A 57,671-nucleotide genomic window follows, 5' to 3' on the forward strand; every position below is an offset into this window, starting at 1 on the left:
CAGGTGCCTCCCCAGCCGGAGGACCAGCAGATACTGATGCTGGCATCCGGCTGCGCGTCGGTTGGTGCGCGCGAAAGAAGCGAGCATGGCGGCTCACTGGTTACGATGTTGCAGAGATTGCACCTAAAGAGGCCCAAGGCGTTTGAACTAAACCGGCCCCTTCTTCGCGATACACTCCGAAGGCTTGGTCGACCACAGCCGAGATGAAGAGGCTTGCAATCCTCCTCGCTGCCGGTCGGCGCGAACAAGCTTGGCCTAGCTGCGCAAGCCTCGCGCCGAACAACTGCCACACGTTCTCAGGAACGCGTCACGCTCGAACTGTGCGCAGGAAATTCGCGACCTCGTCCCTGAGTCTAGTCGAATTGCGCGACAACAGCCCGGCGGATGACAGGAGCTGAGCCGACGCGCTGCCCGTTTCCACTGCGCCGCGTTGCACGTCGGCGACGCCGGAACTGACCTCGCCGGTGCCTTGGGCCGCCTGCTGGATGTTTCGAGCAATCTCGTGCGTCGCCGCGCCCTGCCGCTTCACCGCAGCCGCGACCACCGTAGCGATTTCGGACATTCTGGAAATGGTGCCGCTGATATCCGTGATGGCCGCGACAGATTTTCCCGTGGCGTCCTGCATGCTCCCGACCTGCTGGCTGATCTCTTCAGTGGCCTTGGCGGTCTGTTCGGCTAACGCCTTGACCTCGCTCGCCACCACCGCGAAGCCGCGACCGGCATCGCCTGCACGCGCTGCCTCGATCGTCGCGTTGAGCGCCAGGAGATTGGTTTGGCCAGCAATGCTGTTGATGAGATCGATGACATCCCCAATTCGCGCGGCTGCCTGCGCCAAACGCGTGATCTGTTCATTCGTTGTTTCAGCCTGTCGGACCGCCTCGCTTGCGATGCGTGAGGACTCCTGAACCTGTCGGCCGACTTCTCCCACTGAGGTCGCCAATTGTTCGGAGGCGGACGCGACCGACCGGACGTTGGTGGTCGCTTCCTCGGAAGCCGCGGCGACGCCGGTCGCCACGTTCTGCGTGCGTTCGGCCGTCGACCTCAGCGCGCTTGCAGATGATTCAAGCTGACTTGAAGCTGACGAGACAGTTTGAACGATTTCGCCCACCGCAGTCTCGAATGCGTCGGCGAGTTGATCCATGTTGCGCCGCTGGAGCTTGGCCTGTTCCCGGTCCTGCTCGGCCCTGGTTTCCTCTGCCCCCTTCTTGGCGATCAGCGCCTCCTTGAACACCTGCAACGCATCGGCCATTTGCCCGATCTCGGTGCGCTCGCCCTGACGCGTGACCTCTGCCGACAGATCACCGGCACTGAGCGCTTGCATCGGCGACACGATCGCGGCGATCCCTCGCGAGACGCTTCTCACCAAGAAGAAGGCGACGAGGGCGCCGAGGACGCCGGCGGTCGCCGCCAGCGCCACCACGGTATTGAAGGTATGGTGGTAGGCGGCCGTGGCCTTCGCTCCGGCCTCGTCCGCGCCCTTGTTGTTCAGGTCGATCGCACTTGTCAGGACCTTGTCGGCCTTCAGGCCGACGGGATTGACGGTCTTGCTGTTGAGCTCGTTTGCCTCTTGGGGGAAACGGCCAACCGCGACGCGCGACAGACGCAGCACCTCCTGCGCGCCCTTCATGTACTCGTTCCAGAGACCGCGCCATTGGTCATAGAGCGCACGTTCCTGCGGAGCGGAGATGAGCTTCTCGTAGTCCGCAGTATTCTGCGCCATCCTTTCAGCGATCTGCTCGATCCGCTTGTCAAAGTCCGCCTTGTCCTCTGCTTGGTCGTTCAAGAGGTGCTGCCGCACCGCGTTACGGTAAGTGATAGTGGTTGCGCGCAGGTCGCCGAGCACGCGAACGCTCGGAAGCCAGTTGGTCTGGATGTCAACGACCGCGGCGTTGATCACCTGCATCTTCCAGATTGCGAGCGCGCTGGTGGCGATCAGGGCCACCAAGAGGCCGATGACGACGGCGGTAATCTTCGTTCGTATGGAAATGTTGGAAAACATGGCATAGCTCCCTAAGGACATCATAATAACGCCCTCCGTCGCAATGCATCTGACGGTGGCCGTCTCGCTCCCCGGATCGAGCCCTATTGCCGACGGGCCTCATGCTAGTGTAGGTTGTATCGATATTCCTTTAAGCGATTCTTACCCGCGGCCGCAACTTGAATGCGAAGCGCATGCTCGTATCATCGCGCATCGTTAAAGCGATGCAAGCGCTTCGACAGAGTCGGCGGTGAGCTGTGACGTCGCTTAGGGCTAATGTCTCTTTGTGGCCCGTCAGCGAAATGCCTTTGATGGTGGTCAGCTCATTCAGGCGGAGCGGGCCTGATTTGCTCAACGCAGTTCTCCGCAATTATGGCTGGATGGGCGGCTAATTCAGCGAGCAGCAGGGTCGACCGCATCTTGTGGCGATATTTGCAACAGCCGCTCCAGCGTCTTCGCTCTTGGCGCTCGCGTCCACACATCGGCCATTAAGGAACTGGAGACGAGTTGCTGTCACCATTTCGCTACATAGGGACCGCGCTGCTGGGAAGCATCATCATTGTATTCGAGTGGCGCGCGCTCGGAGGCTAATGGCGCGGCTCGAGAGGCAAGCAACTGTAAATTTGCCAACAGGACAGTGGGGCCGCTTCAATTCGTGGCCTCGGGTCACAGCTCGCGCTCCATCGCCGGATGCTGCCGGTTCTTAACCTTGATCCAGTGCTTCTGCCGACCGCCTCGGTACGGCTGATCGCGAAGCTTTGAGACCAAGCCTTCGAAACCCATGCGGCGCGCCGCTCGGAATAGGTCCGGGCCGATCTCGCCGCGCTCGAAGGGCGCCACGGTGATGCCCTCCGGACGGCGCGCCAAAAGCTTTCCAGGCTGGTCTTGCGCAGGTGCAAGGGCAGGACGCGCAGATCATCGCCGCCCACGGCGAGAATGTCGAAGGCGTAGAACTGGACTTCGTGGTCGTGCTTGCGGGAGTGCAGCGCGTTAAAGTCGCTGATGCCATCGACCCCGAGGATCACGGCCTCGCCATCTATCACAAACCTCTTTTGCCGGTTCTTCAGTGCGGTCTCAGCAATCCAGGGATAGCGCCTGGTCCAGTCGGTGCCGTTGCGCGAGAGGAGGCGCACGCGGTTGTCCTCCCGGAGAACAAGCAGCCGGTAGCCGTCGTGCTTCACCTCATGAATCCAGTCCGGTCCTGAGGGGACCTGCTTACCGGCGGTCGCCAGGCAGAGCTCGCACGCGATACGCATGAAAGCGCAGCTAGGCACTCACACGCAAATTTACGCCGGTTCGCGAAGGAGGTGCGGGAACTTTCGGCGCAGGGCGGGCCCGCTTTGACGGCGGATCCCGCCAGCGCCGGTCGAAACGGTCCGGAAACACGATTAGGACGCAGACGAAATGAAGTTGAAGCGGGAAGGGCGAATGATTGCTCCATCTCAAGGCATGGAGAGACACCTATGACACCTTATCGGAACGCCCGGGCTCTTGCTTTCACCGCCGCGCTGCTCATGGCCGCTATCGCGTTTATCCCGCGCCCAGTTAGCTCCGATCTGGGCGCCGCTTGGAAATGCAGTCAGAACGCTCTCATGACGAGCTGCCGACTGGCTGAACAATGATCGATCAGCACCGGCCCTAGGTGCACAGCCGGAGAGACTCTTCGAGCGGAGTTTCATTGTTTCAGCCTCTCATCTCGATCGACACAAGAGGAGATGTTAACTTTTTTCCAGCCAGCGCTTTCGCCAACGATTGCCCCGGGTTTTTAAACTACGTAGCGGCGAATTCGCACTGCTTCATGACTAGGCCGCCCAAGCAGCACACCAGGATATTCAGTTTTACCTCGCGTGACCGTCACTTGCCGAGAACCGGATCCTTTCCCTACAGACAATTGTCCTGTTCTGACGGGGGCCGAACCTTTGGAAGCGCGATGGAGAACTAAGAATAGCTGCTCGGTCACGCGCATCCCCAAGATTGACCTGGGCTACCAGGAAGTCGACAGTCCGACCGAACTGTCGGCTAAAAGTCAACGCCAGAGCGATGGCTTTTTAAGTGACAGTGCTTGGAAGGGCGCTGCGGGCATGATTGTCTCGCTAGCCACGAGCGCGCAATCGTTGCGACTGAATACTCTGCAGTTGGCCTGTTCGCCCAAAACTTCATCGGCTCCAAGCAGAACTCGCACGTCCGTAGGATTGTCAGTGGCAGAAAAGAGGATTTTCATTATGTGCCTCCACGAATGACGATTCGAGAAGTGGCCTCCCCTAAATCGGCCTTTAGCTTAGGCAGAGAGGTGTCGGATGGCGAAACGGAAGCGTTGGTCATATTCGGACGAGTACAAGGGGCAGGCAGTTGATCTGGTCTTGTCGAGCGGTCGCTCGGCGAACCTCTTTTCGGACGATCTTTGTGTCGCTTGACCGTTATACGCCAATACTGCACGGAAGACGGCGCACCTTGCCGTCAGTCAGCGCCATATTTCGACGGTGGCTTCTTGCGGGTCGCCGGGGTGATGAATGTGAAGCTGAATAGGGGCGCCGGGTATTTTGCTTTCAAGCGACGCACAGCCTCGGCTGCGGAATCCGCTGTTACGCATTCTTCGATAATCCTGCTATCGGACTTGCTCTGAAAGCCCACTATGAAATCTGGCAAGATGCATCGGTCTCCTAAGATACTTCTTGGACAGCAGGGGCGCCACGCCGCACTTCATTGCCGATGATCGAAAGCGCACCTCATCTGCACGTTGTGAGCACGATAGAAGCCCCCTGGATCAACCACCACTTTTCTCCTCTGTTTAGCTTGTTATCGGCGCTGCGCGTTAGTTCTGGAACGCGACAGCAGCTCTTTGTTGTCCACAGTGTCGATCGCGACACACAATACCCAGTCGACTCATCGTAGGCTTTACTGCGTCTTCACGGGTGCCTTTCCTCCGAGCCTAAAGCCCGTCGCCAATGGCGGGCTTTCCTTCAGTGTGGGTGTTCTGATTGGAATACATGGGACTTGCAGCGCTCCCTAAGGAGGGGAAATACCGACATGTCGGACCGAGGCACGGAAGACGAAGCAATTTCGTGTTATCGTCTCCACATTCTGGATGAACGAGGCGACTTAGTCGGCGCGGTGGAATTTGAATGCGCTAACGACGCGGTGGCAAAGCGGAAAGCCCAAGAGGTATTGGATGGCACCCCGGGGGAGCTTTGGCGACGTATTTCCGGGGACTAGATAAAGCTGAAGCGGGCACAGATTGCGCTAACGACTAGCCAAGAGCGATCGATCAGATACCTGGGGGTCCGGCGGCCTTTTCATTTCAGCTACATCTCTTCAGACGACGCGACGAGCGCGAAGTTGATCGGCAGAGCTGCTGCCATGACCATGTCTTCCCCCCAAAGCGGAGGCGACCTTCTGCTAGATTCGGGCTTTGCCCACGACTAGTAAAAATCTTATCGAGGCGATCAATTGGATAGCGACAAAACTCCGCTGACCACAATCTCTAAGTGGCGTTTGGCTTATGGCGAATCCGAACCAGCAAATATTCACTTCGACCAGGTGTTCCAATCCGCCCGCTGGACTCACAAATGTTAGTGCGCAAGCAAGCAATTTTTGGAAATGCGGGAGTGTTTGCCACTTACGCGGCGGCAGACCGCTCGGTCCCAGCTCGTTTTTCGATCCGGAAAAACCTCCAGGCTGGGGCCGATGTGGTCTACTCCCTTCCTGCCTGCAGGCGCACGGCCCACCGGTTCAGCTGGAGGGCACGGATTATAGCTCCCTTCCCATGGCTGGGTGGCTCCGATTGTTCACCTTGATCCAGTGCTTCTGCCGCCGGCCGCGGTACGCCCGATCGCGATGCTTGGAGACTAATCCTTCGAGACCCAAGCGGCAGGCCGCTCGGAATAAGTCCGGCCCGATCGCACCACGCTCGAAGGGCGCAACGGTGATGCGCTCCGGACGCCACGCAAAAGCCTTGCCAGGTTGGTCGCAGGTGCAAGGGCAAACGCGCATATCATCGCCGTCTATGGCGAGAATGTCGAAGGCATAAAGCTGCACCTCATGCTCGTGCTTGCGGGCGTGCAGCGCGTTGAAATCGGAAATGCCGTCACCACGGCTTCGCCATCGATGACGAACTGCTTCTGCCGACTCTTCGGCGGGGACCTCAGCAATCAAGGGATAACGCTTGGTCCAGTCGGTGCCGTTGCGCGAGAGCAGGCGCACGCGCTCAGGCTCGCGGATAACCAGCATCCGGTAGCCATCATGCTTTACTTCGTGAATCCAGTCCGGCCCGCCGGGCACCTGCTTGCCAGCGGTAGCCAGGCAGAGCTCGTACGCGATACGCATGAAAGCGCAGATATGCATTCACACGCGAATTTACCAATCCGAGACGACAGGGCGAGTTCCTAACCGGAACAGTGCTGAAGCGAACAGTAGGAATGCTGCAAGCTTGATAGCCTCGTTCTCGCTTGGTCCTTGCTAGCGTGAAGGCCAGGCAACCTCCAGCGGCCCCGACCTCACCACTCCTCTCTACCGGGGCCGGGGCCGTCCACGCCCTCTCAGACAATCCTCCCATGGCGTGTGTCGAGCGGGTTGCCTTAGGCCGTGCCTCGGAGCGGTAGAGCGAGCTGTACGTCTAGGCGCCTCGTGGCGTTGGCCTGGACGAAAGCCTCAAGCGCGGGCGAGAGATCGAGCCTTTCATGAGCAGCGCGTTCGGCGATCGCATCGGCGATGTCCTCTGTCGCGTCGCGGGACCAGCCCTCGATGGCGTTGAACACGACGATCCGCACGGGATAGGCATACTGGCCCGAGATCAGATCCCGTAGCACGGTCTGGCGATCCGCGTCCTGCTCGTCGGTTTCGCGCCAAGAGCAGCCGGCGCGCGCCCCGAAATCCTCCAGCACTAAGTAGATGTCCCGGTCCAGACGATCCAGCGGCACAATCGAGGGCGAGGCACGCATACTCTACTCCGATACTGCGGAGAGACGGCCCCGGCTCGCAGGGGGCTAGGGGATATGGCCGGGGCCGCTCCGCCAGCTCGGGCGGCGAGCCAGCGGGACTCACAAGCTTACGCGGCGGCCTTTGTTCCTGACGCTCTGACCGGCGGGGTACGGTTTCGCCCGGCTGCGTTTTGTCCCCGTTTCTCGGATGTTCTTATGGAGTGCCGGGCGCTGGCCTGTGTTAACCCCTAGTGGCCTAAGTTGATTTTCGCATTGGCCTGATTTCAAATTGGAACGAATGTTTACTTTTGCGCTTAAGCCTTTCCTTAAGAGACTTGAGCAAGTGGCTACGCATCACGAAGATCAGCTACCGCGACAGCAGACGCAGGACCAAGAGCCTCGTTGCCTGGCCTGCGCTGCCTTCCCCCGCCTGACCCAATCCATACTCGACACCCGAAGAGGCAAGACCGTCCGGCTTTACCAGTGCCAGTGCGGCGAACGCATCTGGGAAGACTGACGTAGGAACCGCCCGCCAAACGGTCTGTTGTCACATCATCACCGGCCGAGGCTCTGCCCGTAGGCGTCGGTGGCTGAGAGACGATCGCTCCCGCCTGCATAACAGGGAGCACCGTCATCACGGATAGGTCTGTCTATCGCGCGCACAACTTGGCTTCTGAAGTTGCCGAACAGAACGACCGCGTGCGGGCACGGGTCGCACAAGCGTCCGAAGCGCTGAAAGTGCCCAAACCGGACACCTTCTTAGGCCGGAAGAGGCAAGAGCTGTTCCCGGAGGAAGACCCATCGAGTGGCAGGACCTCCAGAACGTGATCCACGGCGAGTTGCGGGCGCCGAAAGAAGCACCCATCATTTGTGGTATTCCAGTCATCTGCGACCTGCTAGTGAGCCGGGATGATCGGAACAGCTCCATGAAAGACATCCTCACCCATCTCGAGACTCTTCGGGTGAACATCGCCCAATGCGAGGAGCTTGAGCGCTCGGCCAAGAGCGATATCAAGCGAGGCGTATTTCGCCGCACCGCGGCGCACTACAGGATTTTGGCTGGCGAGCTGGAGCGCGCATTAGCCGATATGCAGGCCAAAGACGCCGCAGAGTAAGGCCGCCTCAGTGCTTTTCAGTCATTTAGCCGGTGGTATAATCGGTCCAGCTACGGGGAACGACTGCCATGGACTACCGCGCTTACATCTTAGACGATGAAGGGCGCATCACCGGCGTGCATGAGCTGGATTGCGCCAACGGCGAAGAAGCCAAAGAGAAGGCGGCCCAACTACTCGATGGGCACAACCTTGATGTCTGGCAGCGAGAACGACACGTCACGCGATTGAAGGGCCATACACGACAGCTTGGATGCTGCAGACGCTGAGTTGGACACTGGCCACGATCGCTCTCGCCGTCATCTTTTGATGGAGTAAGGCCGCCAACTGAGGCGGCCTCTTGGTTCTTCACGGGAGATTGTTGTTGTTGTCTATGGTGTCACCATTCTTCCCGCTTCATGCGGGATTGCTCCCCGCTCGATCTGATGTCGCAGGTTCAGACCGTTTAATTCATCTGCGCTGTGACGAAGGTCACACACTCCAGGGCGCGGGCTTCGCTCCTGCGTTTTAGCCCGCCGGTTCACGCTGGCGGCCCTGTTACCTGGGAAATTTACGGGTGACTACCGTGATCGGATGGCAAGCCGCTGATTGCCTCGCTCGAAGGCGGGCCGGACATCGCAGTGGCTGTCGCACGTCTGACAAACAAAGCGCGGTTCGACATCTGACAGCCGCATGTCGTTGGCCAGCAATTTGCGTCCAGAGCAACGTGATGTACGCAGTGGCAGTAGACCAAGGCGGCTCGCAAGCCCATCCCGCGCACCTCGCCGAAGGTGATCTTGAGCGGGGGCCATCGGAAGGATGACCTTGCCCCACGGGCTTAATCCAATTTGAAGTTCGTTCTAGCCCAAGACAAGGACCAGAGCATGAAGCGCAGCCGCTTTTCGGAAGACAGATCCTCGGGATTTTGAACGAGCACGAGGCCGGCGTTTCGGTTGCCGACCTGTGCCGCAAGCACGGCGTCAGCGACGCCAGCATCTACAAATGGAAGGCGAAGTTCGGCGTTATGAAGGTGTCTGAGGCCAAGCGGCTGAAGGCACTGGAGGATGAGAACTCGCGGCTAAAGCGGTCGCATTGGGAGGGATGGACTGGAACAAGCCCTCCTCACTGTGACACTGAGCATGGCGATGCTCATTACGAGCTTCGGCCATCAAGCCACGCTGCGATAAGGCCGCCTCAGTTGGCGGTCCTCTTTGATTGCACCCACGTTGACTTCTAGCAGGCATTCAAAGAGCGCCGCCCAATGTCCGGATTTGAGGGGGCAGCGGTACGAGGAGACGTAAGTGGGGCCCCGAGTATGGTTGCCAGGCCGGCAAATGGCAGGGCATCGAGTGGCGGGCTCGCGCGCCTCTTGCAACGATACCGCAACAGTACCGGCGTCTTCGTCATTGGCGCTCGCATCCAGACATCGCGCCCATTAAGAAACTGGTTACGAGTCGCTGTCACCATCTCCCCTATTACGTCGCCATAGGCGGCAGCCAGTTCCAAGAATGCTTTGATTTTTCGACACGCCCGGTTGGCAGTCTATTGAAGGAGAGGCCCGATGCTTAAGGGCTTCACAGTAGCAGTTGTCGCGCTGACTAGCACAGCGCAGGTGGATCACTACTTAAACGACGGTCGGTACACCGACGCGGCCATGGCTATGCTGCGGCAAATCAGGCACGCGTTTGGGTTTTAGATAATTGTTTGAGCACGGAGCCGCGTGATGAACATTTCGTGGGCTGATCTAGATACCGATGAACAGCGCGCCATTGCGACATTGGGAGCCGGACTTTCCCTTGAACTATGTGACCCTCTCGCCCTCCTGGCGTTAAGGCGGCTCGGTTTAATCGCAGGGTCCCATTTGACGGTTGCTGGACACAATTTGCGAAGAGATGCCGTCATGAGGAGGCTTGCGGGCTAAGCGTTGCGGCTGGAAAATTAAGACTGGGGTCGGGATACCAAACGCAATCGAGCTTATCGTGAGCGCATACGTTTGGCCTGAAGGACAAGGCGGCTCTCGACGATCTGCGCATGCAGCGCCGGAAGCCGGCCGTGGACCTAAAGGCGCGCACTGGTTTTGATTGCCGGGCAACCATTCCAGATCGAGGAAGATATCATCGTGATCGAGGCCGGACTGGCGCAGTTAGATGGCGCGAGGACGACCTAAGCCGCCGGCTTGCTCGACCTAGATCAGCCGCGCCATTGTGACCCGCAAGCTGCGAACATAATAGCCCTGTCTCTTAACGGCTGACTTGATCTCGTCGCTGACCCTGAGAACTCGTTTCCTGCTCTTACGCCACTTATTCTGGGAGCAAACGACCGGTATTGCAGAGCCATTGTTGAGTACGAGCAACTCGCGCTTGTCATTGCGATAGACATCAAACATTTGCGTCTCCGCTGATCGCATTAAGTAAAACAAGAAATATGTTTCGGCGCTCTTGATGTGACGAGCTTAGTATCTGGAATGGCTATGCGGGTTGTAAATCTGCAACGCCCGCGCGGCTTTTGCTTCACCGCGTTTCGGATTGCGAACGAACTCATGCGAGCCCGAACCTAAACAGGGCGCGCCTAGAGCAACAGTCTAAGAGCCACACGATTCCGCCACAACTGCAAGAGCAAGTCGCGGTAGAACTTCTAACCACGCCTCCGCCACCGCACGCAGACGGCGAGTTGAGCTGCGTCCGGTGCATCGAAATCATTTTGGGTCGAGAGCATCCTGTGAATTGCGGGGAAAATGCCCGTGCATTGCGACCATCTACTTAGGTTTCTGTTTGGATGTTGTTCGTATGCCACGCCAACGCACCAACTCTGCTCTTGATCATTACGAGCTGGCGATCGATGAGATCGTCGCCGCTTGTGACGGCGACCTGCGCGGCGCGGTTAGAGCGCTGATGCTGTTGAACGAGCGGTTAGAGCAACGACTGGAGCAGATGAGTGAGGTTCATCCTCCTCACGAGCGGCTGCACTAGTCTAGAGACCAAGGATAGTTGCCCGGCGACGTACTCAGGGTTAAGGGCTCATTATGGGGGAAGGGGATGGCAACTCAGGTAAAGTGCTTGACCTGGGCAATTAGGCGCTGACATGGCAGAGCAAGTAAGGGTATCAATCGGGCAGGGTTCGCCGGCCCCGCCGCTGACTACTGGGATGATCAGTCGGATCATTCTGTGGCCTTCAGACTTTGCTCTGTGAGCTCATACCTCTGGCCGTGCTCTAGCAGCCAGCCACCTTCAACCGTCTTCCGCGCCGATTCCATCGAGCATGACGGTTGACTGCCGCCCGGGCGATAGAGGCCGTCCCTGCGCTCGACCAAAAAGCCGTAGAGGCGCGCCAGCCGTAGCGGCTTCTCAGAGGCCAATGAACACTGGAGCGCGCGGCATGCGACCTTGGATGCTGCACACGCTGACTTGGACACTGGCCACGATCGCGCTCGCCGTCATCTTTTCGTTGGCGATGCAGTAAGGCCAAGCCGCGCGTCGACCCGCTCAAAGTCAAGCCCACTTGTCTTAGCCAGGCGGAAGGTAACCGCCCTTCGGCAGCTGCTTCACCGTTTCAAGATTCTTGTCGATCGCCACAAATAGCTTATCGAACGTACCCGCTGGAACGGTGAGGTTCGGAGAACCTCCCGAAACGGCTTCCAGCTTGACGGCTGACAGTTCACGAGCGCTAATCGTCTTCATCTGCGTTCTCCCTGTTCTGTGTATGGCTTGATTGCCGACGAATGCAGGATGTACGTGCTCCAGCGATGGCCGCTGTGACGAGCCTCACGTTGCCACCGTATTCCGATATCCTATCGCAGGAACGACAGGCTTATTCCGATTGAAGTCCGGTCGAACGTCGGCACCGCGGCTAACACAGCCCTGACACATGAGCGCGGCTCTACATTCCTTCAACCGCGTCGGGCCTTCGTGCTATGCACGACGCCAGGCATTAGGTTCCCGACTGATTAATACATATAAGGATTTTTGGCCTTCCTTTGATCGCCAGTGTGGCAGGCCAGCTACAGCAACGTACGCGCGAGAGCCACATACTACTGATCGGCAAGCGGGCGAACGCGCCGATTCATGAACTGGTTATCGGGGGAGACTCGAATGAAGAAACTGACTGCGGCTGCGGCCGGGACACTAGCACTGACACTGGGACTGGCAGCTCCTGCCAACGCCGCCGATCTTGCGGCGCGGCCGTACACCAAGGCGCCGGCGCCAATGGTCGCGACCATCTACGACTGGAGCGGATTCTACATCGGCATTAACGGTGGTGGCGGCTCCGCCCACACCTGCTGGGACTTCGTCGACACCACCGGCGCCGTGACCGGAGTCCCTGGCGCTCTTGCGAGAGAAGGCTGCCACAACGCAACGGGCGGCACAGTCGGTGGTCAAATCGGCTACCGCTGGCAGTCCGCCAACTGGGTGTTTGGCCTCGAAGGTCAGGGCAATTGGGCTGACTTCAGTGGCGACAATGTCAGCCTCATATTCCCCGGAAGCGCGCTGGTCACGGGCGACCGCAATCGATCGCGGATCAACTCCTTCGGCCTGATCACCGGTCAGATCGGCTACGCCTGGAACAGCGTGCTGTTCTACGTCAAGGGCGGTGCGGCCGTGGTTGGCGACAGATATGACATCTACGCTGCCGCTGGCACGCCCGGTGCGGGGACACGGCTCGCAACTGCAGATGACACTCGTTGGGGCGGGACAGTGGGCGCCGGCCTCGAGTTCGGGTTCGCACCAAACTGGTCGGTCGGTTTGGAGTACGACCACATCTTCCTGAGCAATCAGAACAGAACGCTCACAACGGTTCCCGGGGGCTTCCCCTTCCAGACCGACCGCATCACTCAGGATGTCGACATGGGTCTTGTGCGTCTGAACTACAAGTTCGGCGGCCCGATCATCGCAAGGTACTGAGTCACATTCTTGGAATAATCAGAGGGCCGGCTCCGATGAACCGGCCTTTTCTTTTTTGGAGATTGAAGTGATGAAAACGTACCGGCCAGTCATCCCTTCAAAGCTAGCTACCGTGCTAAATTAAGAGGCCTTCGCCAAGAACCCGTCGGGAACGTCTTCCCGTTTGTAATCCTTTTCGCCCCATGCGGATTGGTCCCTCGCGGTTTGGAAATGCCGGGTTGAGCAAGACGTTCAGATGGTCATCATTATTTGTCGGGCAGGCCGGCCTGCCGCAAACCCTCGATCATCAGTGCCTTCGTCTCCGGCGCAAGAAAGGTAGCTGCGTGAGCCGTCCACGCGGCAATCGTTAGGCCGGGTTGAAGAGCGAGGAGCCGACCCAACCAGACTAGGGCCTCATCATTCCTGCCGAGAAGCCCGCAAAGAGAGACTTTGACGCGAAATGAAGCGTGGAATCTTGGTTGCTCGCGCAGCGCGTCGTCGATCCAGACTTCGGCATCCTGGTATTGGCGAGCACCCAGATATGCCAACGCGACGGCGAACTTATAGATGTAGCACAGTGGATCGAGCGGATTGAGCCGGATTGCGCGATTGCCAGCTTCGACAGCAACCAAGGCATGAGCTGCGCCGCGAAGGGACTGACACATGGCTTTGGTCCCCCAAGCGTGCGCCGAATTTGGATTCAGTGCAATCGCGCGATCCAGCGCGGAGAGCGCTGTCGTTTGCTCCCCGACGACGGACAAGAGATAGGCCGCCATCCAGAGAGCATCGGGGTCATTGGTCCCAACTTCGATCGCCAGCTTGGCAAGGCGGATGCCGTCGTCGTCCTCTGGACCGGCTGGGAGAACCCAACCCTGACCTCTTTGTATGCCGCGGCACCAAGCTGCCAATCCCGCTGCGGCTGCATACGAGGGATCAAGTTGCAGTGCCCTTTTGGATAACGAAATCGCTTCCGTGAGCGTTTCTGGCGTCATTCTATGCACTTGCGACAAAGCACGAAGGTAAAGATCGTAAGCGTCAAGGATCGCGGTCGGCTTACGCGAGGCCCGCTCGATCTCGGCGCGGTACAATCTTGGCTCGATCGCGCCGACGACACCGCTCGCCACCTGGTCCTGAAGCTCGAAAATGTCCTCGAGCGCTCCATCGAAATGGTTAGCCCAGATATGCGTGCCTGATGCGGTATCGATCAGCTGTCCGGTAATGCGCATCCGATTGCCACCCCTGCGCACCGAGCCTTCCATCACGTAACGCACGCCCAATTCGCGCGCCACCTGCTTCACATCGACTGCCTTGCCTTTGTAGGTAAAACTCGAATTGCGAGCGATTACAAACAGCCACGGTAGCCGAGCGATCGCGGTGGTGATCTCCTCGACCATTCCATCGGCGAAGTACTCCTGCTCCAGGTCGCCACTTAGGTTCTGGAACGGGAGCACGGCGATAGAAGGCTTGTCGGGCAGCGCAAGGGGCTGCTTATGCGGCGAAGCTCTCGCGACATCCGGAGTTGCGGAGGATTTCAGCGCAGTCACCGAATAAGCCTGAACCGGATCCTCGATGTTCTTGACCTGTTGAGCGCCGAGATCAGCGAAGCTGAATGGTAGTATCTTGCGGACATGGTCGTAAACCGCGCCGGAGATCGAGACGCCACCCGGACTGGCAAGCGTTTGAAGGCGAGCAGCGACATTGACGCTATCACCGAAGAGGTCGCCGTCCTTGACCATGACGTCACCAACATGAACGCCGATCCGGAAGTTGATAGGTCGGTCGGGTGCGGCCCCAGCATTGGCCTCCGCGAGGGCCGCCTGAGCTGCCACGGCACAGTGAACGGCATCCACAGCACTGCCGAACTCAGCCAAGACACTGTCTCCCGCAGTGTTGGCAATGCGGCCTCGGTGGGATGAGATAAGTGTGTCGAGGATGACCCGTCTTTCGCTCAAGGCTCGGAGGGTCCCGACCTCGTCGGTTCCCATCATGCGGCTATAACCTTCAACATCCGCCGCGAAAATGGCGACCAGCCTGCGCTGAGTGTCGATAGGCTGCGTCAAGACACGCTCCCCAACCAGCTTCCATAGCTTAAAGGGTCTATGCGGGCAAATTACCACAATAATCGGGTGATCGAACCCCCGCTTGAAAGCGATAATGTCCGGAACGGGTCAAAGCTGACGCTTGGGTGCTTCGCGAGAAGGTCGGCTACGGGCCATGTGTGACGGCTCCGCGTTGGCAAGAGGAATCTTCAGCCATGTGTTCGGCCTGTTTGCGCGGTACACATAACCGCTGGCCATAATGCCCTCCGTGGATCAGGTCCCGGTCAACAGCACGCATTGGAGATGCATGGCCCATTTGGGTTGTCCTGATCGCCTGTCGACCGGCACTGCATTACGTGCTGTTCGCCCTCCCAATCGTTACGTCATGCCGGCAATGTCGGCGCGATCTCGCTTAGGCCGCTAGCGCGGCCGGCTCCTGACACCGTACATTCCTGGCCATCATCGCCAAGCCATCCTGGCGAGCTTATTGGCGAGCGCGATGGCTGCGACTTTCGTGGGCCGCCGGGCCAACAATCGCGTGAGCCAGGGCCGGCAACAAGAACAGCAATCGCCCATTAGGTTCTAACCTCGACGCGCAAAGACCAACTGGCGGACGTCGATCTTTCCGGCTTTGAACCCCGCCTCGGAGTAGGACAAATAGTATTCCCAAAGTCGTCGGAAATGCTCGTCAAACCCGAGCGAGGTCAGGTCAGCCCAGGCCTGACCGAAATTTGCTCGCCAGATTGCGATCGTCCTGGCATAATCTTGTCCAAAGACGCGCTCGCCCATCATGGGAATGTCGAAGCGCTCACCGAGCGAGCGCAAGATCCCCGCCGAAGGCAGCATGCCTCCTGGAAAAATGTAGCGCTGGATGAAGTCCACGCGCCGCCGGTAGCTGTCGAACAGTGCGTCCTGGACGGTGATGGTTTGGACACCCGCCAGGCCGCCCGGCTTGAGCCGTTGATGCAGCTGGTGGAAGTATGCGGGCCAGAACTGCTCGCCGACGGCCTCGAACATTTCGATCGAGGCGATGCGGTCGAATTGACCCGTTTGATCGCGATAATCCTGCAGCCGGACTTCGACCTTTTCGGCAAGTCCGGCTTCGTGAATCCGTCGGCGGGCGAAGTCGTGTTGCTCTTTGCTGATGGTGAGTGCCAAGATGCTGACGCCGCGCGTCTTCGCCGCAAACTCGGCGAAACCTCCCCAGCCGCATCCGATCTCGAGCACCGTCTGACCGGGCCGCAAATCGATGTCCTTCGCCAGTTGCTCGTATTTGAATCGTTGCCCGGCCACAAGGTCCGCTGTCTCGGCCGAGAACAGAGCCGACGAGTAGGTCATGCTTGGATCTAGCCATGCTGCGAAGAACTCGTTGCCGAGATCATAATGCGCATGGATATTTTGCCGTGACCCTTCTCGCGTGTTGCGGCGTACTCTGTGAAGCATCCTGCGGCAGAGTCGGATGAACATGTTGCCGGCAAAGGCGCTCTCGACGAGGTCGTCGTTGAGACAGAACACATAAAGAAGCTGGGTCAGATCGGGCGTCGTCCAGTCGCCTCTAATAAAGGCGTCGGCCATGCCGATATCGCCGCCCATGATGAGGCTGCGGGCAAACCCGTAATTGTTGAGCTGAATAGTGGCGGATGGGCCGGGTTCGCCGCCCCTCAAGACGATGGTCCTACGATCGGGAAGGCGCACATGCACACTGCCGAACTTTAGCTGCGAAGCAAGCCTCAAGGCGAGCCGTGCGAGGAACGGCACATCTTCGAAGCGAGCAGTCTGATGATTGGCTGCGAGGTCCATGATCTCAATTTCCGCGCTGTTTCAACCGCCCTACGTAGGGAACACCTTTAATCCAGAGCCGCAACGCCTCCCAATGGATGGCAGCGATCACCTTGAAGGTGAGAAACGGCAGACCGAAGAATGCCGCCAAGAGCCGGGGGCCGGTCAGCCGCTGCCGTCGGCCGAAAAAGGCGGCCGCAAACATCGCACCCTGTTCGTTCCGCTGTACGATCCTGACCCGCACATGCCGCGCCGGTCGAGAGATGCTGAAGCGGTAATGCATCTCCATTTCCATGAAGGGCGACACGTAGAACTCCTTGACCTGAGTTTGGCGTATCGCCCGTTCAGCGGGCGCCTCTCGGACCGGCAGGACGTAGGAATGCATCTCCCCGAAGGTGTTGCGCACCTCGTAGATCAACAATGCGAGCTCGCCACTCGCGCTATAGCAGAAGTAGATTGAGAGCGGGTTGAACACGTAGCCCAGCACCCGCGGATAGCACAGAAGCAGAACCCGGCCTTCCGAGAGGTCGATGCCGCGCTCGGTTGCCAGTTGCCGCACATAATGACTCAGCTTAGCGCCTTTGTGGCCTCCGTGATCACGCTCGTGGAAGCTGAAGATTGCGGCTCGATTGACCCCGAAAAAGCGCGACTGTCGGTCCGCACCGTCCAGTCGGTCCAAATCGATTAGAAGGTTCATCACCTCGTATGTGAATCTATACTGCACCGGCCGCCATCGCGCGTGCATCACCTTTCCCCGATAGAGCACGACCGGAGCGGCGGCGTCTCTGTCTCTGTGCGGTCTCGACCCGAACATCGCCGCTACTCGGCTGCTTGCGCCAGCAATGACGTGGACTGGCGCCAAGGCGGCTCGCAGCCCATGGCTTCTGCTATCCGGATCCCAGACCGCAGACCGTCTTCGTGGAAGCCGTACCCCGTCCACGCTCCACAGAACCATGTTCGACGACGGCCTTGAATTGCAGGAAGCCGTCGTTGGGCTGCGAACGCAGCCATATCGTAGAGCGGGTGAGCGAAGCTGAATTTTGCAAAGGTCAGGTCGGACGCCGGCGCGCGCGGCGGGTTGAGGCTGACGAACAGCGGCTTGCGATCGTCGATGCCCTGCAGCCGGTTCATCCAATAAGTCACGGCGACGTCGTTCTCGACAGGTGTTTGCCGCGGCCATTGCAGGAAGTTCCAGGATGCCCATGCCTGCCGGCGCTTGGGCATCAGACTGGGATCGCGATGCAGATAAACGGCGTTGGGGCTGTAGCGGATCGCGCCGAGAATTGACTTCTCCGCCGCGTTGGCGTCGGTGAGCGCCGCCAGGGCCTGGTCGCTGTGGCAGGCCATCACGACCGCATCGTAGCTCTCCACACCGCCATGAATGTCGCTGATCGTCACGCCATGCTCCGTTCGGGTGACCGACGTCACGGCACAGCCTAGCCGGATAACGTCCTTGAACATAGCGGTAAGCTTGTCGACATAGCGCCGGCTGCCACCCGCCACGGTGAGCCAGCGCGGGCGGCCCAGGTGCAGGAGCCTGTGATTATCGAAGAAGGTGACGAAGTTCTCCGCGGGAAACGACAGAATCTCCGCCGGCGAGGATGACCAGATGGCGGCCCCCATCGGTCCGAGATATCTGGAGAACAGGCGCGCGCCAAACGATTCCGTTTGCAGATACTCACCGAGCGTCATCTTCTCGAGCCGACCGGCGCGCAAATCGGCGACGCTCTGCCTGTTGAATCGCACGACGTCGGCCAGCATGCGAAAGTGCGACGGCGAGACCAGGTTGCTCGGTTGGGCGAAGAGACCGCGTGCATTTCGCAAAATGCCTTCGCCGCCCCCGCGCCATTCAAAGCGGCCGTGATCGGCGGACATCGCAAAACTCATGCACGTCTCGACGGTCTTCACCCCCAGTTGCGCGAACAGCGATGTCAGCTCGGGATAGTTCAGCTCGTTGAACACGATGAAGCCGACGTCAACGTCAATGGCTTCGCCATCATAGTCGATCTGAACGGTATGACTATGCCCGCCCGGTCGCAGCTCGCGCTCGTACACCGTCACAGCGTAGCGCTTCGACAGGAGCCAGGCAGCAGCATTGCCTGCAATTCCCGTCCCGATCACTGCCAAGCGCATCTTTCATTGCCCCCTTGCACTATTGTCGCCTCAAAGCAGCAAGAAACGTCTTTGCGTCAAAGCCATTTCCCGCGGCTCATCACCGATCCGCATTCTGTTTTGCAGGCCGTGAATAAGAACGCTCGCGGAGTCGCCTTGGATCACCGTCCCCTTCGCCGAGCTTGGAGCCGATGATGAAACCGGTGCATACGTTAGACGTATCAACGGAAAACAGCGCCGGTGAAGCATGCTTGTCCCGCACTTTCAGATCGTAGCCGGCATTACCCTGGCTCTTTCCGCGTTGATGGCGCTGGCTTGGGTCGTCCGACAGCGCACCGGCAATTCGGGTTGGGTCGACGTCATCTGGTCCTATTCGATCGGTTTGGTCGGCGCCGTGGTCGCCCTATGGCCTCTCGACGATGGTTCGCAGGCTCGCCGTGTTCTCGTTGCAGGGCTGGTACTGTGCTGGTCGGCAAGACTCGGGACGCACATTGCGCGTCGTTCTGCCGCAGGTGTGGATGATCCGCGTTATGCGAACTATGCGCGCGAATGGGGCTTCGCAGCGCCCCGCCGCATGTTCTTTTTCCTGCAATCCCAGGCGCTGGCCTCGGTCCCGCTGCCGTTTTCTATTTTTCTCGCCGCGCACGCTCCGGGCCCCGGCCTGGGACTACAGGACTATGCCGGAGCGTTCATCATACTGGTAGCGGTCGTCGGCGAGGCCATCGCCGACGAGCAATTGCGTCGCTTCAAGCGCTCGCATCCCGAAGCTGGTCTGATTTGCGACACCGGGGTCTGGCGCTGGTCACGCCATCCGAATTATTTCTTCGAATGGTTGGGATGGCTGGCCTACCCCGTCATCGCGTTGTCGCCTCAATACCCCTGGGGCTGGGCCAGCATCGCCGCACCAACCATCATGTACTGGATCCTCGTGAGCGTGACCGGCATCCCACCGCTTGAGGAACAGATGCTACGATCGCGAGGCGAGCGCTATGGCGCGTACCAGGCCAGAACCAGCGCGTTCTTCCCGTGGCCGCCCAGACATTCGCCGTATTGATCGGGCGCCCCGAGGGACCAGGCGGTCTGGCTAGCGGGCGGCAAGATCGAATGAGCCGGTCGGGTGATCCGATTCGACCTTCGGGTCGTTACACCCTCGTCAGGCTGGCGACTGCGAGCGCGGAAGGGAACGCCGTATGAATCTGGTCTTCACGTATCTCACCGTCGCGATCACCTTCTTTGGTTTCGACATGATCTGGCTCAGGACCATGGTCGAAAGGCTCTATCGGCCGGTGCTCGGCGACATGTTGCGGTCCGAACCCGATCTGGCCGCTGCCGCGGTGTTCTATCTGGCCTATCCCGCCGGGCTGATCTGGTTCTCGGTGCTGCCCGCGCAGCAGGACGGTGGCGCGCTACGCGCATTTGCCTCCGGTGCGCTGCTCGGCTGTTTCACCTACGCGACGTACGATCTGACCAATCAAGCAACGCTGCGAAGCTGGTCGACCGGCCTGTCGGTGGCGGACATCTGCTGGGGATCGGTTCTCGCCGGCGTCAGCGCCTGGGCGGGCTTTCTCGTCGCTCAAAGGATGATGCCCTGATCATGAGCGCCACAACCAGGCCGCCGATGGAGCAAGGCCGCAAAAGCGGGAATTGGTATCACCGCGCCGCGTTTCTTTGTCTCGTTCCCGCCGCGGGGCTTCTGATCGGCGTGCTCAACCGGCCTGGGGCCTGGTATTCCGCACTGAACAAGCCATCCTTCGATCCGCCGAATGCCGTCTTCGCTCCGGTTTGGACGATCCTGTTCCTGCTCATCGCCGTCGCGGGATATAGCACCTTCGAGGCAGAGCCGCGCGGCGTTTCTATGAGGCTATGGGCGATTCAGATGATCCTAAACTTCGCCTGGTCGCCGATCTTCTTTTCGCTTCATCGCATGGACGTCGCACTCGGCGTGACCGCTGCAATGTTCGTCGTCATCGTCGCATTCATCTGGCGGCAGTGGACCGCAAACCGGCTGCGGGCGTTGCTTTTCCTGCCCTATGCGGCCTGGCTCGCGTTCGCGAGGGTGCTCAATCTGTCGCTGCTCCTGCTCAACTGCTAGAAGCTTGGAGTGGAGTGCCATGCCGACGCTTTTGATGCTCACCCCGTCACCCTCACGGTCATTCACGCGAGGTCTGCGCAGGAGCTGAGCTGATCCCGCGAACGCTCGTTCGTTTCCCGCCTATAGCGCCGGAAACGAAGCATGAATTCATCAAATGGAATTCGGAAGCTACCACCGTGCTTAGGAACATTGCCAAAACCCTCTCGGCGCTCGCAAACCAATACGAAATATCGGAAGGCATCAGGGGCGGCGTAAAAAGCCTAGAACTTGTCGCGTTTGGCTCTTCAGCGACTTCGGGAGACGTCCGCTTTCCTGCCGCGCTTGGAGTTGAGCGGACTTGAGGCGGCGAGCCGCTCAGTGAATACAGCTCAAATGGCCGCAAAATAGCAGAGGCTCCCGGCTGGCGTCGCTGATGGCGCCGTCACGGATGCAGGTGGTTCCCGAGTTCACCCAATGCCTCCCTGGTTTCCGCGATCTTTTCAGATAACGTCGTGAAGACGGTCTGGATTCGACCGTTTGCATCGTCGTCCAGCAATAGCGATGACGTCTCGACCATCCTGTCGCCCAAATGCTCGATCACAGTGAGCAGGTGATGCAGACCATCCGCAGGCTGCTCGACCGCAATGCGTTCGATCTCTCGCACGATCTCCTCGAGCCTGATGACCGCTGGCACAAGGTTGTCCTCGTGCCTGCGCAGCGGAAATTCGATGATCTCGGCGATCAAGGCCGGGTTTTCCCTCACCATCAGGCGGTGCCAGACGCGGCGAGGCAGTCCTTGCGGACCGTCAGGAGAGCCCGGTGCAGCCAGGTCTTTATCGTTCCCACCGGCACGCCGAAGCGCCGTGACAGATTGGCCCGGCTCTCGCCCTCGAGATAGGCGAGCACCACCAGCGTGCGGCGATCTTCTGGCAAACGAGCCATTGCGCCAAAGGCGAGGGGTTCGGCACTGGCGTAGTCGAGTTCGTCGGTCCCAGACGGATTCTCGCCGGCCGCTATCGACAGCGCGTGGTCGAACGCGTCAGTCAGCAGTCTTCTGACGCGCAGATAATCGATCGCGGTATTGCGCACGATCGCGGACATCCACGCCATCGCGGGAGCGCGCTCGGCATTGAACTGAGGGGCGTTGCGCCAGATCTTCAGGTAGGTCTCTTGCAGGACGTCTTCGACATCATGCGGCGCTACGCCAACGGCAAGCGCGATCCTGCGCAGTCTGCCCCGAGTTATCATGTGCAGCGCGGAGAAAGCTCGAGCGTCGCCGCGTGACACACAGGCGAGCAGTTCGGGCAATCCGTCGCTCTGTACCTGTGTTGCCCGACGTGAGCAGGCCATGTCCCGTCTCCCTTGCGTTCGGCTTTGAAACGCTTGGAGATCGCGGTCGGATCACCCCGCGGGAGAGGGACTGAAGAAGATCAGAGTCGCACAAATGGCCCGATCAGCCGGCCAAGCAGACCGTTCATGCGCAGATCACCTGTCATCGCAACCAGGCAGAGGCATGGGCAATCGTCGCCGACGATCGGTCGATGATCGACCTCGTCATCGCCATAGTCGAAATCGCCAGGGCCAAAACGGCCGCCCTCGTGGCTGAAGCTGCCTTCCAGCACGAGAGTCAACTCGGTACCGGTGTGCGTGTGTTCGAGCATCCGCGTGCCCGGCGCGGACCTTAGCAGGAAGGCCCGTGCCTTACCTGCGCCGGACAGCTCAATCGGCCGCATGCTCAGACCTGGCGCAACGCGCCTGGGCTTGCCGACGCGGTAGTTCCGCAGCGCCGGTGGAACGTCTCGCACCATTGCGAACGTCTCGGTCGAGGGCGGCGCAGCTCTCGGTTCGGCCGCGTCGTCGATCCGGGCCAGCACGCGCTCGAATGCATCCGATGCTAGCGGCACCGGAGCGACCTCCCCGAGTGCCAAGCCCGCAAGCTGCTCCATCGCACGCACGAACCGGGCGCAGCGGACGCATTCAGCGACATGCACCCCCACGACAAGGTGGTGGGCCTCTTCCAGCCTGCCGGCGGCAAAGTCGGCCAGAAGATCTTCCGGCGGATGATGGCTGATGGTCATGCTTCTTCGTCCAATAGCTCTCTCAGGCGGCTCATCGCCAGCCTGATACGCGACTTCACCGTTCCGAGCGGAATTCCAAGCAGGCCTGCGATTTCCGGATGCGGCCTTTCCTCGATGAACGAAAGTCTCACCACCCTTGACTGCTCCGCCGATAGCCGCTCGATGGCCGACGTGATCCGGGCAGCATCCTGAACGCGTGAAATGGCCGCATCGACCGGTTCGGCGGGATCCGGCGTATCCGGCAGCTCGGCAACGCCCCGCACGCGGTCCGCCCGCGCCTTGCTGCGGAACATGTCGATCCGCAAGTTCCGTGCGATCGTAAAGATCCAGGCTGCGGCCCCTGATGTCGACGGATCGAACTGGCTCGCCTTCCGCCACACGGCGATCATTGAGCTCTGGGCGATCTCCTCGGCCTCGTCCGCACTGCACCCTGCCTTCAGCATCAATCCCTTGATGCGAGGCGCGAAATGCTCGAATAGGCGTTTGAAGGCATCTCTGTCACCGGAAGAGGCGACGCGTCCGATCAAGTCAGCCCAGTCCACCTTCGCCTTCGGCCCTTTGCTCGCACTGGTCGGCAGCCGCGCGACAACCCCGCGAGGCACGCCAGCCTTGGCCCGGATTGGCACAGTTAAAGCTCGGATAGCAGCGACCATAGTAGCTCGACAAGGGGCTTTTCGTAGTTAGAACGCATGACCGAGGTCCGCGGATCACTTCTTGCCAAAGCGACTAGGCTAACTGCTCGTCCCGCGGCAAATGGGCGCTCGGCGAAGTGATCCCCTTCAACGGACTACGCTGGTAAGTCTGCTTTGGGTCCAAAACGCGAAGAACTCAGGTTGAGCAAATCTGGTCCGCTCTAGCGCGGAGAGCGGACCTCCGCCTGATGTTGCGCTACTTCCCCACGCACAGGCGCGATGGCCGAACATGGGCTGATCGGGGTGAGCCGGAGACCCACCGAATGTTCTCGAATCGAGCGCAGAATGTCATGTTCGACTTGCGTGCCGCAGCACGGCCTAGTTTCAAGGCCGGGATGGAAAGCGCAGCGGCAGCGCCAGTTGGAAGTCAAACGAATTTAAGCCATTTGCTCGAACGAAGGCCTCGAGCGCTGGCGAGAGGTCAATCGCATCGCGGGCGGCTCGCTCGGCGAGTGCGTCCGCGATGCTCTGGGTGGCGATCGTGGTACCAGGTCTCCATGGCGTTGAAGACGACGATCTGCACGGGATAAGGTATCCGCCCGAGATCAGGTCCCGCAGCACGGTCTCGTGGTCGGTGTCCTGCTCGTCGGTCTGGCGCCAAGAACAGCTCGGCGCGCTTCCCAAAGTCCTCCAGCGGCAGATAAATGTCTCCAGAAGATGCGGCGGAGGAGGGCGAGGCACGCTTACGCTTACTCCCAGTAGTGTCTGCGGAGAGACAGGGGGTTTAGGCGTATGGCCGCTCCGCTAGCCCGGCGGCGAGCCGGCAGAACACCTCGAGCGCTGTAGTCTCCCGGGGTTCCCTCGTGCGCATCTAAACTTTTTGCATAGCGCGGCAAACGTGAACCATGACATGCTGATCGACCTGACCGAAAGGAGCTAGGGTGCGGCTGCTTCCGGAGGTGTGGTGCAGAGCGAGAGAACGGCCATGAAACGGCATCTGGAGACAGCCGAGCGCCAGGTCGATGAGGGAAAAGCCCGCTTGGCTCGGTGAGAATCCTTGAGCCGCGGCATGACACGGCCGACGCGCATGCCGTCCTCGCCGCCATGCGGTGGAAGCGACGCTTCACGAACAGGACCGTGAGCGCATTCTGGGAGAACTTGGAGCCTAAGGTCCCTTCGGGCGGACACCCGGCAGGATTGCCGATCGAATTCAGTACCTCGCGGATTTCCGCGACATCCGGAGGGACCTCGGGTGCCAGGTGGGGTTGGCGCGGTCCTGGGTCCAGCCGTGCTCCTCGCACTCGCGCATCGCGCCGCGTCGTTAGGGACTGAGATGGTCACCGCGCAATGTCCGGACCACTGGGATGAAGTAGTCACGCCTTATCGTGCGCGTACTTCTCCAGGACGAGCTTGTTGTATTCGTCCCTTACGGCTCTTCGCGAAACGTGTCCCTTTCGATCCTTGGCGATCTTGAGAAGATCGGGATCGGTTGCGGCCTTTGACTTCCGTCGAAATCTCGCGAAGAGCCCTTTTGTCGGCTGAGCCGCGCTTCCAAACAGCCAGTCAAACCATCTCATTGTGGCCTCCCGGACAGACTGCGAGCGGCGAGAATAGCAGGGCACTCGGTTCGTGAAAACAGCATTCGAACTCCGTTGCTTGGTTGCGGTGCCAGCGTAGCTCAGTGGAACCGACGGCGTAGCTATCGCGCGATTTCATGCCGCTGCGGGGTCGATCCAGGCCAGAGGCGAACCTGACCGCCATCCAAGAATTAGGGCAGTCGCCGCGCTTCCATGCCGCGATGCCGGCGCCCCCCACACGATGCCAGCTGCCGCTTGCGATCAACGTTCACCGTCCAAACCGTTTTCTTGATTTACGCTCAAAGGAGGTTCTCCCGCTTGATGCAGCGACTTCTCATGAAGGAACCCGATGCTCCTGGCCGCAAACGACAAGAATGCGGACTCGAACACCACGTGGTCCGAAGAGGCTCGTCGCGTTATGCGAGAATAGATCGTTGATCTGAATAATCGCACGAGAACCCGCGTGTCTGTGGGACCGGATCGGATATGATCGCCGCCGGACCGTTGCGCCCGCGTCTTTTAGGGAAAACACCCATATTGCGCGCTGGCTGGCTGGCCGCCGGGACGCGCTCGCGCTTACTGGGTGTCCTTACAGCTGCATCGGTATCGGTCCGATTGGCTTCTTTTGGTTGGGATGGCTTGCTGACCGCATCGGGTCCAACAGCGCAACCGCCGTAATCGGCACGCTAGGCTTGGCATGGCTGTCACTTGGCGTTGCTGGGAGGAGATTTGATAACGGCTAGGGTGTCGGCGCCGGTGCCGTGCTCATTTCAAGCGAGCGGGGGTTGTCGAAGAAACCCCGGCGCGGCGGCAATCGCCGTGGCGCCGCTTACGCCGACCACCGAAAGTGACGCCGGATCGGGAAGGCAATTGCCATGACTGACGAGCAGGCCAAGCCCAAGCGCATCAGCAAGAAGATCATGGCCGCGATCGACGCCATGGCGCACGGGGACGTCGGCACCATCACGGCCGCCGCTGAAAAAGCCGGATGCAGCCGCGAATACCTGCCGCCGGCGTTGTGGACCTGCTCTCCTTTGCCATGTCGGTCGTAACATCGGACTCACGCTCATCAGAATGGCCTATAAAGTGGCCAAGTCCTGTTACCGTCTACATTTCGGCTTCCATGCTTACGTGAAGAAATAGCTTGATCAGGTCTTCCGTATGGAAGTCGTCATATAAGAAGGGCTCAACTCTAGTTCTGTGATGAGCGAAAGCCATCCCGCAACCTCAGGCTAGCGCGCAATCAGGATTGCCTAGGTTACTTGCCAAAGACAGCAAGACCTTTCCCCGTTTTGGCTTGGATCTTCATCGGCTCCCAGATGGCGCCCTCGATCTCAACCCGGCATCCCCGCAATCCACTAGATCACGGACGCGCCGAGGCGCCCCGGAAGGGGCTATCGACGCTGCATACACGCATGCACGTAGTCTTTCATGCCGGAATCTAGCGCGCTCCGGCTAAGGCCCTTCGTTATGGCCTCCTCTTTGCACCTTTCTCTCTTTGCTTCGAGCTGCGGATGGATTGCTTCGGCGCACTGAAGGCGGAAGGGATCGGGGGGATATTGTCGGCAGTTTTGCGCCTGAGCGTTGGTGCTGCCTAGAACCATTGCAACGGCAATCAGCTTTCGGACCATGTCAAAATGAAAGGTGTGTGCCATATCAACTCCTCGCCTTTGCGGGAATGACCAGTGGTCCCACGTTCCCGCAGCCGCAGGGCGAGCGCAAGGGGCGGTGAAAGTCTTAGGGATTGACCCCGAAAAGCTGCGTGAGCAGGATGCCAAGGAGCAAAATGCCGAGGCCAGCCGCCACCCAACCGACCCGGCGCGACATCCGCTGAATGCGGTGTTGGGTGACTATTAGTCGTTCAACTGCCGCTCGGCCGCTGATTGCACGTTCAATCGAGACACCGAGCCGGTCATCAGAATGGCTGATATCCTCGCCTTCAGCCCATCTCGACCAGCCGCCGGATGGCTTCGGATCGAGCGGAGTCGTCCTCCTGCGACGCGGGCCACCCGTCATTAGCTGCCACCGTCCTCTCAGAGCCGATTCACATGTAAAGGCGGCCTTATCATCCCAATCTCCTTTCTAGTTCTCCACTCCTAGGCCAGTCCCGACCGGCTGACTTAGCTAGTGCGTACGGTGCATGTCGGCTGTCGTCAATTTCTCGGCACTAACACCGACATGGCGCTCTTCTTCCCACTGCGAACTCCTATCCAGGTTACGCTGCGGTTGGCCCGTCAGGTTCATCATCCGGCGGTAGTCTGTTGTGCCCCATGCCTGCCGGTCTGTTTAAAAACAGTGGCACGACATTCGACGACGGTTTGTCCACGCTCTCGATGCGCACGTGGTGCATGCTTCCGTTGTCGAAGAACGGCATTTGGCTCCCGATACGCAGCCCGTTAAGTGCTGCGCCCAGCGGCGACAGCACTGAGAGATGCCACTTCGAATACTTATACTGATCAGGGTAGACGAGCTGGCTGGTGCCGTGAGGCAGACCGCTCGTGCCCGCTTCAGTCCAGTAGGTTACCGACGATCCCATTCTGACGCGCGTCCTGAGGAAGTCAGGATCGTTCTCCTCGTCGGGGATACACGTGGCTCGGGTGAGCTCGCCCCGGAGAAACAGGGCGTTGATGTCACCGCGACCCGCAGCGATACGAGCGATGCTGTCCAAAGCGTCGGTATTCAGATGTCGTGATAGCGAATCTCGGGCAACGGCATAGGCAAAGTGCTCTCCTTCCGTGAGGCACAATCTTAAGATCAACGATGTTGGCGAGAGAAAGCGGACCCGGACGGCAGCATACGCCGTCCGGCTAGACGAGCGGTTGCCGCCGTCCAGTGTGTACGTGAGCGGGAAGCGCAGGGCGATCTCGACACTGAAGGTCATGGCGGCAATATAAGTCCGATTGGCACGAGTACCATTGTGTCGAACCCGCGCACGTCCCGGGACTATGGAGGGCTGATGGATTGGCTCTGCTCTACAACGCGAGCACTGCTTGCAAATCGAGAGCGGCGTCGTTGGACCGCTATGGACGAGGACTTGGCCCTTAGCTGCCATCTGAATGTGACTCCGTTCGACGAGTTAGCGCATCCCCTGGTTGGACGAGTACTTTGAAGACAATCCGCCCCAGTGTGACGTTCTGGCCTCGCGGTTGCATCGCGAGCCCGATGTTCGATCTCTCGGATTGTCGTGTAAGCATTTTTGCCCAGCCAGTCGATCTCGAGCTGCTTTGTCTGACGCAGGTTTGCGTTGTGCTTGAGCTCTCGCTGGAACGAGCGCCCATGAAGCTCATTAGAGAAAGCTCGAGGAAGCGCGGGTAATCTAAATCAATGTCGCTGTTGCGAAGGCTATCGAGCAGCGTCAGTATTCTCGGCCGCATGGAACAACGCCGCTGAAGACGGCCAATGAGGTCAACACCGCTGACACATTCGGGTGCGAGTTGCGTCCGCATCGATTGGACCAAGACGTGCTGCTCGTCTCGAGCCCGCGCGCACAGGAGCTCGATTTTGGCTACCCATAAGGGGCCGGGGAAGACCCGCCACGATTTGATGGCGCGATGGGGCCGGCAAACAAAGAAGGAATTCCTGCATGAACGAAACTCGCGACGTCGCAGTGATCGTCGGCAGCCTCCGCGAGGATTCTCTCAACCGGAAGTTGGCGAATGCGCTTGCCCAGATCGCACCCGGATCGTTGAACCTTAGCGAGGTCGAAATCGGCCAGCTCCCGATCTACAACCAAGGTAGTGATCACGCGCCGCCTCCTGTATGGACTTCCTTTCGTGAGCGCATTAGGGCTGCAGATGCGATTCTCTTCGTCACGCCGGAGCACAACCGATCGGTGCCGGCCGCATTGAAGAACGCGATCGATATCGGATCGCGCCCGTACGGCAAGAGTGCTTGGAACGTCAAGCCCGGAGCGGTCGTCAGCGCTTCGCCAGGCGCCATCGGCGGGTTCGGTGCTAACCACCATTTGCGGCAGTCTCTGGTGTTTCTGAACGTGCCTGCGATGCCGCAGCCGGAAGCTTATCTCGGCGGAGCCGACAAGCTCTTCGACGCTGATGGCAAGCTCGTCAACGAGGGGACTCGCAAGTTCCTGCAGCAGTTCATGCATGCATTTGAGGCTTGGATCGTAGCCAAGACCAAGTAGCGAAAAGGGGCCGGACCGCCGCAAGCTCTGGCTGGGCCAAATTTCACGAGGATCGGAACTATGAGCGAGACCAAAACGCTGCAAGCCCTGGACGGCATGCTTCCCGATCTGGAAGCCCTCTACAAGGATGTACATTCGCATCCGGAGCTCTCAATGCAGGAAACTCGCACCGCGGGATTGGCGGCGGACCGGCTGCGCGCCGCCGGCTACGAAGTGGCGACCGGTATAGGTAAAACCGGTGTCGTTGGACTTCTCCGAAACGGTGAGGGACCCACGGTCATGCTGCGCGCCGACATGGACGCGCTGCCGATCCAGGAGGCGACCGGTCTTGCCTATGCGAGCAAGGCTACGGCGACGGACAAGGACGGCAATACGGTGCCGGTGTCGCACATGTGCGGTCACGACATGCACGTCACATGGCTTGCGGGAGCAACCAAACTCATGGCGGATGCCAAGACCTCTTGGCGGGGCACGCTCATGGCGGTCTTCCAGCCCGCGGAGGAGACGGGTGAAGGCGCGCAAGCCATGATTGACGACGGTCTGTTCAAGCGCTTTCCGAAACCGGACGTGATTCTGGGCCAACACGTCATGGTTGGCCCTTCCGGGACGGTCGCCGGCCGCGCCGGCGCGATCACATCGGCGGCGGACAGCTTGCAGATACGTCTATTTGGGCGAGGCGCGCACGGATCAATGCCGCAGGCCAGCATTGATCCGGTCGTGATGGCAGCCTCGACCGTACTGCGCCTGCAGACCATCGTATCGCGCGAACTGGCCGCCGCCGACGCGGCCGTACTGACGGTGGGAGTCCTGCAAGCAGGTACCAAGGAAAACGTCATCCCCGACGAGGCCATTATCAAGCTCAACGTCCGGACCTTCGATGCCGGAGTGCGCTCACGGATGCTGGCTGCAATCGGGCGGATCGCCAGTGCCGAAGCGGCGGGTTCGGGAGCGCCGCGGCCGCCGGAGATCACGACCATCGACCGATACCCTCTGAACGTGAACAACCACGAGGCCACCAGTCGGGTGGTGGACGCATTCCGGGAACACTTTGGCGCCGATCGGGTCCGGGCGACAGGGCCTGCCCCTGCCAGCGAAGACTTCGGATCGTTCGGGTCAGAATGGCGCGTGCCCTCAGTCTTCTGGTTCGTCGGCGGCACCGATCCGGAAATCTATGCGAAGGCCAAGGAGTCGAACAAGATCAACGAACTTCCCGTGAACCACAGTCCCAAATTCGCGCCCGTTCTCCATCCGACACTGCGGACCGGCGTCGAAGCGCTGGTCGTTGCGGCCCGCGCTTGGCAATCGGGATAGGTGGTGCTAACCGCCGGATCGACCAGCCAGCTCTAGCTGAAGGCGAGAAACGCTGATGGACAAGCTGCCTATGGTGCTCGACCTGACCGGGACTTTCGTCTTCGCGCTTAGCGGGGCCTTGGCGGGGACCAAGCGCGGGCTGGACCTGTTCGGGGTCATGGTCTTGTCCTTCGCGGCGGGGAATTCGGGCGGCATCACCCGTGACCTCCTGATCGGCGCCGTCCCTCCGGGAGCCATGGGTGACTGGCGATATCTCGGCGTGTCGTTCCTCGCTGGTCTTGTTACCTTTTACTTCTCGCCCCTCATCGTGCGCCTATCCAACGCGGTGCTGTATTTCGACGCGGCGGGACTAGCCCTGTTCGCCGTCACAGGCTCATCGAAGGCGCTGTCGTTCGGACTCAATCCGGTGATGGCGACAGTACTCGGCGTGGTCACGGGGATCGGCGGTGGCATGATCCGAGACGTGCTGCTCGCCGAGATTCCGACCGTGCTGCGTGCCGATCTCTACGCGGTCGCGGCGCTGGTCGCGGCAGCCATCGTGGTGATCGGTCATATGCTGCAGCTCCCGATCGCCGCGGTGACGACAATCGCGCTGATTTCGTGCTTCCTGCTCCGCGTCATGGCGATCAGGCGCGGTTGGCAACTCCCCGTCGCGAAAGGGGTCGAACGACAAGACCTAGGAATCCGAAAGGAAGACTAGGCTGTAGAGTGGGGCCAGGTGACACCCGGATCCCTTTCACCAGCCGGAGACGCGGTCCGGATTGTCGGCGGACAGCCACATCGAGCCGTCGTCGATTAGTCCTACGACGGCACCATGCGCTCGGTCGAGCAATCGTTGTTGCAGCTTCTGCGCACCTATGACGGCATCGGCCAGGACACGTTATCCGGGCAGGCACGCTTTCGCTGGTCCTTCTATATCCAGCTTGCGCACGGCATGGTGCTCGCCTGCCGCACCGCAGGCGGCGGTTCGCTCAACTCATCGTTTTCGAGCGACAGCAGGCTTGGCTTCAACGTCAATTTCTAGGCCATTCGACTTCAGAAGCCGCAACCTCTAATTTGTTTGTTGGCAAGCCGGAAATGAGCGCCTACCGCAACGAAATCGACGTCCAGACACAGGCTTCCGTGGCGAAATTTACCCAAGCCATCGCAGCGCAGGTATTCGAGGTTAATGCGCCAGCGCTTGTCGGACGGAAGGTACGTTGCAAAGTCATGCTGCGCCTGGGCCGGCCCCTTGCAAATTCCAGAGATGTATTGTCGGACTTCAAGGGGAAGAACGCTGATGTGCTCAGGATTCCAGGCGTCGTCTTTGACCGGAGAACTGCCCTTGGAAACGACGGGAATGCACTACTAAGCAGAACGCAAATAGCCAATAACACGGTCCGGATGGTCATTCGGCCCTCCCATTCTAGAGTGCCACGCCTTACTCATATCAAGTTGCTCGCCGCCACAATAGTGCGCTTCTGCCATCAGCGAAGCTGCGCCGCCTCTGAGAAGCGTCCGCTCATCGCATCAGAGCGGACCAATTTTGCTCGACCTGAGTTCTTCGAATTTTGACCCCGTACGGACTTGGTCACCGAATACGATCGCATTCTTTCAGCATAACGGTAAACCGTGATCACAACGATGGCCGGGTTGCAATAAGGAGGCCAACGAAACCAAAGGTGTTCGCATCCTTGGTGCAAGTGAGAACCAATGTCGCGACTACAACTGATATAGCGACCATTCCTAGCAAAGACCCTTACATTCATAACTTGTCCCTCAAGGCCTCAAGGAGGGTTGGATCTCGGCCACCAGCGATGTCCTGCTCCAACCATTTCTTGTCTTTGCGGTCGTCATAGGCAATGGCACCGTCAGGGTAACATTTGCAGGTGCAGTAATACGCGGGGTCAAAGCCGCGCCGATTCAAACCAAGCAGCGAACCACACTTGGTTTCTCAAGAGGCCTTGGCTGGCTTGCTCGACAACTTGGAGAGCAGCTCGGAAGCTTCCTGGAAGTCCGAGCCGGCCCGATGTTCAGGGACCCTCGCGAGGATCGGCGACAGGATCTCCTGAGCACCGGCTAAGCTGTCGCCATCAGCAACAAGCCGGGCCAGGTCACGGCTGGCCCGCAGCAGATATAATCCCGCGTGTTGCCGGTGCGCGATCTCCACGGCCGCCTCGAATGAATGACGCGCCTCATCCTGACGCCCCTGCCGCAGAAGCACGCGGCCGGCGAGCCTTCTCAGATCCGCAAGAGCGAAGGCATCGCCATGCTTCTCGGACATGTCGATCCCCTTGCGCACGGCTTCCTCAGCGCTCTCGACATTGCCAACACAGAGCGCCGCCTCGCCGAGATAGGACAACCACGTCGGGATATGAAGCGCGGCGCCAGTCTTCTTCCAGCTTTGGATGCCTTCCTCTAGCTGCGTAACGCCCTCCGGGTTGCCGTCGAGACAGGCCCGTGAAGCGCCCTGCAGAATCTCGTGCGCGGCGGACCAAAAAACCAAACCGTGCTCGGAGCAATAGTCGATCTGTTCCCGCATGAGGGTGGCACAGGACCGGTAGTCACGACGGAGTATAAAGACCATGCCGACCACGCCCGAAGCGAAGGCTACCATGAGGGGAAAATTCAAGGTCTTGGCCAACGACAGCGCCGACTGTGCCGAGGCAAGGCCCGTGTCGGCATAACCTCGAACCGCGAGTGACAGCCCCTTGTACTGCAACGCGACGACGTGCGGCTCCTCGCCGTGATGCGCAAAGCACGACCCAATTGGCGCCTGGCGGCCGTGGCTCATGACTTGCTCGAAAGCTTCGATCGCGCGTACAAATTCGCCTTTGCTCATAAAGGTCGAGCCCAAAGCCCGAAACGCCAGGCTGCTTTTCTCTGCGCTCGGATCCTCCTTCCCAATGGCACACAAGCGCTCGGCAATCGCCAAGGCGCGATCGAGTTGGCCCCGGTCGTACAGGTAGTGCCACTGCCCGCGCTCGCTCGTAAATTCAGCCTCCCTGTCCGACAAGGACTCGGCGAGCCGGCTGGCCTCCTGGTAATTTCGGTCGACCTCGTCCGACGCGTAGCCGCGCGCTGCGAGCAGCGCCGGGCCCAACGAGAGCCGGAACCCCAGTTCTTGCCGATTGCGTTCCTCACCAGGCGGCAGCTCCGCCATCAGGTTCAGGCCGTTTACGTAGCTCAGGGCGGCCTCCTGGTTGGCAAAGCGCCGCATCGCCCGATTTCCGGCGCGACTCCACCATTCGATTGCTATCTTCGGCAATCCCGCCCGGGTAAAGTGATGCGCCACGAGGCCCGGCTCGCGTTCGGCTCGCTCCGGAAAGCGGTCGCGAAGGCTTTCAGCGATCCGTTGATGCATCTGCTGCCGGCGATTCTTGAGGAGAGAGCCATAGGCCGTTTCCTGGACAAGTGCGTGCTTGAACGCATAGGTCACTTCGGACGGCGCTCCGTGCCGAAAGATAAGCCCTGCAGCCAGTAGCTGGCCAAGCGCATCCTGAAGCGCAACGCCTTGAACCGGCGACGCTACTTCTAGAAGATCAAAGGAGAACTCACGGCCGATCGTCGCGCCGATTTGCGCAATTTCCTTGATCGGAGCCAAACGATCGAGCCGTGCCATCAACGAGTCCTGAAGGGTCGATGGAATCGCGAGCGGCGTAAGCACGGAGGTCAGCACATAGGCGCCGTTGGCTTCGCGAAGAAGTCCGGACTCGAGCACGGTCTTTGTCAGTTCCTCGACAAAAAGCGGGACGCCATCCGTCTTCGCAACGATCTGCTCCAGAACTTCCGCCGGCAGCGCCTTGCCGCCGGTGAGGCGATCTATCAGGGCAAGGGCGTGTCGCCGTCCTAAGCGGCTCAATGCCAGCGAATGGACATGGGCTTGACCAAGCCACGGGGCGACGAATTCCGGGCGAAATGTGATGATCAGCAGCGCTCGCAGGCCGGGCATCCTGTCGACCAGACGATTGAACACTTCGAGCGACGACGGGTCGATCCAATGCGCGTCTTCGAGCAGCACGAGCATCGGTGCCTCTCTGGTCAGACCTTCAAGAAGCGCGAGCAATACACTGATCAAACGCTCTTTCTGTTCAGGAGGCGTCATCTCAAGCTCGACATAGCGGCCTTCGAGCGGAATCGAACATAGCGACGCCACAAGCGGAACGACCTCCCTCGGCTCGAGCCGCGAACGGCGGGCCATTGTCCCCAGCTGCTCAAGTCGCACCTCGGAAGACTCTGCGCTCGCAAGTTCGGCGGTCCGCCAGATCTGGCTGACAATCGGGTAGAATGCATCGTTGATGTGGTGGGGAGAACATTGATAGCGGATCGCTAGATGTGGTTCCTCGGCGATGCGTTCGAGCAGCGTGGCCAAGATGCGTGACTTGCCGATCCCCGCCTCCCCCGAAAGCAAGGTGACCTTGCCTTCGCCCGAACACGCGTCCCGCCATCGCTCGATGAGCAGCGCGACTTCGGGCTCACGTCCGATGAACGGCGTCATGCGGCTGGATCGGGACGCTTCGAACCGGGTCTCTGTCTCGGCTTCGCGCAACACCGCCCAGGCGCGGACGGGCGCATCGAACCCTTTGACATCGTTCAGCTCGATCGGATTCAGCTCGAAGGCGTCGCCGAGCAGACGACGCGTTTGGTCGGCGATCAGGATGCCGCCAACCCCGGCGCAGGTCTGCAGGCGCGCCGCCAGATTGGGGGTGTCGCCAATGACGGCCTGCTCCTGTGCAGATCCTTGACCGACGAGGTCTCCAACCACGACGATTCCCGTCGCGACGCCGATGCGCGTCTTCAATGCTTCTCCACCGCACGTCTGAAGCCTGGCGACTGCATCGGCAAGATCGATCCCGGCCCGCACAGCTCGTTCGGCGTCATCCTCGTGGGCGCGAGGAAAGCCAAAATATGCGAGTACGCCATCGCCCATAAATTTCGCGACGAAGCCGTCGTACCGCGTGATCACGCCTGAGCAGACGTCCTGGTAATCCCGAATGATTTCACGCATGTCTTCGGGATCGAGGCGAGTTGACATGGCGGTCGATCCGGCCAGGTCGCAGAACAAGACCGTCAACTGGCGGCGCTCTGCCGTGGCCTCAACCGCATCTGGGATGAGAGGCCGGCCCTCGGCTTTCGCCTCTGGCGGGGAATCCGTGACCGCCCCTGACAGCTCCGTGATCGCAGTCAGAATCTTGCGGCGGTGCCCGACAGAAGTTACTCCGATGTCCTTCAGATCGTCAGCCGTCAGGCTTCGAAGAATACTGTCTTCGATTTCATTTCCGCGAAAGGCAACTTCGTATTGTCCGAGCCCGATGCTTCGCAGCCAATCGCCAATATCCATGGTCATGCCCTCGCAATGCTATGCAGACGCTGACCTATTGCTCCTCCGCTCTCATAGCAAAGTTCGATGTCCCGCGAGGCGGACGATCTCCCGCACCAGAAGATCGAGATCAGAACGCCGTGTGCGATGGTTGTTGATCGCAACTCTCAAAGAGTGCTTTCCACGGACGGTCGTGTCCGAGATGGCCGCAATGCCGTCCTCTTGCAGCCGCATCATGATTTCGAGGTTTAGACCCTTTAAGGCCTTTTCGCCGAGGGCCGGCGCACGATAGCGGAAGCAAACGATATTGATGGAGGTTCGGGCGACAATCTCGAGGCACGGCTCTGAGGCGATCAAGCCGTCGAGGTAATGAGCTTGGGCGATATTCTGATCGATGAGCCGCCCGAATTTCTCGGCACCATGCTCCTTTAGAGCCATCCAGACTTTGAGCGCGCGAAACCCGCGGCTCGTCTGCAAGCCATACTCGTGGAGCCACCGTGCGGATGCAATTCCACGCGGAGTTTTTTCGAGATATTCCTGGTCCATCGAGAAGCTCGACACATGGGCGGCGGCGTCGCGGACCACTACGCACCCGACCTCGAACGGCGCATGCAGCCACTTGTGGGGATCGAGTGCGACGGAATCGGCGCGCTCCAAGCCGCGAACACGATGGGCATTGTCCGGCGCTATGGCGATAAGAGCGCCGATGCAGCCGTCGACGTGGAACCACAGGTTCTCCTGTGCCGCGAGGTCGGCGAGCGCTTCAAGATCATCGATCGCGCCGGTGTTGACGGTCCCGGCGGTCCCGATCACGCAGGCTGGCTGAAAGCCGGCGGCGCGGTCTCGCTCGATTGCGATAGCGAGTGCGCCGAGGTCGATGCGCAGATCATCGCCAGTTGGGATACGTCGAAGCGCGCAGTTTCCAAGCCCCATCGCTTCGATAGCCTTGCGGTGGCAGCTGTGGATCTGGTCGGATGCATAAAATCGGAGCGGCCGCTCGGTTGCTGCAACGCCGTGCTCACGCACGTCGATGCCCGCCTTGACATTGCGCGCGACGATCAAGGCGATAATGTTGGCCATTGATCCGCCGCTTACCAAAGTGCCGCTCGCCGAAGCCGGGAAGCCGATCATCTCCTTGCACCAGTCGACGACCTGCTCGTCGATAAGTGCTGCGGCGTGATTACCACCGCCCAGGTTGGACCCTTGAACCGCAGCCAGAAAGTCAGCCAGCGCTCCGGTGAAGTTACTCGCCCCCATGTACCAGGCCCAGAAGCGTGGATGGATGTTGCCCATTGGATAGGGCATCAACGTTTCGGAGACCTCGCGGTAGACCTCGGAGAGTGGCGTGGGGGAATGCGGCAGAGGCGACTTGAACGTCTTTCTGACCTCGCTTGGCATGTCTCGCCAGACTGGACGATCGCGAACGTCTCGGAGATAAGCGATCGCGTCGTCGACGGCGCGGTGTGCCACGGATTGCGCATCGGTCCAGTCCTTCGGATCGAGCGTTTCTTCCAGGGATGTGCCCGCTCGCTGGGATTGGTGTCGCATCGCTGGAGTCTCAGGCGGCCGCGACCGGGAACTGGCAGCTCGGGGTCGATCGAGACAAAGCGAGCTCTTCCTCGTTCATGTCCTCCTCGATTGTGTCGAACAGTGGCGTGCTGAGGTAACGCTCTCCAGTGTCCGGCAACATGCACAGGATGACCGAACCGGCCGCCGCTCGTTCCGCAATGCGGCGCGCGACCGCGAACGTTGATCCGCCGGAAATGCCTGTGAAGATGCCTTCCCTCTGGGCGAGCTGCCTTGTCCAAGCCATGCCTTCGGCGCCCGCGATTGGCACGATTTCGTCGCAGAAGCCCGAATCAATAGCCTCTTGGAGGACGGCGGGGATGAAATCCGGCGTCCAGCCCTGGATTGGATGCGGTTCCCATGCCGGATGACTTGCAGCAGGCGCCCCGCCGGCGGCGCGTTGCTGAGCGGCGCCGCTGCCGACCAGTTGGGCGTTCGCGGGTTCACAGAGGATAATGCGTGTCTCCGGCCGCTCACGCCTGAGCACGCGGGCGACGCCGGTGATCGTTCCGCCCGTTCCGTAGCCGGTGACGAAGACGTCCAGCCGCTGACCGGTAAAATCATTGATGATTTCTCGTGCAGTCGTGCTCTCGTGGATATCGGCGTTAGCCTTGGTCTCGAACTGCCGAGCGAGGAACCAGCCGTGGGTCTCCGCCAGCTCAACCGCCTTCTGATACATGCCGAAGCCCTTCTGCGCCCGAGGGGTCAGCACCACTTTGGCGCCCAACATGCGCATGAGCTTGCGCCGTTCGACGGAAAAGCTGTCGGCCATGGTCACCACGAGCGGATAGCCTTTCTGAGCACAAACCATGGCGAGCCCGATACCGGTGTTGCCGCTGGTCGCCTCTACCACTGTCTGGCCAGGATCTAGAATGCCGGCGCGCTCGGCTGCCTCGATCACGTTCAGCGCGAGTCGATCCTTGACTGATGACGCCGGGTTGAAGAATTCCGCCTTGGTGTAAATCGTCCTGCCTTCGACTCCGAGATTATTGACCCTGATCACCGGGGTATCGCCGACCGTATCGAGGACGCTGTCGAAAAGGCGGCCACGGCCCTGTGTGCTTCTGATGGTTGCTGCGGTCAGCATGGTTGTCCTCCCGTCTGCCCGGCGAGACATCCGGTGCAATGCCAGATGCGATCGAATAAATTCAATGATACAAACATTTGGGAGCCGCGTCCGTTGGAGCGACCGTGGAAATGGCCATGGAATCGAAATCCCCGGGATGCCATGCCCACCCCGTCGGCGTTCGGCTCCGCATGCTGGGGCCGCTGGCGATTGAACGGGATGGCGCGCCGCTGGTATTGCCGGCCTCACGGAAAACGTGCGGCCTTCTCGGCTATCTCGCCCTCACACAACGCCCAACGCAACGTGGCCGGCTGTGCGAGTTGCTTTGGGACGAGGCTGCCAATGACCCGAGAGGAGAGCTTCGTTGGTGCCTCAGCAAGCTGAGGAGCCTTCTCGGCGACTCCCACAGCAATATGGTCGTCACGTCCGTGGATACGGTCGCGCTGCGACTGGACGGCTGGTTAGTGGACGCGATCGAAGTCGCTTCCGCCATGGAACAGGGGGTCGAGACGCTCACGGTGGACCAGCTGCAATCCCTCTCAGAGCACTACAGCGGCGAACTGCTCGAAGGGCTTGCGATCGAACGCTGTCCCGAATTCAACGTCTGGCTTACCTCACAGCAAAGCCGATACGCGGCATTTCGGGCGGCGCTTCTTCAAAGGCTGGCCGAGAGCCTGCCTGCGCATTCCAGCGAGGGATTCGCGGCGGTCCAAAAATGGGTCGAGATTGCCCCATTCGACGACAAGGCGCAGACTGAACTTCTGCGCCGCCTCGCCGAGCGCGGCCGGATTGATGCATGCAAGCGCCAGCTAAATGTCGCGGCTCGACTCTACGAGGCTGAGGCTCTCGATTTTGAGCCCGTCCGCAAGGCTTGGCTGAAAGTATGCGAAGCGCTGCATGCAGGAGCTCCAGGCAGCGCCGCCGTGGTGCAATTGGCAACTCCCGGACCTCGCGCTGATGCCGCAGCCCAGTCGAGAGCGACGTGCCGCCCCTCACTGGCGGTGATGCCCTTCCATGCGCTGCCAGACCGGCGGGAGGGCGCCGGCGAGGCGGCCGACGGCCTCACGCACGACATCATTACGCGGCTCGCCAAGCTGCGGAGTTTCTTCGTCATCGCCGAGGGATCTGTCTTCGCCCTCGGCCCTCGACGAGTCGGGCCGGAAGATGCCGGCCGTCGGCTCAACGTCGATTATGTGGCCACCGGATCGGTGCGCCGTCGGCCGAACCGGCTCGGCGTGAGCGTAGAGTTGATCGAAACCGCTACGGCAAGAATTCTCTGGGCCGACGATTTCGATCGCAAGCAGGATGCTGTGTTTTCGGTCATCGACGACATCGGCAATCGAATCGTTGCGTCGATTGCGAGCGAGATTGAAGCAGTCGAGCGCAACCGCGCGGTGCTGAAGCCGCCCGACTCGCTCGATGCCTGGCAGGCCTATCACCGCGGCCTTTGGCATATGTACCGCTTCACACAAACGGAGAACGACGCCGCCCGACGTTTTTTCGAGATGGCCGTTGGACTCGACCCGACCTTCGCTCGCGCTCATGCAGGTCTTTCGTTTACCCATTGGCAAAGCGCGTTTCAGCAGTGGGACGATCGAAAATCACACACTAGCCACGCTTTAGAGGCTGCCGGGCGCGCCCTCATTGTCGACGAACACGATCCCGCCGCGCATTGGGCAATGGGCCGAGCCCTCTGGCTAATCGGTCGACATGACGAGGCTATCGGCGAGTTGCGGCAGACGGTGGACCTTAGTCCGAATTTCGCGCTTGGCCATTACACCCTGGCTTTCGTCCATTCGCAGTCGCGCGATCCGCTTGCCGCGATCGAGGCCGCTGACCAATCACGCGTTCTAAGCCCCTTCGATCCGCTCATGTTCGGCATGCTGGCAAGCAAGGGGATAGCCTACATGCGACTGGGCCGGTTCGATGAGGCTGCGGCCTGGTCGGTCAAGGCGGCGATGCAGCCGAACGCCCATATCTTTATCCTTGCGACCGCCGCCTTCTGTCAGGTGCTTGCTGGCAGGATCGAGGAAGCCGGTGTGTTTGTCCGGGCAATCCGCGCTGCGCGGCCTCGGTTTAGTGTCGACGAGTATTTGAACGCCTTCCAGTTCTCCGCCGAAGCTGCGGGCCTTTTCCGCCAGGCTGCGGGAAAAATCGGCATGGCGTAACGCCCATTGCGATCCGAGCGTCGACAGGCGTTCAATATGGCGTGGCTCGATACCGAATAAGTGACCGCACAACAAGTTCGCGCGACGTCGGCGGGCGCGGACCCACCACAATCGTCAGGCGGCTTCCTTGCCTACAAGGGCGCATTGGACAGCCCACGCAACCACGCATGCTTGTTCTCAGGAAGCCCACCCCGGCGCGCCTGATAGAGGGCATCCATCAACTCACAGTAGACGTCGATTTCGCAGTGGTGGCGGCGGTCTTAACATATATGACTCCCAAGACCTGAAAAGGCCGCTATGCTGCTTGGGTTTTCCCGTCTGGGGGCAATTCATGTTCGATACCGCACCGCGCTTTTGCGCGCGGTCCTCGATGAAGTCAGCGAGGGCATTTCGCACCGCGACATCGGGGCACGCACGCACGTCGCGTCGAAGATCTTGGAAGCCGCTAGCAAGGGGCAAATCTCGCCCGAAGCTCTCCGTCGGTCAGCACGCACTCTCTCGCGCGCCGACCATGTGGCGCTAACCGGGCAGGGACCGCGGTGAACTTCCAAGTGACGGTGCTGAAGATTTTGGTGAGTTATCCGGCTGGTTTCGCCTTGATGGCCGACCTCAAGCGCGACATGGCGATTCTGGCGACGAGCGGCCGCGATTGGGCGGAGCGCACCCAGCGGCTCGCTGCCCGCATGCCGGATCTCGACATCTTCTCGCAAGGCTTGGTCGAGCGCGAAAGCGGCGGCTGGAAGATCACCGCGAAGGGGCGGACAGCGCTGGAATTCATGGAGGCTCGCTCTGGGACCGACCAGATATTCGAGGAGCCTTTGCCCGAGGCTGCCGCAGCCCTGGTGTCTGTGCTGCGGCAGCCCGCCGAGCGGGCAAAACGACGGCGCGAACGCTGCGAGCGGCGCCGGGAAGCTCGTGAACGGGCACGGGCCAGCGCATCTTGAGTTCGAAGGTCTCGCAAGTCGAGGTTGGCCGTCATGACGTCCGCAGCTCCTTGCCGGAGACAAGAGGTACGAAGCGGACCTCCTCGATCCTTTCCTCGACGAATTGACCGTTCGCCTCTCTTGTCAGCTTGGTCAGCCACTGCACACCGTCAGGATCGCCGAGCGGGATGAGAAGTCGTCCCGACGGAGCCAGTTGAGTCTTGAGGATCACGGGCGTCTGTGCGCTGGCGGCCGACACCAGGATCACGTCGAACTCGCCGCCTTCCGGCCATCCTGCGGTCCCGTCGCCATGACGCAGATCCACGTTGAGACAGCCGAGATGCCGAAGGCGCGATCGGGCGCGGCGCACCAATGCCTCGTGGCGCTCGATCGCGCAAACCTCCCGCCCGAGCTTGGCGGCGAGTGCCGCCAGATAACCCGAGCCCGCGCCGATCTCCAGAATCCGGTCCGACTTGGCGATCGCAGCGGCCTCGAGCATCCTGGCGACGATGTAGGGCTGAGAAATGGTCTGCCCTTTCGGGATCGGTACCGCGCTGTCTTCGTACGCGGCTTCGGCGAACCGCCGATCAAGGAAGACTTCGCGCGGCACCTGCCGCATCGCCAGCAGGACCTGCCCGCTGCAAATGCCGCGGCTGGCAATTTGCACGTCGACCATCGCATCGCGGAGGAAGCGGGACCTCCTGGACCGTCTGCTCTCCTTGATCCCGCGCATAACCTCTCCAGGCATGGACGATCCGCTGCAGCAGATGGGAAAACTCGGAGGCGAGCGACTTGCTCCTTGGCGAGATGGTTCGCTGACGGGGCCGATTTCCCCGGATGGCCAAATTGCGAATCTGCAGTCAGGAACGTGCTCGCAGCGGGAACGACCGCCTCCTGATCGAATTGATCTTGCGAAAACGAGCGAGGAGAAGCACATGAAATTGCTGTTTACGGCGGCGTTCGTGGCCGCAATGGCGCTGGCTTCGGCCTCCGGCGCGGACGCAAAGGGCTGCATCAAGGGAGCCATCGTCGGTGGTGTCGCGGGCCACATGGCCGGTCACGGTAAGCTTGGCGCTGCGGCGGGATGCGCGATCGGGCATCATGAAGCCAACAAACAAAAGACTCCGAACGATTCGAATGCGCAGGCGCCCTCCGGGCAGAAGTAGCTACCGCCGAGCGGGACGTCAGGGACGCGCCGGTGGAAGATTCCCTCCCGGTCCGGAGCCACGGCGTAGAGCTCGAAGGCGGCTCGACCTGTGGAAGCCCGAGACCGAGCTGACGGTCGCCGATGGCGGGCGGCGGCGGGAGGTGCGGGTCGAGTCCCTCGGCGAGAGTTGGCCCGCGACATACAAAAAAGGATGCGCCGAAGGACGGCTGACGCACGGGCACCTGCGCAGGAGCCGTGCCCCGCCCTAAGGAAGCGGGCGGGAACTGCAATGGAAGACGAGAAGACCCGATTACTCGCCGAGGCCCAGAGGTGCAGGCGCTTGGCTGCTTCCATCACCGATCCTGAGGTGATCGAGCGGCTCACCGCAATGGCGGAAGAATACGAACGCCGAGCCAGTGCTTCGTCCGATCGGAAGGACGGAAAACCTTGAGTAAGGCCTCCGCTCAGAGGCGCGGTCGGGCGCCCCTGCTGCGAGGCTCACGAACAAAACAGTCCCGCGTCGCTTCTTTGCCGCCTTCTGGAAGACCCGTATAGCCCATCCAGCGCAAATCGTCGCGTTCAATACCGCCGAGCGCTGGTCGCGCGACGTGACGGTATTGCAAGGACGGGAACGGATACCGGCGATGCCGGTTTCTCAGATGCCTGCGCGCGTTGCTATCGCCTCCGCGAATGACCGCACATAGCCGGTTCGGGTCCACGCAGCTTGGTTCCTGTCATGAGCAAGAAAGATCCTATCGACCGGGTCTGGGACATCATCGAAACGGTCGGTGTGTGCATGCTGACCACGCAATTCGGCGGCGGGCTACGCGCGCGACCGCTAGAAGCGAGACCCGACCGCGATGCCGGTGTGATCTTCTTCGTTACGGACATTCATAGTCCCAAGGAGGATGAAATCGAAGCTGCGCCTGACGTCGGTCTCGTCTTCATCAATTCCAGCAGCAACGTCTATCTATCGATCACCGGCCGCGCCTCGGTTGTGCGCGATGCCGAAAGGACCAAGGTGGTGTGGCGCAGGACCGACGAGGTATGGTGGCCCGGCGGCCCCGACGATCCTGACGTATGTTTGTTGCGCGTGGAGCCTGTCACCGCAGAATTGTGGGACGGGCCGGCGAGCTCCGCCGTGGTGGCATTTGAGCTTGCCAAGGCCAGGTTGACCGGCCAGCAGCCGAATCTCGGCGAAAACCGTAAAGTGACGGTCAAGATGTAAGAAGGCCGCAGGGCCAGTGAAGTCGACTTCCTAAAATCTCGTCCCGATTGTTGGGTAGCTTCCGGGATATGACGCGACGCCGTCGGCGGCTTCGTGCTGGCGCTGTGGTTGTCCATCGTCTTCGCATTTCTGGCGGAATAGGGCTCGTGGCGACCACAAAAGCGGGTGCGGAAAGCTCTCAAGGCCGAGGGGCCCCTCAGAGCATAAAGTCGTGATACTGCCACGAGAGGCACGCCCGCGTGGAGAGCGAGCCCGGCTTCGGGCCCAAGTGTCTCCGCGACCTGAGCGGCAGGTTCGGTTAAGCTCATAGAAAATGAACAAAGCCGGTTGCGATACGTCCACGGGCAGTGAGCCCCTCTAACATGGATTAAGGGATTGCCATTTTTTCCCGGTATGTTGTAAATAGAGTCTTCGTGTGAGGATTTCGAGAGAATAGGCTCAGTTCAGTTCCAGATTTCGGAAATACCTTTGCAAAATTTCTGGGGGACATTGCGATGGCAAGGCCTTCGGTTTCCCGTGAAGCCTTTCGAGGGTTGTTCGCTTTTTATGCGGCCAAGGCCCACCATGATCATAACGGTGTGGCTGAAGGCCGGCTCCTCAAGCTGTTCGGATCGAGCGAACACATCCCCGACGGGCTGTTGGAGTTGTGGTCATCGCGGACCGAGCTGATTGGCCCTGAGGCTGTTGGCAACATAGTGTCACCACTCGCTCATCAGATCCTGGACGGCGGCGCACAATATAACCACGCCAGCGACTTCCTTCATCGACTGTTGCGAGAGCTAGACCGAGACGACCACTAACCGCGATTGCGAGTGGCTGCCGCTGGCGTGTGGAAGGTTTCTGACGGTGTTGCCCCACCGCCAGGATTTTCGTTCGACGCTGCGCGTCGAAAACACTGCGGCACGCCGATCGCGGTCTCAAAGCCTCAACCTCGTCCTAGCTATACATTTGTTCGGCTCGAGGTCTCGCCGCCTGCATGGCGCAACGGTGATCCCACCCCGGTGCAGTGCGCCTCAGAAGTGCAATCTGACCGCGTGCCGAAGCGAGCGGCTCGAACTCAAGATGGAGAGCATTCCCAGCATCATCAGTAGTACGCCCAGCCAAGTTGCCGTCCGGCTCGGCGCCTCGTTACGGGCCTCTGCGGTGGGCATAAGCACGTCGATCGGCATAGTCGGCGGTCCGGACGAAGTCAGTGTGTCGTTGGCCGGCGCGGCCGCGAGAAGTTGCTCAACATCGACTTGATCTTGGCTCGACACCGAGAGCGTGGGCCGGGGGCTGTGCTCGGCGATGATGGTCGCCGACGGCAGAGCGGTGGTCGCACTGACATCGGATCCAGCATCGGCAACGTTGACTTCCGGATGAGTCTGCGCGACCGACATTGAGCGCAGCAACTCCGCGCGCGCATCAAGGATTCCGTTCTGCCTGGGCCGCGCGGTCCCGCTCTCGTCCAAACTGGCGATACTCTCTTTGGTCACGCGCCGACGAACGGCCTTCTTCACCTTCGCGATACCCTCGGTCAGGAACCAGCATTTGCGATGCCCGTCCACTCGATAGACCCAATGCTGGCCGTCGGGGGTCGAGTTGCCGGGGCGTCCCACGCATTCCGCTTGTGGAGGAGAGGTCACCGCGGGTGCGGGTTCAGTAGTATTGAAGAGATCCGCAAGAGGATTGGACGACGCAGGCGCGGTCGAAAGAGCTTCAATAAGAACGAAACTGACGAAGTACAATCGCAAATAACCGGACATCGAAAACTCCCGGTGTTGCGCCCCGCCCGCCATGACCCTTCGGGCAGACCTGGGCACCTATGCGGCTCAAATCTGGCGGCGTCATGGATTCATTGTGCTCGTGCCACGAGATCCGGCTCCGAATGCAAGGACGAGCCAGCAGCTCGCGGTTGCAAAGGACAGTCGAACGGTCATGGCGACGAGCTGCTGACGGAGGCCACACATCACGCCGTTGGAGAGCCGATCTACGACTTCAATCGGTATAAGCGCGCGCTCGCTCAGTTTCGGCAGTCTCGTTTGAGGCCAAGCAACGTCGCGCTCGATCGATCTGTGCGTCAGTAGCGCCGTGAGAACGGGCGTACATCTCAGCCACTTGTGCCGAATATTTCGCGACGTAGTATCTGACCTCGCTGCACGAGATGCGCCCCGCGGGCCTGTAGTGACGCGAAGCGAAGGCTTCGGACCCCAGCGGGATCAGCAACAACGCAACAATAGCCACCCGTACGATCATTCTCGGCGTCCCCCGTGCCACTATCTGCTTCGCCAGAGAGCAGGCCTGAATCGCGCACACGACGCAAATTAAGAATCGCGCACTGTTCAAAGGGCTGTGAGACTGTTGCTCCAATGCTTCGGTTGCGCACTGGACAATGAGGTGGAGGTAACGCGATCTGCCGCGAGCTTCCCAACCATGTCGAAGTGGCAAGCTCGGTCATCACCTGAACGCTCTGCGAGCTCGCGACAACTGGCTCCGCCGAAGCGCTCTCATTCGACGGCTCGCCGTGGGGATACGGCTCGTCCTGGTGCCAATCCTTCTCGCCGGAGCGGCTCGTAGGCGACGCTGGACCGTTGTCGCACTCCGCTGCTTTCGCTTGTCTTTCGGATCGGTTTCGCTCCGCAAGTCTGGTCGGCAAAGCTGCAGGTGGCAATCCCCGCGCTCTGCGATCTCGCAGCCGTGGTAGTCCCCTTCTGCCCTTTGGTCGCTGCCCAGCACGCGGGCCGGTCTTATCCCCTGGCAGCCCTTCGCGAGCGACTGCTCTCTTGCACGTGCCGAGTGCGCCGTCTGTTAAGGGTTGGTTTAGTTTCCGGCATGATCATTGGGGACCGCAAGGGACCCGAGCATGCAATTGCACCATGCGAATACCTTGGAAAGGATCGTGACCGTCGCGGATCACGGCAGCGGCGAGGTCGCGACGCGGCCCGTCACTCTCGACCACCTTGATTTCTCGACCTCTACTCGAGATGAGGTCCTCGCGCTTTTGGCGCCAAGCAGTCATTCGATACCCACTAGTTGGCTCGTCCTGGCAGCCTTGGCGGGGGGCTTTGGACTGGGTTGGGCTGCTGCTTGGTATGGTCCTGCAGCTATCTCAGCTCTCAAGCCAATTGCCCAGATGGAAACGGGTTCGCGCCGCATGCCGGACGTAAAGTCAGTCAGTAAGGCTGAAAGCGCCCGAAAGTTTGCATCGGCCGCAATATCAGCCTCGCGGACGCCGCCTGCTTTAGGTCAGCCCTCCACAGTCATCGCTGGCATTGTTCAGAAACCCCTGGCTAAACCGTCGAGTGGAACGCAATCGGCGGAAGCTTCAAGCCTGGCTTCTCCGTCTCTCGACGCGGACGTGTCTGTGACTGGCTCGCTCGCGCCTGCGGGGCCGCTCCTGTCGGTCCCCGAAACAAGACCAGCGACCATTGCGGGTTGGGCAGTCCTCGAGGTTCGCGGCGGAACGGCCGTACTCGAAGGGCCCGATGGGATTCGAATGGCGGCACAGGGCGACGTGGTCCCTGGCATCGGACGAATCGACTCTATCGTGCGTTGGGGTAATCGCTGGATAGTTGCGACAGCGACTGGGCTAATCTCGACGCGATAGTCGTGACCGCTTGGACCGAAAAGAAAGCATGGCTCCAGGCCGTCTTTCACCAACTCAGGCCGGGTAGGGGCAGGCGCGACCTTCTTGCGAAAGCCATTCTCGATGTGATCAGTGGCCTGGGGCTCCCATTCATATCCACCCTACCATTCGGGATCGTCGAAGCTGCCATACTCCCGCACGATGTCCCCATCGGACGCCGGTTCTCGCGAACGATCGTTGGAGTGGGCGGCCTCATGGAGATCAAGTGTTTTGGCGCACCCAGACGTACGGACCGCGAGGCAAAGCCGAGGCCGCAGCTTGATGTGATGCGGACGGAACCGTTAACGCACTTCTGCCTCTCGCGCCGACACCGGCAGCATCATCGGCCAACTCCAGCTCTTCAGCCAGTTCGGATGACGCAGGGCGTAGCTTTTTTGGTGACTCGACCGGCTTACCGACCTGCTTGCTCAGGTTCGCTATTTCTTGGGCGCTGCTGGATTTCCTGTGTTCGATCCGGTAGTTGTCGTTGTCGGCGAAGTGGATTGGTTGGACGCGGTCGTATTGTGCCGGCCTGAGTAGTAGACGCCAGCAGCAATGATGAGGACCACACAGATGGCCAAAACCACCCAGCCTCCTCGGTTGTTCCGTCGATACTGGTTCGCGGGTCTGTTGTCGTTGGGATAAGTCATGTGCAGTTCTCCTAGAGGCAGAAATCGGGGAGAAAAGAAGTGTTCCTATCGGAGGGCACGCCGATCGTCGCGAGTGCGGGCGAAAACGAGGGACGGTAATTCCGTGGCCTCGACGATCGGCCCGCATAGTGTGGCTCGCCAGCTTCCAAGACGCTCCGGAAGGCGGAAGTAGCGCATATATCCACCGAGGCTGAGGGGGGTGTGTTGCTTGCGCTCCAGCATGGCACAGCGGGTGCAGTATTGGGGGGGAGAGGCCCCGGGCGTGCAGCTTCGGCCCCGGGCGTCTGAACGACCACTCGGAACGATTGGGCGCTCCTGTGATTGAGGTGCCGGCAAGGAGGCATACGGGTGCCTATTCGTTTCCTGCGCGTGGTCATCGCCTGGGTGCTGGTATTGGCCACCCTCTGGGTGTTACAGCCCTACCTGTCAGCACTATGGTTTTCTGCCTCCGCTCCTCGCACTGTCACGCCTCGGGCCGACCTCGCTAGAAACGAGCAGGCGACGATTCGTCTCTTCAGGGAAGTATCTCCATCCGTGGTGCACGTATTCGCCCGCGGAAAGCCGAGCACAACGATGTTTTCCGACGATCAGGACAGCGTCGTGCAATCTGGCTCCGGCATCATATGGGATGTCGCCGGACACGTGATTACCAACAATCACGTCATCAGTGGCACGGGCCAGATCGGAGTTCGGCTGACGTCGGGCGAGTTTGTCGGCGCGCATGTTGTGGGTGCCGCTCCAAATTACGACCTCGCCGTTCTTCAGTTGGAGCGGCCAAGATCGGCGTTGCGTCCCATTGCTGTTGGCCGTTCGGCTGACCTGCAGGTCGGGCAAAGCACGTTCGCAATCGGCAACCCTTACGGTCTCGACCAGACTTTGACCTCCGGCATCGTGAGTGCGCTTGGCCGAAAGCTGCCATCGGTCACTGCGCGCGAGGTCAAAGGGATGATTCAGACTGACGCGCCGATCAATCCGGGGAATTCCGGTGGCCCGTTGCTCGACAGCGCCGGACGGCTGATCGGGGTGAACAGCGCCATTCTTTCTGGTTCCGGCGCTTCTGCCGGAATTGGATTCGCCATTCCGGTAGATATCGTCAACCGCGTCGCGGCCGAGTTGATCCGCAATGGTCACGTGCCGTTGGCGGGTATCGGTATCGTCGCTGCCAAGCAAGATGAGGCCACAAGCCTCGGGATCGACGGAGTGATCATTTTGCGCACTCTGCCCGGTTCTCCCGCCGCGCAGGCGGGAATTGAAGGTGTGAGCGAGGAGGGGGTAATCAGGGACATCATAACCGAGGCCAACGGGAAGCCGGTCCACAGCATGGAGGAATTGACCTCGATTCTTGATGATATGGGGATCGGCAAGGAGTTGGAGCTGACCATCGACCGTGCTGGACAAACCCGCACGGTCAAGGTGACCGTCGCGGACATCTCACGGCTGGCCCAGCGATAACGGAATGTCCAGCTCCCGGATTAGCGCTTATCGCCGCCGGCGCTGCGGATGACTGCCGACGTGCTCGCGGGCAAAAGCAGCGAGCCGGTCGTGCTGCTCGACCCGAAACTGATCACTGCCGAGAACCTGAAGGACTGCAACGACTGGACGGCAGCCCGCTAGAGCTGCTCTAAACGTCGCTGCGGTCGCTTCGCTGCGGCTGCACTCAATTTCCAGGCACCGGAGATGATCATGTCGCGCATTGGAATCCACTCTTTCGTCTGGTCGGCCAGTTCGGCGCAAACCGACCTCGAACGGACTTTGGCCAACACCAAGGAGGCCGGCTTTGACCTCATCGAGTTCTCCTATCTCGATCCCGCCAATGTCGATATCGACAGGCTCGCCGGGCGCATTGCTGAGTTGGACCTCGGCGTGGTGATCAGCATCGGTCTGCCGGCTGAAGGTGATATTTCCAGCGCCGACAGCGCGATCGCCGCACGCGGCATTGAAATCCTGAACAGAACCATAGCGCTGACGCGAGATCTCGGTGGCCGGAAGCTCGGCGGCATCCTCTCATCCGCTCATGGACTGCAGACCACGGCGTCCACCCGTGATCAGTGGAATCGCAGCGCGGCGACGCTTGCCGAGGCCGCGGAAAGAGCCAAGGCGGCCGGTGTCACACTCAATCTGGAAATCGTGAATCGCTTCGAAAGCAATCTGCTCAACACCAGCGCACAAGGGCTAGCCTTTATTGAGGACAGCGGCTCTGACAACATCTTCCTTCATCTCGATACCTTCCATATGAACCTGGAGGAGGCCGATATCGGGCTCGCCATCCGCCGTGCCGCGAACAAGATCGGCTACGTCCATATCGGCGAGAGCCATCGTGGCTTCCTCGGCACCGGCAACATCGATTTCGCAGCAGTTTTCGACGCGCTCACGGCGATCGGCTACAAGGACGATCTCAGTTTCGAATCGTTCTCCTCCGAGATCGTCGACGAAAATTTGTCCAGGAAAGCCGCCATCTGGCGCAATCTGTGGACCGACAACATGGAGCTGGCGCGTCATGCTCGTCGGTTCATTGCGCTCGGTTTGGAGACGGCACGGCGGAAGGCAGAGCTCGTTCGCGCGGCGCAACGGCCGCGAAGGCAGCGGTAGCTGCCTGCAGTTCGCGATGCCGCTGGAACGACGCTCGCCCGTGAGGTGTTCACCTCAGCCGGATATAGCGGGTCGAGATTGTCAGCTCGATAAATTATGTTAGCGTGTGCCCCACTCGGCATAAAGAACGAGTGGCCGGATACAATATGGGAGCAGCGCATGAGGAAGACACTTTTTGGCATTGTTTCTGTGGGTCTGCTGGTCGCCGCCAGCGCCGCGGTGGCCGACACCAAGGACAAGAAGATCGCGCTCTCGAACAACTACGCCGGCAATTCGTGGCGTCAGGCGATGTTGAAGAGCTGGGACAAGGTGACGAAGCCCGCCGTTGCCTCCGGCATCGTGGCAGCCGCCGACGCTTACACGACTTCGGAGAACCAGGTCACCGAGCAGGCAGCCCAGATCCAGAACCTCATTCTACAGGGCTACAACGCGATCGTCGTGAATGCCGCCTCTCCCGACGCGCTGAACGGCGTCATCAAGCAGGCCTGTGACGCAGGGATCACGGTGGTGTCGTTTGATGGCATTGTAACCGAGCCATGCGCTTGGCGTGTCGCGGTCGATTTCAAGAAGATGGGGCGCGTCGAGGTCGATTACCTGACCAAGAAGATGCCGGCGGGCGGCAACCTGCTCGAAATTCGCGGTCTTGCCGGCGTGTTCGTGGATGATGCCATTCACTCCGGCATCGAGGACGGTGTCAAAGCCAATCCGCAGTACAAGATCGTCGGATCGGTGCATGGCAACTGGGCGCAGGAAGTGGCGCAGAAGGAGGTCGCGGGCATTCTGCCTTCACTTCCTGAGATCAAGGCGGTCGTCACGCAAGGCGGCGACGGTTATGGGGCGGCGCAAGCGTTTGCTGCGGCCGGACGACCGACCCCACTCATCGTCATGGGCAATCGCCAGGACGAACTGCAATGGTGGAAAGAACAAAAGGACAAGAACGGATACGAGACGATGTCCGTTTCGATTGCGCCGGGGGTCTCGACTCTCGCGTTCTGGGTCGCGCAGATGATCCTCGACGGCAAGCAAGTGCCGAAGGACTTGACGGTACCTTTCCTTCAGATCGACCAAGCAGACCTTGAGAAGTCGCTGGCCACGACGGAGAAGGGCGGTGTCGCCAATGTCGAGTACACAGCCGATGACGCCGCGAAGGTCGTCGCCGGAGCGAGCAAGTAAGATCTGATCCTTGAGCACTGAAGCCATTAGACTGGACGGCGTCGAAAAATCGTTCGGCGCCGTTCGTGCGCTGGCGGGCGTCGATCTCGTGGTCGCCGTCGGCGAATGCCTGGGACTGGTCGGCCACAACGGCGCTGGTAAATCCACCCTGATGCATGTGTTGGCCGGCGCACTGCTGCCTGACGCCGGCAGGTTGACCGTAGGAGGCGCGGAGCCAAAAGCGCAATGGTCGGCCGCCGCCTCGCAAGCGGCGGGCATTCGCTGCGTATTCCAGGAGCTGTCGCTCTGCCCCAATCTTTCAGTCGCAGAGAATGCCCGCATCACGCACGCATCGCTGCGGGGCTTTGGCTGGAAAGGGCGCGCACGCGCGCTGATTTGTGCGAAGCTCGACGAGATTTTTCCCGGACACCGCATCGCTCCCGACGACGAGATCGCGCATCTGCCGATCGGCCAGCGCCAGATGGTCGAGATCGCGCGCGCTTTCACGGTCACGAGGGCGCCGCTACGACTGGTGATCCTGGACGAGCCGACCTCCTCGCTTGATGCGGTCGCCGCCGGCCAGTTGCTGTCTTACATCCGGAAGGAAACGGCGCGCGGTACCGCAATTATTCTGATCTCGCACATCCTCGGTGAGGTGCTTGCGACCTCCGACCGCATCGTCGTGATGAAGGACGGCAAGCAAGTTGCGGCGCGTCCGGCCCCTGCCTTCGATCGCTCATCGCTGATGGCCGCAATGGGCTCGGACCTCAAGGAGGTGGAGGCGAGCGGAGATCGGCGGCAATCCCCTAAAGCTGATTCTGCCGTGGTGGTGCGTGCAAGCCCGCAGCGTGATGGTGGCGGCGAGCTCGTCGTCCGCGAGGGCGAGATCGTAGGGCTTGCCGGCCTTGCCGGGCATGGCCAGACCAGGCTGCTGTTGCAGATTTTCGCGGGCCAGGCCGATATCGACCGGCCGGTGGCCTTCGTTGCCGGCGACCGACAGAGTGAAGGCGTGTTCCACCTTTGGTCCATCGCCGAGAACGTCACGGTCGCTTCGCTGCGTTCTCTCATTCAGCGCGGCTTCATCAACGTGGCTGCCGAGGCGAAGCTGGCGCACGCCTGGCGCGAGCGCATCGGCATTCGGACCTCCGACATGGGCAGGAATATTCTGACCCTGTCCGGAGGGAATCAACAGAAGGTCCTTTTCGCCCGGGCGCTCGCCTCGGACGCCAGGATCATCCTGATGGATGACCCCATGCGCGGCGTCGATATCGGCACCAAGCTGGAAGTCTACGCCATGATCCGCGCCGAGGCCGCCTCGGGCCGCAGCTTCCTGTGGTACACGACAGAGCTCGATGAGCTTACGCATTGTGACAAGGTCTACGTCTTCTGGAATGGAAAGATCTCCGATTCCATCGAGGCTGCCGATTTCTCCGAGCAACGCGTCCTGCGAGCCTCCTTTGCGGAGAGCGGGACATGAAAAACCCACGTTTGCTCCGCGCGGCCTTGCCGTTCCTAACGCTTGCAATCGTGCTCGCGGCCACCTTCTACGTGCAGCCGCGGACTATGAGCTATTTCGGCCTGAACCTTATGCTGCAATATGCCGTTCCGATTGCTCTCGCAACGATCGCGCAGATGTTCATCATCACCGTGAACGATCTGGACCTCTCCATCGGTCCGTTCGTGGGCCTGGTCGGCGTTATTGCCGCGACGGTGCTCAATTCCAACCCCGTTTGGGGTGCCTCGGCGCTCATGGCCTGCGTGCTGGCGTACGGCGTAGTCGGTGCGCTGATCCATGTGCGGAATCTGCCTTCGATTGTGGTGACGTTGGGGCTCTCCTTCGTTTGGCTTGGAATTGCTGTCACGATGCTGCCCTCGCCGGGCGGTAAGGCACCCGCCGTATTGAAGACGATAATGACGGTGCAGACGCCATATGTCCCATTTCCGATCCTTGCGGCGGTTGCGATTGGACTCGTCGTTCACCTTGCGCTCATGACTACAAGCTTTGGCGTGGTCGCGCGCGGCGCCGGGGGCAATCCAAAGGCGCTCGCCCGAGCCGGCTGGTCGATGCTAGGCACCAAAGTCGTCATGTACATGCTCGCCGGCTTGTTTGGGTTGCTGGCCGGATTGGCGCTACTCGGCCTCACGACTTCGGCAGATGCCCATGTCGCCGACCGATATACGCTGTATTCGATTGCCGGCGTCATTCTCGGCGGTGGCGAGTTCATTGGAGGCCGGATCAATCCCATTGGTGCCGTGGCCGGCGCCCTCACGCTGGCGCTGGCGGGCGCCTTCCTGATCTTCCTGCGGATCTCACCCGACTGGCAGATTGGAGCGCAAGGCGCGGTTCTTATCATCGTGCTGGCGCTGCGAGCACTCGCGGGCAGCCGGGAGAAAAGCTCATGAAAGGCCTTCTAAGCCGGCTCGTCGGTCAACCTTGGGTTGGCTCCTTCCTTGCGGCCGGTCTGGTCTGGCTCTTGGCTGTCGTATTCGCCGGAGGACGCGGCGGTGGCGAAATTCTCTCCTCGGCGCTCGCCTTCGCGACGTTCACGGTCATCGTCGGGCTCGGCCAGATGATGGTGATCACCACGGGACCTGGAAACGTCGATTTGTCCATTCCGGCGACGATGACCCTGTCGGGCGTTATCGCGATGAAACTGATGGACTCCGAGAGCGCGCTCATCCTGGTCGGGACCGCAGCCGCGATGGGCGCCAGCTTCTTGGTCGGAGTGGCAAATTACGGCCTGATCCGGCTGCTTCGCATTCCACCGATCATCGCTACGCTCTCCTCGAGCTTTCTCGTGCTATCGACGGCGATCTCCATCGGACGAGGCCTTCGCATCAAGCCGCCGGCACCTCTGGCGGACTTCGCGACGGCCCGGGCCTTCGGCGTCCCGTTCGCGGCGATTGCGGTAGCCGCTCTGGCGGTGATCATCGGCCTGACACTCAAACACACGATCTATGGCCGGACGGTTGCTGCGATCGGGCAGAACGAGCGGGCCGCATGGCTCGCTGGTCTCAACGTCCGTCGCACGCGCTTTGCGACCTACGTGCTCAGTGCAATGCTCGCCGGTCTCTGCGGCATCTTGCAATCGGGGTTTTCAGGCGGCGCTGCGCTGAACATGGGAGACGATTTCCTGCTGGCGTCGATCGCCGTTGTCGTGATCGGCGGAACGTCGGTCGCGGGCGGCCGCGGCAATGTTCCCGGCATCTGGGGCGCCGCGCTGTTCATGTATCTTCTGGTCACGATGCTCAACATCTTCGGAGCGAGCCCCGGCGTGCGCTTGGTCATGACCGGGTTGATTATCATAGCCGTGATTGCGGTCGCGGGCAGCGAGAATCCGAGGCGAGCGTGAGCTCATCTTCCCGGGCGCCGAGGTTAAAGCTCGTGCGCTTGGTTACGGGAGGTGCTTTGCGCAGGGGAGGCTCTTCCTTCGCGTTGACACGTCGCGGCAAATACATAGGCTGCGCATGACCACTTACGAGACCAGCGCGTCATTGAGACCGCGGAGAAGGGCGGATCAATCATGGCTTCGCAATCGGCTTTACCGCGTCGCACCCTTGGCCGAACCGGACTTGAGGCTTCCATCCTCGGATTCGGAACCGCGCCACTGGGCGACCTCTTTCTTGAGCTCGACGACCAGACTGCGATTGCTGCCGCAAGCCGCGCGTTCGAGCTCGGCATCAATTTGCTCGATACATCGCCTCACTACGGCAATGGCCTGTCGGAACATCGCTGTGGAACGGCGCTCCGACGTGTGCCACGCAACAATGTGGTGCTTTGCACCAAGACCGGTCGCTGGATGGATCCCTTTCACCAGCCGGAGACTCGGTCTGGATTTGTAGGCGGACAGCCGCACCGGGCTGTCGTTGATTATTCGTACGACGGTACCATGCGCTCGGTCGAGCAATCGCTCTTGCGCCTTGGCACCGACCGTATCGACCTGTTGCTGATCCATGATGTCGATGTGTGGACCCACGGACAGAACGCGATCGAAGACCGCTTTCGCGAGGCGATGTCCGGGGCCTATGTAGCGCTCGACAAGCTTCGTTCCGAACGCGTGGTCGCGGGCATCGGGATCGGGGTCAATGAAGCCGAAATGTGCGTGCGCTTTGCGCAAGCCGGGTCCTTCGACGTGATGCTGCTTGCCGGACGCTATTCGCTGCTGGAGCAGCCGGCACTCGAGGAGTTCATGCCGCTGGCGCTGAAGCAGGGCATTGCGGTTCTGCTCGGCGGAGTGTTCAATTCGGGGATTCTGGCGACGGGCGCCATCAAGGGCGCCAAGTACAACTATCAGGATGCGCCACCGCACGTCCTTTTGAAGGTCGTCGAAATCCAGCGTATCTGCGCAGCTCATGGAGTACCGCTGCCGACGGCCGCTCTACATTTCGCGCTTGGTCATCCCGCTGTCGCGAGCGTAGTGCTCGGGGCGCATGATGCGCAGGAGGTCGAGCGCAACGTAGCAGCGCTGACCGCCTCCGTGCCAGCCGCACTCTGGAGCGATCTAAAGGCCGCGCGCCTGCTGGACACAGAAGCGCCTGTTCCGGGGTAGAGCGGTCGATATCGAATCGCTGAGGCACATGGTGGGTTCGTCGTCGCTTGAAGAACTGTCGCTGGCGGCTAACGTGCTGATCGTCGGCACCGGAATGGCGGACCCTCTTCCCTTCAGCGTCCGCTAGGCTCGCTTCGGAGACTCTGACCATGGCCACCCACACATTTTCCTGCATCGATGGGCATACCTGCGGCAATCCAGTGCGTCTCGTTTGCGGCGGGGGGCCGCATCTGGAGGGCGCGACCATGCTTGAAAAGCGCGCCCACTTCCAGCGTGACTATGATTGGATCCGCACCGGCCTGATGTTCGAGCCGCGCGGCCACGACATGATGTCGGGCTCCATCCTCTATCCACCGACACGTCCTGATTGCGATGTGGCAGTGCTGTTCATCGAAACATCCGGCTGTCTGCCGATGTGCGGCCACGGCACCATCGGAACCATCACGATGGGCATCGAGAATGGCCTGATCACGCCACGCGAACCAGAAAAGCTGTCGATCGACGTACCGGCCGGCAAGGTCGATATCACCTACCGACAGGAAGGCCGTTTTGTGGAGGAGGTGCGCCTCACCAACGTTCCAGGTTTTCTTTACGCGGAGGGTCTGACGGCCGAGGTCAATGGTCTTGGTGAAATCGTCGTCGACGTCGCCTATGGCGGTAATTTCTACGCCATCGTCGAACCGCAAAAATCTTTTCGCGACATGGCCGACCATACCGCCGATGAGCTGGTGGGGTGGTCGTCGCGTCTGCGTGCAGCGCTGAACGAGAAGTATGAGTTCGTCCATCCCGAGCATCCCGAGATCAACGGTCTCAGCCATATACAGTGGACGGGGAGGCCGACGAAACTGGAGGCGCATGGGCGCAACGCCGTCTTCTATGGCGAGAAGGCGATCGACCGCTCACCATGCGGCACCGGCACCTCAGCGCGCATGGCGCAGCTCGCCGCCAAAGGCCGGCTACAGGTCGGCGATCAATTCGTACATGAATCGATCATCGGCTCGCTGTTCAGGGGACGGGTCGAGGCCGCTGCCAGGGTGGGGCACCGAGACGCGATCGTGCCCTCGGTTTCCGGCTGGGCTCGCATGACCGGCTTCAATACGATCTTCATCGACGATCGCGATCCCTAC

The 57,671-nt window shown here is 60.5% G+C and carries 47 protein-coding genes and 1 pseudogene (1 of these 48 running past the window's edge); 28 read left to right on the forward strand and 20 right to left on the reverse strand.

All coding sequences use genetic code 11. From position 1 onward, the window contains the following. Positions 1-307 precede the first annotated feature (307 nt). The 4 genes from ACVW16_RS00005 to ACVW16_RS00020 all read right to left on the reverse strand — a co-directional run bounded on the left by ACVW16_RS00005 (position 308) and on the right by ACVW16_RS00020 (position 6,915). Positions 308-1,999, reverse strand: coding sequence for a methyl-accepting chemotaxis protein (locus tag ACVW16_RS00005; RefSeq protein WP_456802158.1), 1,692 nt, complete (start codon positions 1,997-1,999; stop codon positions 308-310). Between the two features lie 566 nt (positions 2,000-2,565). After that, on the reverse strand, positions 2,566-3,159 hold the full coding sequence (locus tag ACVW16_RS00010; protein WP_456802159.1) for an ATP-dependent DNA ligase: 594 nt from the start codon (positions 3,157-3,159) through the stop codon (positions 2,566-2,568). Between the two features lie 2,566 nt (positions 3,160-5,725). Next, positions 5,726-6,301 carry an ATP-dependent DNA ligase gene (locus tag ACVW16_RS00015; protein ID WP_456739209.1) on the reverse strand — a complete coding sequence of 192 codons (576 nt, stop codon included), beginning with the start codon at positions 6,299-6,301 and terminating at the stop codon, positions 5,726-5,728. Positions 6,302-6,552: 251 nt separating this feature from the next. Further along, the gene (locus ACVW16_RS00020; RefSeq protein WP_456705487.1) at positions 6,553-6,915 is read right to left on the reverse strand and encodes a hypothetical protein; all 363 of its coding nucleotides are present in this window, start codon (positions 6,913-6,915) and stop codon (positions 6,553-6,555) included. Positions 6,916-7,820: 905 nt separating this feature from the next. Between ACVW16_RS00020 and ACVW16_RS00025 the strand changes: the two genes are divergently transcribed. The 3 genes and pseudogenes from ACVW16_RS00025 to ACVW16_RS00035 form a co-directional block, all read left to right on the forward strand. Further along, a complete protein-coding gene (locus tag ACVW16_RS00025) occupies positions 7,821-8,009 on the forward strand; it encodes a hypothetical protein (RefSeq protein ID WP_456705486.1) in 189 nt (62 codons plus the stop codon). Positions 8,010-8,077: 68 nt separating this feature from the next. Then, the gene (locus ACVW16_RS00030) at positions 8,078-8,275 is read left to right on the forward strand and encodes a hypothetical protein (protein ID WP_456739208.1); all 198 of its coding nucleotides are present in this window, start codon (positions 8,078-8,080) and stop codon (positions 8,273-8,275) included. Between the two features lie 594 nt (positions 8,276-8,869). After that, positions 8,870-9,072, forward strand: a pseudogene (locus ACVW16_RS00035) (transposase); the annotation flags it as partial. A gap of 1,098 nt (positions 9,073-10,170) precedes the next feature. On the opposite strand, the gene ACVW16_RS00040 reads toward ACVW16_RS00035, so the two are convergent. After that, entirely contained in the window at positions 10,171-10,371 is a 201-nt protein-coding gene (locus tag ACVW16_RS00040; RefSeq protein WP_456802160.1) for a hypothetical protein, read from the reverse strand. A gap of 400 nt (positions 10,372-10,771) precedes the next feature. Between ACVW16_RS00040 and ACVW16_RS00045 the strand changes: the two genes are divergently transcribed. Then, entirely contained in the window at positions 10,772-10,954 is a 183-nt protein-coding gene (locus ACVW16_RS00045; protein ID WP_456705483.1) for a hypothetical protein, read from the forward strand. Between the two features lie 534 nt (positions 10,955-11,488). Here ACVW16_RS00045 and ACVW16_RS00050 read toward each other — a convergent pair. After that, on the reverse strand, positions 11,489-11,662 hold the full coding sequence (locus ACVW16_RS00050) for a hypothetical protein (RefSeq protein WP_456802161.1): 174 nt from the start codon (positions 11,660-11,662) through the stop codon (positions 11,489-11,491). Positions 11,663-12,073: 411 nt separating this feature from the next. On the opposite strand from ACVW16_RS00050, the gene ACVW16_RS00055 reads away from it, so the two are divergent. After that, the gene (locus ACVW16_RS00055; protein WP_456739206.1) at positions 12,074-12,883 is read left to right on the forward strand and encodes an outer membrane protein; all 810 of its coding nucleotides are present in this window, start codon (positions 12,074-12,076) and stop codon (positions 12,881-12,883) included. A gap of 245 nt (positions 12,884-13,128) precedes the next feature. Here the strand turns inward: ACVW16_RS00055 and ACVW16_RS00060 are convergent, their stop codons facing one another. The 4 genes from ACVW16_RS00060 to ACVW16_RS00075 form a co-directional block, all read right to left on the reverse strand. Further along, on the reverse strand, positions 13,129-14,922 hold the full coding sequence (locus ACVW16_RS00060) for an adenylate/guanylate cyclase domain-containing protein (protein ID WP_456739205.1): 1,794 nt from the start codon (positions 14,920-14,922) through the stop codon (positions 13,129-13,131). A 561-nt stretch (positions 14,923-15,483) separates the two neighbouring features. Beyond that, on the reverse strand, positions 15,484-16,701 hold the full coding sequence (locus tag ACVW16_RS00065; protein WP_456705479.1) for a class I SAM-dependent methyltransferase: 1,218 nt from the start codon (positions 16,699-16,701) through the stop codon (positions 15,484-15,486). Positions 16,702-16,705: 4 nt separating this feature from the next. Further along, a complete protein-coding gene (locus ACVW16_RS00070) occupies positions 16,706-17,494 on the reverse strand; it encodes a DUF1365 domain-containing protein (protein WP_456705478.1) in 789 nt (262 codons plus the stop codon). Positions 17,495-17,499: 5 nt separating this feature from the next. Beyond that, positions 17,500-18,813 (reverse strand): NAD(P)/FAD-dependent oxidoreductase, encoded by a 1,314-nt coding sequence (locus ACVW16_RS00075; protein ID WP_456705477.1) that lies wholly within the window; start codon positions 18,811-18,813, stop codon positions 17,500-17,502. Positions 18,814-19,039: 226 nt separating this feature from the next. Between ACVW16_RS00075 and ACVW16_RS00080 the strand changes: the two genes are divergently transcribed. The 3 genes from ACVW16_RS00080 (at position 19,040) to ACVW16_RS00090 (ending at position 20,884) form a co-directional block, all read left to right on the forward strand. Then, on the forward strand, positions 19,040-19,846 hold the full coding sequence (locus ACVW16_RS00080; RefSeq protein ID WP_456739204.1) for a DUF1295 domain-containing protein: 807 nt from the start codon (positions 19,040-19,042) through the stop codon (positions 19,844-19,846). 136 nt (positions 19,847-19,982) lie between these two features. Further along, positions 19,983-20,384 (forward strand): DUF2177 family protein, encoded by a 402-nt coding sequence (locus ACVW16_RS00085; RefSeq protein ID WP_456739203.1) that lies wholly within the window; start codon positions 19,983-19,985, stop codon positions 20,382-20,384. 2 nt (positions 20,385-20,386) lie between these two features. Further along, positions 20,387-20,884, forward strand: a complete 498-nt coding sequence (locus tag ACVW16_RS00090) for a TspO/MBR family protein (RefSeq protein WP_456739202.1) — start codon at positions 20,387-20,389, stop codon at positions 20,882-20,884. A gap of 421 nt (positions 20,885-21,305) precedes the next feature. Here ACVW16_RS00090 and ACVW16_RS00095 read toward each other — a convergent pair whose 3' ends face one another. From ACVW16_RS00095 to ACVW16_RS00110, 4 genes are all read right to left on the reverse strand, one after another. After that, positions 21,306-21,608, reverse strand: coding sequence for a hypothetical protein (locus ACVW16_RS00095; protein WP_456739201.1), 303 nt, complete (start codon positions 21,606-21,608; stop codon positions 21,306-21,308). A 20-nt stretch (positions 21,609-21,628) separates the two neighbouring features. Continuing rightward, complete coding sequence (locus ACVW16_RS00100; RefSeq protein WP_456802162.1) at positions 21,629-22,213, reverse strand: RNA polymerase sigma factor; 585 nt, start codon at positions 22,211-22,213, stop codon at positions 21,629-21,631. Between the two features lie 80 nt (positions 22,214-22,293). Then, complete coding sequence (locus ACVW16_RS00105; RefSeq protein ID WP_456763853.1) at positions 22,294-22,941, reverse strand: ChrR family anti-sigma-E factor; 648 nt, start codon at positions 22,939-22,941, stop codon at positions 22,294-22,296. After that, positions 22,938-23,483 (reverse strand): sigma-70 family RNA polymerase sigma factor, encoded by a 546-nt coding sequence (locus ACVW16_RS00110; protein WP_456763852.1) that lies wholly within the window; start codon positions 23,481-23,483, stop codon positions 22,938-22,940. The genes ACVW16_RS00105 and ACVW16_RS00110 overlap by 4 nt, the downstream gene beginning before the upstream one ends. Positions 23,484-26,025: 2,542 nt before the next feature. Here ACVW16_RS00110 and ACVW16_RS00115 point away from each other — a divergent pair. Continuing rightward, on the forward strand, positions 26,026-26,202 hold the full coding sequence (locus ACVW16_RS00115; protein ID WP_456705469.1) for a hypothetical protein: 177 nt from the start codon (positions 26,026-26,028) through the stop codon (positions 26,200-26,202). Between the two features lie 1,163 nt (positions 26,203-27,365). Here the strand turns inward: ACVW16_RS00115 and ACVW16_RS00120 are convergent. After that, positions 27,366-28,031, reverse strand: coding sequence for a GreA/GreB family elongation factor (locus ACVW16_RS00120; protein WP_456763851.1), 666 nt, complete (start codon positions 28,029-28,031; stop codon positions 27,366-27,368). Positions 28,032-28,733: 702 nt separating this feature from the next. Between ACVW16_RS00120 and ACVW16_RS00125 the strand changes: the two genes are divergently transcribed. The 5 genes from ACVW16_RS00125 (at position 28,734) to ACVW16_RS00145 (ending at position 32,156) form a co-directional block, all read left to right on the forward strand. Beyond that, positions 28,734-29,291: an NADPH-dependent FMN reductase gene (locus ACVW16_RS00125; RefSeq protein WP_456705468.1), complete on the forward strand. Its 558-nt coding sequence runs from the start codon at positions 28,734-28,736 to the stop codon at positions 29,289-29,291. A gap of 60 nt (positions 29,292-29,351) precedes the next feature. Further along, complete coding sequence (locus ACVW16_RS00130; RefSeq protein ID WP_456763850.1) at positions 29,352-30,602, forward strand: M20 family metallopeptidase; 1,251 nt, start codon at positions 29,352-29,354, stop codon at positions 30,600-30,602. A gap of 70 nt (positions 30,603-30,672) precedes the next feature. Next, a complete protein-coding gene (locus ACVW16_RS00135; protein WP_456705466.1) occupies positions 30,673-31,302 on the forward strand; it encodes a trimeric intracellular cation channel family protein in 630 nt (209 codons plus the stop codon). Positions 31,303-31,416: 114 nt separating this feature from the next. Continuing rightward, positions 31,417-31,626 carry a hypothetical protein gene (locus ACVW16_RS00140; protein ID WP_456802163.1) on the forward strand — a complete coding sequence of 70 codons (210 nt, stop codon included), beginning with the start codon at positions 31,417-31,419 and terminating at the stop codon, positions 31,624-31,626. A 53-nt stretch (positions 31,627-31,679) separates the two neighbouring features. Next, the gene (locus ACVW16_RS00145) at positions 31,680-32,156 is read left to right on the forward strand and encodes a hypothetical protein (RefSeq protein ID WP_456763849.1); all 477 of its coding nucleotides are present in this window, start codon (positions 31,680-31,682) and stop codon (positions 32,154-32,156) included. A gap of 379 nt (positions 32,157-32,535) precedes the next feature. Here the strand turns inward: ACVW16_RS00145 and ACVW16_RS00150 are convergent, their stop codons facing one another. Genes ACVW16_RS00150 through ACVW16_RS00160 form a run of 3 tightly spaced genes read right to left on the reverse strand, consistent with a single transcriptional unit; the run spans position 32,536 to position 38,554 of the window. Continuing rightward, positions 32,536-35,928, reverse strand: coding sequence for an AAA family ATPase (locus ACVW16_RS00150; RefSeq protein ID WP_456763848.1), 3,393 nt, complete (start codon positions 35,926-35,928; stop codon positions 32,536-32,538). 45 nt (positions 35,929-35,973) lie between these two features. After that, the gene (locus ACVW16_RS00155; RefSeq protein ID WP_456802164.1) at positions 35,974-37,449 is read right to left on the reverse strand and encodes a pyridoxal phosphate-dependent decarboxylase family protein; all 1,476 of its coding nucleotides are present in this window, start codon (positions 37,447-37,449) and stop codon (positions 35,974-35,976) included. Positions 37,450-37,459: 10 nt separating this feature from the next. Continuing rightward, a complete protein-coding gene (locus tag ACVW16_RS00160) occupies positions 37,460-38,554 on the reverse strand; it encodes a PLP-dependent cysteine synthase family protein (RefSeq protein WP_456763846.1) in 1,095 nt (364 codons plus the stop codon). Between the two features lie 116 nt (positions 38,555-38,670). On the opposite strand from ACVW16_RS00160, the gene ACVW16_RS00165 reads away from it, so the two are divergent. Beyond that, a complete protein-coding gene (locus tag ACVW16_RS00165) occupies positions 38,671-40,701 on the forward strand; it encodes a transcriptional regulator (RefSeq protein WP_456769910.1) in 2,031 nt (676 codons plus the stop codon). 539 nt (positions 40,702-41,240) lie between these two features. Next, positions 41,241-41,645 carry a hypothetical protein gene (locus ACVW16_RS00170; RefSeq protein WP_456802165.1) on the forward strand — a complete coding sequence of 135 codons (405 nt, stop codon included), beginning with the start codon at positions 41,241-41,243 and terminating at the stop codon, positions 41,643-41,645. 31 nt (positions 41,646-41,676) lie between these two features. On the opposite strand, the gene ACVW16_RS00175 is transcribed toward ACVW16_RS00170, so the two are convergent. Next, positions 41,677-42,357: a protein-L-isoaspartate(D-aspartate) O-methyltransferase gene (locus tag ACVW16_RS00175; RefSeq protein ID WP_456802166.1), complete on the reverse strand. Its 681-nt coding sequence runs from the start codon at positions 42,355-42,357 to the stop codon at positions 41,677-41,679. A 202-nt stretch (positions 42,358-42,559) separates the two neighbouring features. Between ACVW16_RS00175 and ACVW16_RS00180 the strand changes: the two genes are divergently transcribed. The 4 genes from ACVW16_RS00180 to ACVW16_RS00195 all read left to right on the forward strand — a co-directional run bounded on the left by ACVW16_RS00180 (position 42,560) and on the right by ACVW16_RS00195 (position 44,799). Next, positions 42,560-42,790 (forward strand): hypothetical protein, encoded by a 231-nt coding sequence (locus ACVW16_RS00180; RefSeq protein ID WP_456705546.1) that lies wholly within the window; start codon positions 42,560-42,562, stop codon positions 42,788-42,790. 270 nt (positions 42,791-43,060) lie between these two features. Next, positions 43,061-43,222, forward strand: coding sequence for a hypothetical protein (locus tag ACVW16_RS00185; RefSeq protein WP_456705458.1), 162 nt, complete (start codon positions 43,061-43,063; stop codon positions 43,220-43,222). Positions 43,223-43,507: 285 nt separating this feature from the next. Further along, entirely contained in the window at positions 43,508-43,999 is a 492-nt protein-coding gene (locus ACVW16_RS00190; RefSeq protein ID WP_456763844.1) for a pyridoxamine 5'-phosphate oxidase family protein, read from the forward strand. A 494-nt stretch (positions 44,000-44,493) separates the two neighbouring features. After that, the gene (locus ACVW16_RS00195) at positions 44,494-44,799 is read left to right on the forward strand and encodes a hypothetical protein (RefSeq protein WP_456705456.1); all 306 of its coding nucleotides are present in this window, start codon (positions 44,494-44,496) and stop codon (positions 44,797-44,799) included. A 213-nt stretch (positions 44,800-45,012) separates the two neighbouring features. Here ACVW16_RS00195 and ACVW16_RS00200 read toward each other — a convergent pair whose 3' ends face one another. Then, positions 45,013-45,744, reverse strand: coding sequence for a hypothetical protein (locus ACVW16_RS00200; RefSeq protein ID WP_456763843.1), 732 nt, complete (start codon positions 45,742-45,744; stop codon positions 45,013-45,015). A 2,857-nt stretch (positions 45,745-48,601) separates the two neighbouring features. Here ACVW16_RS00200 and ACVW16_RS00205 point away from each other — a divergent pair. From ACVW16_RS00205 to ACVW16_RS00240, 8 genes are all read left to right on the forward strand, one after another. Then, positions 48,602-49,705, forward strand: a complete 1,104-nt coding sequence (locus tag ACVW16_RS00205; RefSeq protein WP_456763842.1) for a S1C family serine protease — start codon at positions 48,602-48,604, stop codon at positions 49,703-49,705. A gap of 231 nt (positions 49,706-49,936) precedes the next feature. Further along, entirely contained in the window at positions 49,937-50,842 is a 906-nt protein-coding gene (locus ACVW16_RS00210) for a sugar phosphate isomerase/epimerase family protein (RefSeq protein WP_456802167.1), read from the forward strand. 159 nt (positions 50,843-51,001) lie between these two features. Beyond that, the gene (locus ACVW16_RS00215; protein ID WP_456739185.1) at positions 51,002-52,015 is read left to right on the forward strand and encodes a substrate-binding domain-containing protein; all 1,014 of its coding nucleotides are present in this window, start codon (positions 51,002-51,004) and stop codon (positions 52,013-52,015) included. A gap of 10 nt (positions 52,016-52,025) precedes the next feature. Next, positions 52,026-53,471 (forward strand): sugar ABC transporter ATP-binding protein, encoded by a 1,446-nt coding sequence (locus ACVW16_RS00220; protein ID WP_456739184.1) that lies wholly within the window; start codon positions 52,026-52,028, stop codon positions 53,469-53,471. Beyond that, positions 53,468-54,397, forward strand: coding sequence for an ABC transporter permease (locus ACVW16_RS00225; protein ID WP_456739183.1), 930 nt, complete (start codon positions 53,468-53,470; stop codon positions 54,395-54,397). Before ACVW16_RS00220 ends, ACVW16_RS00225 begins: the two co-directional genes overlap by 4 nt. Next, positions 54,394-55,347 (forward strand): ABC transporter permease, encoded by a 954-nt coding sequence (locus ACVW16_RS00230; protein ID WP_456763840.1) that lies wholly within the window; start codon positions 54,394-54,396, stop codon positions 55,345-55,347. Before ACVW16_RS00225 ends, ACVW16_RS00230 begins: the two co-directional genes overlap by 4 nt. 171 nt (positions 55,348-55,518) lie before the next feature. After that, the gene (locus ACVW16_RS00235; RefSeq protein WP_456705447.1) at positions 55,519-56,544 is read left to right on the forward strand and encodes an aldo/keto reductase; all 1,026 of its coding nucleotides are present in this window, start codon (positions 55,519-55,521) and stop codon (positions 56,542-56,544) included. A 149-nt stretch (positions 56,545-56,693) separates the two neighbouring features. Beyond that, positions 56,694-57,671, forward strand: the 5' portion of a protein-coding gene (locus ACVW16_RS00240; RefSeq protein WP_456763839.1) for a 4-hydroxyproline epimerase. The gene runs 24 nt beyond the window's last position; only the first 978 of its 1,002 coding nucleotides appear in the window; its start codon is at positions 56,694-56,696; the stop codon falls past the right edge of the window.

The sequence above is a fragment of the Bradyrhizobium sp. USDA 4474 genome, from assembly GCF_054057515.1.

Excerpts from the sequence above, each read along its gene's own strand:
- ACVW16_RS00155 (WP_456802164.1), bottom strand. The coding sequence starts at position 37,449 with ATGCGACACCAATCCCAGCGAGCGGGCACATCCCTGGAAGAAACGCTC.
- ACVW16_RS00005 (WP_456802158.1), bottom strand. The coding sequence starts at position 1,999 with ATGTTTTCCAACATTTCCATACGAACGAAGATTACCGCCGTCGTCATC.
- ACVW16_RS00190 (WP_456763844.1), top strand. The coding sequence starts at position 43,508 with ATGAGCAAGAAAGATCCTATCGACCGGGTCTGGGACATCATCGAAACG.
- ACVW16_RS00030 (WP_456739208.1), top strand. The coding sequence starts at position 8,078 with ATGGACTACCGCGCTTACATCTTAGACGATGAAGGGCGCATCACCGGC.
- ACVW16_RS00070 (WP_456705478.1), bottom strand. The coding sequence starts at position 17,494 with ATGTTCGGGTCGAGACCGCACAGAGACAGAGACGCCGCCGCTCCGGTC.
- ACVW16_RS00040 (WP_456802160.1), bottom strand. The coding sequence starts at position 10,371 with ATGTTTGATGTCTATCGCAATGACAAGCGCGAGTTGCTCGTACTCAAC.
- ACVW16_RS00210 (WP_456802167.1), top strand. The coding sequence starts at position 49,937 with ATGTCGCGCATTGGAATCCACTCTTTCGTCTGGTCGGCCAGTTCGGCG.
- ACVW16_RS00115 (WP_456705469.1), top strand. The coding sequence starts at position 26,026 with ATGACTGACGAGCAGGCCAAGCCCAAGCGCATCAGCAAGAAGATCATG.
- ACVW16_RS00120 (WP_456763851.1), bottom strand. The coding sequence starts at position 28,031 with ATGACCTTCAGTGTCGAGATCGCCCTGCGCTTCCCGCTCACGTACACA.
- ACVW16_RS00225 (WP_456739183.1), top strand. The coding sequence starts at position 53,468 with ATGAAAAACCCACGTTTGCTCCGCGCGGCCTTGCCGTTCCTAACGCTT.
- ACVW16_RS00065 (WP_456705479.1), bottom strand. The coding sequence starts at position 16,701 with ATGGACCTCGCAGCCAATCATCAGACTGCTCGCTTCGAAGATGTGCCG.
- ACVW16_RS00045 (WP_456705483.1), top strand. The coding sequence starts at position 10,772 with ATGCCACGCCAACGCACCAACTCTGCTCTTGATCATTACGAGCTGGCG.
- ACVW16_RS00215 (WP_456739185.1), top strand. The coding sequence starts at position 51,002 with ATGAGGAAGACACTTTTTGGCATTGTTTCTGTGGGTCTGCTGGTCGCC.
- ACVW16_RS00015 (WP_456739209.1), bottom strand. The coding sequence starts at position 6,301 with ATGCGTATCGCGTACGAGCTCTGCCTGGCTACCGCTGGCAAGCAGGTG.
- ACVW16_RS00180 (WP_456705546.1), top strand. The coding sequence starts at position 42,560 with ATGAAATTGCTGTTTACGGCGGCGTTCGTGGCCGCAATGGCGCTGGCT.
- ACVW16_RS00090 (WP_456739202.1), top strand. The coding sequence starts at position 20,387 with ATGAGCGCCACAACCAGGCCGCCGATGGAGCAAGGCCGCAAAAGCGGG.
- ACVW16_RS00025 (WP_456705486.1), top strand. The coding sequence starts at position 7,821 with ATGAAAGACATCCTCACCCATCTCGAGACTCTTCGGGTGAACATCGCC.
- ACVW16_RS00020 (WP_456705487.1), bottom strand. The coding sequence starts at position 6,915 with ATGCGTGCCTCGCCCTCGATTGTGCCGCTGGATCGTCTGGACCGGGAC.
- ACVW16_RS00100 (WP_456802162.1), bottom strand. The coding sequence starts at position 22,213 with ATGGCCTGCTCACGTCGGGCAACACAGGTACAGAGCGACGGATTGCCC.
- ACVW16_RS00075 (WP_456705477.1), bottom strand. The coding sequence starts at position 18,813 with ATGCGCTTGGCAGTGATCGGGACGGGAATTGCAGGCAATGCTGCTGCC.
- ACVW16_RS00055 (WP_456739206.1), top strand. The coding sequence starts at position 12,074 with ATGAAGAAACTGACTGCGGCTGCGGCCGGGACACTAGCACTGACACTG.
- ACVW16_RS00235 (WP_456705447.1), top strand. The coding sequence starts at position 55,519 with ATGGCTTCGCAATCGGCTTTACCGCGTCGCACCCTTGGCCGAACCGGA.
- ACVW16_RS00175 (WP_456802166.1), bottom strand. The coding sequence starts at position 42,357 with ATGCGCGGGATCAAGGAGAGCAGACGGTCCAGGAGGTCCCGCTTCCTC.
- ACVW16_RS00080 (WP_456739204.1), top strand. The coding sequence starts at position 19,040 with ATGCTTGTCCCGCACTTTCAGATCGTAGCCGGCATTACCCTGGCTCTT.
- ACVW16_RS00230 (WP_456763840.1), top strand. The coding sequence starts at position 54,394 with ATGAAAGGCCTTCTAAGCCGGCTCGTCGGTCAACCTTGGGTTGGCTCC.
- ACVW16_RS00135 (WP_456705466.1), top strand. The coding sequence starts at position 30,673 with ATGGTGCTCGACCTGACCGGGACTTTCGTCTTCGCGCTTAGCGGGGCC.
- ACVW16_RS00130 (WP_456763850.1), top strand. The coding sequence starts at position 29,352 with ATGAGCGAGACCAAAACGCTGCAAGCCCTGGACGGCATGCTTCCCGAT.
- ACVW16_RS00150 (WP_456763848.1), bottom strand. The coding sequence starts at position 35,928 with ATGACCATGGATATTGGCGATTGGCTGCGAAGCATCGGGCTCGGACAA.
- ACVW16_RS00140 (WP_456802163.1), top strand. The coding sequence starts at position 31,417 with ATGCGCTCGGTCGAGCAATCGTTGTTGCAGCTTCTGCGCACCTATGAC.
- ACVW16_RS00085 (WP_456739203.1), top strand. The coding sequence starts at position 19,983 with ATGAATCTGGTCTTCACGTATCTCACCGTCGCGATCACCTTCTTTGGT.
- ACVW16_RS00160 (WP_456763846.1), bottom strand. The coding sequence starts at position 38,554 with ATGCTGACCGCAGCAACCATCAGAAGCACACAGGGCCGTGGCCGCCTT.
- ACVW16_RS00195 (WP_456705456.1), top strand. The coding sequence starts at position 44,494 with ATGGCAAGGCCTTCGGTTTCCCGTGAAGCCTTTCGAGGGTTGTTCGCT.
- ACVW16_RS00105 (WP_456763853.1), bottom strand. The coding sequence starts at position 22,941 with ATGACCATCAGCCATCATCCGCCGGAAGATCTTCTGGCCGACTTTGCC.
- ACVW16_RS00185 (WP_456705458.1), top strand. The coding sequence starts at position 43,061 with ATGGAAGACGAGAAGACCCGATTACTCGCCGAGGCCCAGAGGTGCAGG.
- ACVW16_RS00200 (WP_456763843.1), bottom strand. The coding sequence starts at position 45,744 with ATGTCCGGTTATTTGCGATTGTACTTCGTCAGTTTCGTTCTTATTGAA.
- ACVW16_RS00050 (WP_456802161.1), bottom strand. The coding sequence starts at position 11,662 with ATGAAGACGATTAGCGCTCGTGAACTGTCAGCCGTCAAGCTGGAAGCC.
- ACVW16_RS00125 (WP_456705468.1), top strand. The coding sequence starts at position 28,734 with ATGAACGAAACTCGCGACGTCGCAGTGATCGTCGGCAGCCTCCGCGAG.
- ACVW16_RS00145 (WP_456763849.1), top strand. The coding sequence starts at position 31,680 with ATGAGCGCCTACCGCAACGAAATCGACGTCCAGACACAGGCTTCCGTG.
- ACVW16_RS00165 (WP_456769910.1), top strand. The coding sequence starts at position 38,671 with ATGGAATCGAAATCCCCGGGATGCCATGCCCACCCCGTCGGCGTTCGG.